Here is a 57671-nt window from a genome sequence, read left to right as displayed (position 1 = left end):
GGCTCTAAAATTAATTCATCTACAGCTACTATGAACTTTAAGGTTATTAATGAAGACATACAGAATATTTTTATTGGATTAACTAAATAAAAACCTACCTAATTTATAAAGGTAGGTTTTTTATTTTACTCTTTTTTTAATTCTAAATCATTTTTAACTCGCACTATAATAAGTGCTATTATTCCAATATAAATAACCAATCCTTCAAATGCACCGAAACCAATTGTATAGCCAAGTCTTGCGCATTGATTATAACCAAAACTCAAGAAGTTTTCTAACATTTTAATCCTCCTAATAAAGCCTTTCATTAAACATATATGAATTAAAATCATATAAAATGAGAGTATACTTTAATATTTATGGCAGTCTTTTTTTAATAGGATCTGCTTTAGCTGAATGTTAATTTCTAACTAAACTTTAGGACCTAGCTAAAAATCAATACTAGCTTAAAACATAACCTCTTAATAAAATAAATAAAAGAGGTTGCACAAGACTTAAATACAAGTATTTTGTACAACCTCTTTCATGATGATTTTTATTTTATAAATATGCTAATCAATGATATAGCGAATATGATTTGGCAAACTCCTACAAGACCTCCATAAAGCATTGCTTTCGGACCTTCTTTTACTAAGTCTCCTATTTTTACTCTCATTCCTATACCTGCTAGAGCTATGATTTCAAAATTAGAACTTATCCATTTAAATGCACTTCCAACCCCACCTGGAACCATTCCAAGAGTATTTAAAATACATATTATAAAGAACCCTATTATAAACCATGGTATACGCACCTTATGTGTTGGTTTATGATGATGAGCTACTTCTTCTTTATTTTCTTCATTAACTTCTATTTTTGCAAAGACTAGAACTACCACAACTAAGAATATTATTCTTATTATCTTAAATACAGTAGCTAGCTCTACCACTGAATCACCAATAAATTTAGCAGAACCAATAACTTGTCCTACAGATTGAAGTATTCCTCCCATTAATGCAGAAGTATGCAAAACATCATTATTATAAATAACAGATGTAAGTAATGGTAAAAGAATCATTAATATTGTTCCAGTTACATTAACTATTGTTATAGCTATTACCTTATCTGAATCCTTTGCTTTTATTACTGGAGCTACTGATCCTATAGCTGATGATCCACATACTGCATTACCAGCAGACATTAAAAGTGAATACTTTTCTCCAAAGCCTAGTTTTCTTCCTATAAAATAAGTTGTGGCTATTGTTAATGTCATTAAAATAGCTATATATATTACTCCATTAAATCCTAGAGCTATTATGTCTGTCATATTCAAAGAAGCTCCCATTAAAACAATTGAATAGTTTAAAAGATCTTTCTCTGAAAATTTAGTTCCTTCATTATATCTATCACTTTTTAGAAATGTATTTCCCGCAAAGATTCCCATAAATATAGCGAAAGTAGCTGCCCCTACAGTAGGAAATTTCTTTCCTAAAAACTCAGCAATAATACCTATTACTAGACATATAAAAAGTCCTGGTAGTATCACTCTAAACTTTTTCCCTAATTCTTTCTTCATATGTTACCTTTCTTATTCTCATATTAAGTAAATACCATAAAAGATTATATTATGGTCGCTTTACGAAATTATTATACATATCTATATATATAATTTAAAATATTAAAAAGTTATATTAGTAATAAGTTTTTAGTTATGTATAAAATAAAAGGAATGAATTTTTAAATCCATTCCTTTTATCTTATAAATTTCTAAAAATAAGAAATTACAGCATGATATATTATATTATTTTTGGAGCATCTTATAAAAAGATTATGAGTAGATGCTAGTTTATAAATTTATTAGTGATAAAGTCGGTGGGAGTTTCACTTACTATAAATGTAATTACCCATAATCTTTTTTATAAAATACTGTAAAGTGATTGAGATTTTTATTATGTTGTTTGATTAAAAGTTTATCTTATAGCTCTAAGAGCTATAAGAATTTTTATCCCTAGAAGTTTGACCCCATTCTAGAAATATTCGACTAAAATTCAATTGTGAATCAAGTCTAAATTTATGTTAACTCCATTCAATTATTTTGAATAAAGAGCTCCACCAATTAATTCTTCTTCCTCTTCTACATATTCTCCAAGCTTTGGATTTATAGCTTTGAAGAACATATTTAAGAAGTTTAATAACATAAAGAATATTACATATGTTGCTATAAATATTTCAACATCACCTAAGAATTTGAATAAGCTTGCCATTCCTGTATATCCTAAACCAGTAAAATAAGTTGTTAACTTAAATGCTGATAAAGTAGCTATTGCTAATGGGAATGTAAATGCTGCATATGATGGTTTAAAACCTTCTTTGAATAGTTTTAAAATATATCCATAAACAACTACAAGTAATATTAAACCAGTTACAACTAACCAAGCTAACATATATGGATTAGGGTTTGGTTCTATTGTTAATATACCAACTACTCCAAGTGGAGCTGGTGAACAAATTATACCTACTGTTGGTAATTTGTGATCATCTAATATTTCACTTTTAAATACTATATATAAAACCACTGGTAGAAGAACTGTATAGAATATAAATCCAAACATAAGCATGAAATGTGCTATTTGTGGGATTTGAGGAATTACTCCATCCATACCTTTACTTGCTACACTACCTGTTATCATACCTGTGTAAACTATGAAACAAGTTGGCATTATATTTTCAAATTTTCTTTCTTTAAATCTAATTATTGTGTAGAAAATAACTATTCCATAATGATATATTACTGCTGCTATCCAAAGCCAGCTACATACTACTGGAAAGTAAGGATAAAAGAATCCAGATACTAACCAAAGCACCATTCCCATTGTAGGATAAAAAGTCCCTGTTACTGGGTTCTTAAGCTCTTCGTACATAGTCTTTGGAAATTTTATAAATCTTAAAACCATTAAGGATAACATACAAACTGCTAAAAATATTGCTATTGGTTTAAAATAATTTATTCCTTTTAATTGCCAAGAATTACTTAATGTTATAAATGCCAAGCAAGTTCCGCTAATCCCTATTGGCATATTTTGAAGCTTATCTAAATATTTTTTCATCTATCTAATCACCACTTCCTACTCACTTGATGTCTTTATTATACTTCCAATTACTTATAAGTAAAAATACTTATTTTACATATATATAATAAGTATTTACTTATATATAAATTTAGCACACCCTACAACATCATCACCTCTAACCCCTCTATTTTCAATACTTTTAGCTAGACACTCCTTATTTCAATAAATACCTTTATAAAATATCCAAAAAAATCTTACTATTATCTACATCTAAAATTTCCAATTATTTTAACATAAAAGAGTTCTTTAAAGAAATCATTATGATAACTTGTAAAATAGTAAATAGTTTAATCTATTGACAATTAAATATTTAAAAAGTATTTTATATATAGACCAATCGTTATAATTTTTAGGAGAAATAATATGGGAAATAAAATAGATACTAGAGAAAAAATACTAATGACAGCATCGCAAATGTTTTTCTCAAATGGATATCATGCAACAGGCTTAAATGCAATTCTAAAAAAAAGTGAGTCTCCGAAAGGATCACTTTATTATTACTTTCCAAATGGAAAAGAGGAATTAGCATTAGAAGCGATAAAAGTAGTAAAGGAATCTATTAAAGAAGAAATAAAAGAAAAATTATATTCATGCAATAATCCAATAGAAGGAATCCAAAAAGTAATTTTAAATGTTGCTGATATAATAGGGAGAGATGAAATAGAAAAAGGCACAACTGTTAGTCTTTTAGCGCTAGAAGCATCTCAAACTAATGAAATTTTAAGAAAAGCATGCGCAGAAACATTTAGAACTTGGGAAAATTTATATGAAGATAGGTTATTAGAACTAAATATAGAAAAAGAAGATGCTATAGAAATTAGTAGAATGATTCAAATAATGATTGAAGGAGCTATTATAATGTCTTTAACAAAAAAGGATAATAGTTCGCTTATATTAGTTAAGGACAATATAACTAGTATTATAAATAAATATATAAAATAGATTTATGTTAATAAAGGATATTTTAAATAATACCCTTTATTATTTTTGAGAAAATTATATAGACTGGTCTAATTATAGAAAGAGGTTTAAAAAATGAACACGAAAGAAAAAATATTTAAGATTATGGGAGTATTACTATTCGGTGGCTTTATGGCTCTTTTTAATGAGACTATAGTAAATGTTGCACTCCCAAAGCTTATGGAAGAACTTAATGTAACAGCACAAACAATACAATGGCTAAGTACTGGATATCTTTTAGTTATAGGAATATTAGTACCTGTAACTGCATTTTTGATACAAAAATTTACTCTTAAACAGCTTTATATAGCTGCAATGATTTTATGTTTACTTGGAACTATCATAGCAGCAAGTGCACCAAGTTTTCCTTTTTTATTATGTGGTAGATTAGTACAGGCTTCAGGTACAGGAATGTTAGTACCAATAATGATGAATACAATAGTTGTAATAAATCCACCAGAAAAAAGAGGTTCAGCAGTAGGTCTTGGACTTTTTGTTATATTATTTGCACCATCAATAGCACCAAGTATATCAGGATTTATACTTGAAATGTTATCATGGCGTTATTTATTTATAATAGAAATACCTTTAATAATTATTGCAATATTAGTTGGATACAAATACTTAGAAAAAGTTACTGAAGTAACCAATCCAAAAATAGATATACTATCAATAATTTTATCAACATTAGGTTTTGGCGGAATTATAATGGGCTTTAGTTTACTTGGAAATAGCAAAGCAATTATCGCATTTATAGTAGGAATAATATCACTTATTCTTTTCTCAATTAGACAATTAAAATTAGAAGAACCAATGCTAGATTTAAAAGTTTTTAAATCTCCAATATATACTTTAGGTGTAATATTTATAATGATATCTATGATGACTTTATTTGAAACTTTAGTTGTTATGCCAATGTATTTAGAGGGAGCATATCATTTAACACCACTTCAAGTTGGATTTGCAATACTTCCAGCCGGATTAATAAATGCAGTAACTTCAATCATAACAGGTAATATATATGATAAATTAGGGGCTAAAAAAGTAGTGCCTTTTGGATTTGTTATATTAGTTGTATGTTTTTATTTATTATCAAGAGTTGAAGTTAGTACAAGTTATAGCACAATAATAATATTACTTTGTATATTAAATGTAGGAATGCCACTTGTTATGACTTCATCACAAACAAATAGTTTAAATCAATTAAAACCAAAGGAATATCCACATGGAACAGCAATAATTAATACAGTACAACAAATTTCAGCTGCAATGGGATCATCTTTATTTGTTAGTTTAATGACTACTCATAAAAATTCTTATTTAGAATCTATTTCTGGAGCTATAAGTAAAGAACAATCAGCTTTAGCATTTACAAAAGGTTTTAATTTCACATTCTTAGTTGGATCTATTATCCTTTTAATAGGATTAATTGGTTCATTAAGTCTATTTATAAATAAGAAAGATATACGAGAAAAGCAAAACTTAGAACCCTTAAGTGAATAAATTTATATTAGGGGTAGCACCAACATTTACGCCCCCAGTTAAGGAAAATGGTATAACAAATTATATAGAAAAATATAAAAATCTCCTCAAAAATTCTTAAGACCTATATTAGGGAGCTTACCAAGTATGGTGGCTCCCCTTTTAGGTTGTAAACCAAACATCTTAAGACACTTAAATCGGTCCGTCAGCTTATTTCAAAGGCTTCTAAATATCACCCCCTTGTTTTCGTAAATATTTTTATAAAATACTCAAGAAAAAAACTTACTATGATTCACAACTAAAATCTCCAATTTTTTAACATAAAAGAATTCTTTAAAGAAATTATTATGATAATTTGATTTATCTTTTCTGAACTTTATGGTGTATTTGTTTCATTACCCTATTCAACTTCTATATTAAGTTTTGATTTTATATTTAAGCGAGTTATTTTTAGTGCAGCTTTATGGGGAATTCCTATGTATATTTCATTTAGTTTTATGATTAAAATTTCAGAAAAGAATGTTAATAAAGGTGCACAGTCTTAAAACTTTCTGAAATAAATTTTCAAAGTTTACATTTTTTAAGAATTTTGATACAATATTAACAATAATTACATAATATTTACTATTTATAAATATTTTAGTTTTAAATTTAAAGGAGGAAAACACATGAAAAAAGTCTTTAAGACATTAGGATTCGTAATAGGATTACCCCTACTTTATTTTTTTATATCTACTTTAGTCTCTGGAATTTATATAGGAGTTTATTTTGTTGTAAATCAAGTAGGTCCAAATTCATTTAACGTAATGGAAATTATCACACCTATTATGTATCATTTATCTTTAGTTTCTGATTTAATAATGCTTCTTGTATTATTTTTAATATACCTAGGAGCAAAAGAGAGACTATTCAAAAGTTGTAGATTTAATAAAATTAAAGTCAATATAGTAACTTATATAGTCATTTTTTCTATTGGATTAACAATGCTTATATTATTCTTAATGGGGGTTTTTGGTAGTTTATTTCCTAACATATTTGAAAGTTATTCAATTGTAGGTAATGCTATGAATGCTACTCATAATTCAATATTGGCACTTGTAATAGTTATAGTATTAATACCTATTTTTGAAGAGATATTTTTTAGAGGAGTTATCTTTGGGTTTCTAAGAGATAATTATAAATTTCCAGTAGCTTTAATAGTACAAGCCTTAATTTTTGCTATAGCTCATGGTAACTTAGTTCAAGGTACATATGCATTCATATTAGGATTATTCCTTGGTGCAATTTTCTACTATACAAACTCTTTATATGCTTCAATAGTATCACACATAACTTATAATCTATTTGGCGTTTTAATAATACCTATGCTAATAGCTTCATTACAAGGATTTTCACCAATATTAGTAAATATAATTTTTGTAGCAATTGCAATAATCCTATTAGTTTTCGGAAGTGTAAAACTTATTAAGACATTAAAAAAACAGACTATGTCTTAGGTGAATTTTGACTTTTAACTAGATTTTAAGACCTATTTGATTTATCAAAATATTGCTCATGAAGTTTATCTTACAGTTATATCTAAAAATCAATACTAGTTTAAAATATAATCTAAAATTAAAATTCTAGATAAACTAATACTTCATAAAATTATAGAATATAAAAACAAAAGCTCCTTATGAAGTGTAGGAGTTTTTGTTTTTTAATATACTTAAGTTTTAAACGCAAGGAGATGGTTTGATGTCTAAATTAAAATTAATCCTAAAGGCAGCTTTAGGACTTCCATTCTTTTATTTTATTAACTGTGGTATTTCTTATTTTATAGTACTTACTATATTATCTCTAACTTCAGGATATACATCTGATCAATTACACTCATCACCACATTATATAGGACTTGGATCTAATTTATCATATATATTAGGGGCCATCCTAACTCTTGTAATGTATAAGATTATTTGTGAACCAAGTAATTCTCAGATTATGAAAATGTGTAAATTTAATAAGATTTCATCTAATAAAATTACCTATATAATCTTATTTTCTTTAAGCTCATCAATCTTAGTAAATTTAATAAGTGGTATAGTATATCCCCTTTTTCCTAACCTGTTTAAAAGCTATGAACATATTTCTAGAACATTAGTATACTCATCCAGTACATTTTTTGGAATTTTTACAACTGTTATTATAGCTCCTATTTTTGAAGAAATATTTTGTAGAGGTCTGGTTTTTGGATATCTAAGAAGAGACTGTAAGTTAATTACTGCTTTAATTCTTCAGGCTTTTGTTTTTGCCTTTATGCACGGAAATTTATTTCAAGGTTTTTATACCTTTCTTCTTGGTATATTACTCGGATTATTAGTTTATTATACAAATTCAATTTATTCATCTATGATTGGTCATATAATATTTAATACATTAGGCTCTGGAGTACTATCTTATTTAAGTAATTACTCAATTTTAATTAACGCAATTGCAGTAATTTCAATTCCTTTAGCTATCTTTACTGGAATAAAGCTATTCAGAACAAAGAAACAGATATTAGTGAATACTTAACATAATATAAGTAAAATTTAGACCTATTTGTTAAAAATCATATTTATACTAATAGAAATCTTAATATGACAAACTAATTTCTTTCAACCTAAAGTGATATAGTTAAATAAAGAAATTATTTTTAAATTTAACCTCAAACAAAGGAGAATAAAGATGAACTGTCATGTAAATAAGCTAAACTTATTTTTAAGAGTAATTAAATTTTTTATAACCCTATTTTTAGCTTTTATAATATACCAATCACTACTTTCAGATATATTAACTGAAAAACTTAATATATTATTTTATTTGATTTTTTGGTTTTTTATATCTTATTTCGTTCTACCTATTTTAACTAGACTACTTACAAAACTTTATTTACCTAATTATTATATTGGTAGAACCAAAACAAGTGATGGCTTATTAGGAGATTCTATTAATTTAGCTTTTTATGGATCAAAAGAAGATATTATTAAGTCATTTGAGAAAAGTGGATGGCATGTTGCTGATAATCTTGGATTTAAATCGTCAATTAAAATTGCTTTAGCAAGTGTACTTTCTAAATCGTATCCTACTGCTCCTGTTAGTTCACTATTTTTATTTTCAAATAAACAGGACCTAGCATTTGAAAGAGAAATCCATGGTAACCCAAGAAAAAGACATCATATACGTCTTTGGAAAACCCCTGAAGACTGGTATTTGCCTGGAGGATTTCAAGCAGATTGGCTAGCAGCAGCTACTTATGATAAAAACGTTGGTTTATCACTTTTCACTGGGCAAATTACTCATAAAATAGATGCTAATATAGATAAGGAAAGAGATTTTGTTATAGATTCATTAAATACGAAAAAAAATATCGAAAATATTAATGTTATTAAGCATTTTACTAACAGTTATCACGGACGTAATGGTGGAGGAGATAAAATCTTTACAGATGGTTCTCTTCCATTTGTAACAATAAAAAGGAATGTTTAATAATAAAAATACATTGTAATAAAAAATAAGATTAAGATAAATATCTTAATCTTATTTTTACTTCCTCAGATAAATTTTCTAAAGCTTTGATTAAAGTATTTTTTAAATTAGTTGCATTAGTAATTTAATACTTTATGATATTGAATAAATTTTGCACTTTATCTATATCTGTATAATTTTTATAAAGTAATGATAATTTTACAATATCTACTTTCAAGAATATACATTACTAAAAACTATTATTTTTATGATAGTTGTCCCTTTTTAACTAATTATAACCCTTTTAATTTATCTTAACTTCTTCATTAGTATTTTTATTAACAAGATATATTTCCATATTATTTTTATTTATTTCATTTGGATTATATAAAAGTTTTGCCATATAGAATTGATCATACTCTGAATTTTTATTGTATTTAGGATCTATCTTGCTATAATTTTTTATAGCTTTTTCATAAAATCCAGCCCATTTTTCTAAATTATAAATTTGATTTAAATTTCCACTTTTAATTCTAATAGCATATTTATTGGGTATTTCTTCACTTTTTTCATGGCTTATATCACCTACAAAAATAGGTATAAATGATCCAAAATCAAAATTTCCTAAACTTAAAATATTAAACTCAATATTATCTAATTTAAATGTTTTGTTTATTTCCTTATAATTTTCTTTAGTTGGATAAATTACTCCTTTTGTTTCTATCCTTTTATCTATTCTTTTTTCTTCATAAATTGATTTGCTGCTACCTTTTTCTCTTGCATTTACTAAAAAACTAGGATTTTCTACGTATAAGTCATAATTTTCTCTAGCTACAATAATCCCAACATCAATAATATGCATTTTATTATTATTAATTTCATTTAAAATATTATCAGAAGATATAAAATAAGCTTTATCAGGAAATTTAACACTTCCTGTAATATTAAAATCTCCTTCTTCTATAGGTGAACCATCTTTTGTTTCAACATTATAATCAAAAAGAACATAATGATCGAATAATTTAGGCTTGTTTATTTGAACTTTATAGTTATCAAATTCTACATTATACGGAAATTGTGTTTCTACTTCTTTAGTGTCTTCTATTTTGCTAGTATTAAATCTCTTACCTGATATTTTAAGACACAAAAGTATAATACTTAACAATAAAATTATACTTATAAAAATAATAATTGGTGATAATTTTTTCCTTTTTTTCATTTGCTACTCCTTTCAAATATATTGTATTCTAATTATAAAATATTCTTTATTACTTATAACTTCAATTCACAAAAATCTAGTCGTTTTTTAAATTTCTATCCTAATAGCCATTACTTTTAATATTAATTTTCTACCTATTTTCCTACTTAATCGCCATTTAAATATAATATCTAATATTGAAATTATCCAAAATAATTTTATATCTAAGCTCATAGAACTACCCCTTTGTAAAACCAAGAAAATTATATTATATTTTCTATATCATTAACTATTATTAAATTTACTATAAAAAATAGAGCAAGCTTCAAACTTGAAGCTTACTCTATTTTTTTATATTTTTTATATTACGAAAAGTTTCTTCTAAACTTTCTTCACAAACCAATTCACCATTAATATACAATTTACTTTCAATACTTTTTTCTTCATTAGGTAAAACATAAGTATTATCATTAACAATTACTATAACTTTACTCTCATGATAAATCTTATATGGTATACGTCCATCAAAAAGTATATCTCCTATTGCTATAGTACAAACTGTATTTAAATCAACCATATATGCTAATTTAGTTTTATTATCTAATTTTTCAAACTCTTCATCACCATTAATTGTTACTACACAATAATCAGTACCTGAGAATTTATAATCTTTAATATACTCGCTCATACTTGAATGTTCAACTATATTTTTTAAATTATAATAGTTATAAACATCAAAAATTGTGAAAAACAAAAATATTAAATAAAACCCAATTATAAGACTTATCATCTTTAATATTGATTTTCTTCCTATCTTTTTTCTTAATTTAAATTTAAATAGTATATTGGATAACATATATATAAATGTTATTCCAGTTAAAATAGATACTATCCAAAAGATTTTTATTTTTATATCCACTACTCCTCCTATAAATACTATTAATATTTTAAAAGATTGTCTTAAAAATTCAATTTTAAAATATTAACAGTATTTTCAAGACAATCATTTATATAAATTATACTATAAAATTAATGTAAATATATTAATTTTGCTTAATTCATAGGATAATGTACCCACTCAGCATTTTTCCCAAGTTGTGGATAAAGTATTGATCCATTTTCATTGTATCCATCTTCATCTTTTTGATTCTCATGTAATTTTTTTTCCTCATCTGTTTTTCCTAAAATGTGTGAATAATCTGTTCTATTAAGTGCTCCTGTAACTTGACCCAATCCATGTTTATACCACTCTTTTATGAAACTTGTTCCATTTACTTCTGTAGCTGCATTACAAGAATATATCATTGTATATGCATCTTTTAAAAATCCTTGTGGATTTATTCTCTTTATATCTTCCATTTTAAAATCAAGAAGACGTGAAATATTATCCGGGTCATTTTTTAATAAATCTAATCTTACACCTGGAAATTGTGTTTCTAATATAGATAGTCCTATATCTTCAACTAGTATTTTTTCAACCGCTCCTATATGTCTAAGAAGTATTTTACCAGGTTCACCATGAGAAAAAATTGTTATATAATCAATTTTAAATCCATTTCTATTATTAAAATAATTTATTAAATCATCAGTTGTATGAATAAAATGTATGTTTACATCTAATTTTCTAGCAGTATTGGTAAATTTATTTAATTCTTCTTTTGTATATCCTTGATCTGCTATTATCCATGTTATTTTTTTATTTTTATCATTTTTAAAAAGTCTTTTTAAATCTTTTAATCTTTTAATTCCAGGTTCAATAAAATTATATTTATATCTTCCTCTTATATAGTCTTGTAAATGTGGTACATTGTCTAATAAAACAACATATTCAGATGCTGATATAACTATAGACTCTAATTTAGAATCTTCAGAATAATTTGGACTTATTATTTTTATGAAGTCCTCATGAACATATCCAGCTATAGGTGAAGAAATTTTATACCATTTTCCATTTTTAGCTATTATACTTACCTTATCTCCTTGATGTAGCTGTCCTATTGAGTCATAATCTGTTCCTGGTCCTTTTCTTACATTTAGGAATGATTGTACATTTATTACTTCTCCATTTGATATATACGTTATATCTGAAGATGAACTTCCTCCTATACTGCCTGAGTCTGAATTTCCACCAGTACTTCCTCCAGATGAACTACCGCCAGAACCTCCTATTAGATTTGTTACTGCATTTATAGATTTTTGTAGATATCTTCCATTAACGGCATCTGAATGACTATAACATGATTGTGGTAATTCTATTAACGCAGCTCTTACTCCTATTGAATTTGCCCATGATATTAAGAATCCAGCTTGGTATACTCCATCATAACATCCATTTACAAATCCAAATTGATTTTGGAATGCTCTTGATATATGTGAATCTCCTATTGTCTTGTCTTCCCATCCGTGCATATCTATTAAATATGTTGAACCTGATGTCCTTCCTTTTATTTCGCTTACAAAATCACGTAAACATCTTGATTCTGGTACACTTAACGGCTCTTTATTTGTCCAGTGTCTTGAATCTCCATATGGTGTAAATCCTATTGGAAAATCTCTATTACAGTCTACTGCTCCTACTATAGTACATCTTCCTGGTCCATTATTTGTATATCCTTCTGATAATCCATCTGGATTTGCTACTGGAATTATATATAATGACCAATTGTTTGTTCCTGCATTTTGGAAGTGTTCTATAAGTCCATTACCTATTCTAGTTAATTCAATACCATCTGCTGCCCAGTGATCTTCCCATCCGTGTATTGCACATACATAGATTAATGAGTTAGCTCCATTACCAACTTTATAAGCTGCTAATTCTCTTCCTCTACCACTTGTTCCATATACTATTTTTTGTGCATTTGTTATTGATGGGCTAGGTATGTCCACTCTAGTCGATGCTGATCCTTCATACTTTACATAACCTGATTTTGTATTAGGTCCTTTATCTGTATTATAAACAACATGTGTCATTCCATTTTTCTTATATAATGGTGTTGCTGCTTCATATGGGTTTAATGATCCTAAGTGTTGTCCATTTTCATCTAATACTTCTTCTGGTGTACTTCCATTGTGCCACATACTTTGATTAAAGTATCTTATTAAGTTAGTTGCATTTGTTACATAACCTTGTCTTACTACATCTCCTGCTGGATATTGTACTAAAGCTAATTGTTTAGTATAACCTACATCTAAAACTGTTATTTTATCTCCTACACTTACACTTCTACCTGGTATTCTATTACCATTTTCATCTCTAAGGTATAGTTCATCTCCAACTACTTCTGCATTATTTTCATATGTGAATCCACTTGGTACAACTTCTCCTGGTGCTACTCCATTAAAACTTCCTCCTCCAGTAGAACTACCAGAACCTTCATAATTAACTAATCCTGACTTTGTAAGCTTACCTTTTCCTGTATCATAAGCAACATATGTCATTCCATCTACTTTATAAAGAACTACTGCTCTTTCTCTTGGATCTAAAGTTCCTATTTGAGTTGTTTTATCAAAGTCATATACTGCCTCAGGTGTTGAACCATTTACCCATGAATAATCATCTTTATATTTTATTATGTTTGTTGCATTTGTTACATATCCTTGTCTATATCCAGAACTTGTTGGATATTGAACTAATACTATATTTTTTTCATTACTTATAAATAAAACAGTAATTTCATCTCCATCACTTACTGTTCTCCCTGGGATTTGATTCCCATTAACATCTCTTAAATATAAGAAATCTCCTCTTACCACTGCATTTGGTGGAAATGTAGGGGTACTTCCTACTAAATCTCCTGAACTAACATTTGGAATTATATTATTTGCCATTTTTAAAACCTCACTTTTCTTTATTTTTTTATTTAAATTTAATCTTTTAATTTTTTATTCTTACAAAAATCAAGCTTGAATTTGTCTTACATAATATAAAAAGTAATTTTCTTTTATTTTGTAATCCTACAAAATAATTTTTTTTGCTAACTTATGATTTAAACTTTAAAATAACATTCTAAGTATTAAATCACTCCAGTCTTTTCCTCCCTTCAAATTAGCCTCTTAAATTAGCTTTCATAAATAAAGAAGTAATTTTCTTTCAAAATGTAACCATAAGAAATAAAAAAAGCCGATATTTTCATATCGACTTTTTCCATTATTTATCATTTAATTTATTTTTAATATCTTCTACATCTTTTTTTATGGTTGGTAATAGCTCCGTAAGTTCTTGTATTATGCTTTGATAATTACCTTCTCTTTTACTATTTTCTTTTAAAACATAGAATAACAAATAAGAAAATAGTACAGCAAATCCACCTTGAGTAACTATTAATTTAAATACCTCATTCTCCATATAAAATAATCCTCCAATCTATTTTTAACTAGGCCTTCTTTATGTGCATACCAATTCTTTAGTTTATTTTCCTTTATTTAAGGCTATGTTTTAAAAGAATTCTAATTTTAAAATATTTAAAATTAATACTAATTTAAAACTTAATTTTATCTAAAAAATGAGCATACTCAAATTTATAACCTAAACAAATTCAAGCTCATTTTTATATAACAATAAAAATAGATTTTCAAATCATCAGAACTAAATAACTTCTTTAAGCTTCTTTAAAGCTCTGTTTTTAGTTTTATTTACAGACTGTCTAGAAATTTTAAGTATTTCACTTATTTCTCTTTCACTTTTTCCTTCTAAAAATTCATATTCTATTATAAGTTTTTCTTTTTCTGTAAGAACCTTTAATAAATCTCTTATAAAAATCTCTGATTCTATATCTGGCGTATAATATTCATCTCCAAACTCTACCATGCTAGATAAATACTTGTTCATAATAAAATCTTTTTGTATATTTTTATTGGCATACATATACCTTCTACTATTTTTAATTGATTTATAAATATAGTTAACTAAACACCCTTCATTCCTAAAGCCAGGATTTTCAATTGGTATCCTTTTAACTATATTTAAAAGGTTCATTACTAAATCTTGTTTATTATCTTCAATATCATAACTATTGAAAAATCTATTTTGGTCAAAAGACATTTTAGAAGAATTTATTAATCCTTCAAATTTATTTATGATATATTCCATAGCATTTTTATTACCTTGTTGGCACAATACAATATTTTCATATAATTCACTCATACAAACTCTCCCCTAACTACATTCCTTATAAAAGCAATATAAAATTATTTTTGTTATTTGTTTATTAAAATTAATAGTATTTTTAACATGGTAGAGTTTGTATTTGATGAAAAAATTTATTGTTATTTGCACTTTGTTCTGATTTAATACGAACATATGTTCGTATTAAATGTTAAAACTTTTCCATGGAAATGTCAAGAAAAACATTTCTTAACATTAATTTCAACTCATTTCAAATAAGTATTAATCTTCAACTAGCCATTAAAATGGTCTTACAATTTAATCAGAAGATCAAAATAGCTGAATATACAAAGTTTGTCCTTTATTTTAGATAAATGTTGATTTTAAGTCAGCTCTTTACGAACCTCTTAAATTATAACTAAATAAAAATGCTATTATGTAATATAAAAAGGTCTTTTAACTTAGTTTGTAAACCTAAATTAAAAATAATAAGAGGTAATTTAAACAAAAAAATACATCAAACCTCTACACAGTAAAGCTTTGATGTATTAAAAATTCACTTTAAATTATTTTTATGATCTTTCGTTTATATTTTTCTTTGCACCTAAGTATGTTGCTAAGAAATATCCTCCGTAAATTATTATAAGAACTACTGCTGTCATAATTATGTTTGGCATTATACTAGCATTTCCAAACATCTCTACTATATGAGATGAAACTTTTAATCCAACTATCGCATGTACTATGGCTAAAGATAATGGAAGCATAAAATACACTCCTACTTGAGTGAATACAGCTTTATTTATCATCTTTTGATCCACACCTATTTCTTTTAGTAATTTATATCTCTCTATATTATCTGTAGACTCTGTAAGCTGTTGAATAGCAAGTACAACTGCTGATGTTATTATGAATATTAATCCTAGGTATATTCCTAAGTAAGCCATTGTTGCTCCCAACCCAGCTGCATTGTCACGTATTTCTTTTTTTGTTATTGAATATACTTCACTATCTACTAACTGATCTCGTATGCCTTCTAATTCTTCCTTTGTATTAGAGTTATCCTTTAGCACAATATTAAATCTACTAGATATAGGTTTTAGTCCTTCAAGCAGAGAATCATTAACAACAAAAATTAAAATATCAGCCTTCATAGTATAATTATATAGATTAATATTTTCATACCTTTTATTTGCTGGTTCTAAAGTTTTTCCTGAAATATTTATCTTCTTTCCTTTTTCTAAACTCTTATCAGCCCACTTTGCCATTTCATTTATATTTCCAACTGCTAAATATTGATTTTCCTTTAAGTCAACAGGCTCTTTCTCAAGGATTTTTAATGTATCATTATATTCCTTTTCTCCAATTACTAAAATATCTTTATCATTAGCTACTGGGAAATAGTTTTTCATAGCATCCATTCCCTGTTCTGATAAAAAGCTCCTATATTTAACCCCACTATTGTACATAACTATGTTTGAATCTTCTTCAGCTATATTAGATATATCAATATTTTTTTCCTTTAATAAGTTTTCTATATTTTCACCGCTATTGCTCCAGCAAGTAACATCAAATTTAGTTAAATCCTTTAAATCAGCATTTATAGCTCTATTTATGCCTAAGCCTCCTGAGAATGTACAAATAGCTAAGAATAACATTAAACATATAAATGATAAAGATACAAAGGTTGTATTTATTTTGCTACTTATTTGCTTCATAACAAACATATTCAAATCTCTTAAATAGAACTTTTTATTTCCTTGTATTACTTTTAAAAAGAATCCTGTTAAGGAATAAAAGAATATAAATGTCCCAATACAACCAAATACTATTGGTAACCCAAGAACATTAAAACTAGCAACAGCAATACCATCATTTATAACCTTATAATAAGCTATTCCTAACATTCCTACACTGACTAAAAATAGTATTACTGATACCCATAAGTTTTTAATAGTAGGCTTTTCATTTCTTTTTGAAGCTGTTAATAAATCTATTAACTTAATCTTTCTAACACTTATAAAATTAAATATTAATACAACAAGATATATTACTGAAAAGCATAGCACTGTTTTCTTAAATCCACTTGGAGAAAATACAAATTGAAACTTTGTAAGATCTACTTGGAACATATAGGCTGTTAAAACTGAAAGTGCTTGAGATAAGATTATTCCTAAAATTAAGCCTATCCCCAAGGATATAGCCCCTATAAGCAAAGTTTCTAAGAATATCATTCTTGATAAAGTTCTATTCTCCATTCCAAGAGTCATATAAACACCAAACTCTTTTTTTCTCCTCTTTATTAAATAGTTATTTGCATAAACTATTAGAAATCCTAATACAAATGCTATAAACACAGAGAAATATCCCATTAATTGTTCCGCCATCTCAAAGGCTGACTGCTTTTGCTCATTAAGTTCCATCATTATACTTTGTGATTCTATGGAGTTAAAAGTATAAAATATACAGACTCCAAATATTAAAGTTAAAAAATATATTACATAATTCTTATAACTCTTTTTTATATTCTTAAAGGCTAATTTAAAGTACATTATTGCTGTCACCTCCAAGAAGAGTTATAACCTCAATTATTCTATTAAAAAACTCTTTCCTTGAATCAGTTCCCTTTATTAATTCATTAAATATCTTACCATCTTTAATAAATAAAATTCTGTTTGCATAACTTGCTGTAAAAGCATCATGAGTTACCATCATAATTGTGGCATTTAATTTTTTATTTAAATTCTCTAAGCTTTCAAGAAGCATAGTTGCTGCCTTTGAATCAAGTGCTCCTGTTGGTTCATCTGCTAGTACTAAAGATGGGTTAGTAACTATTGCTCTTGCTGATGCTACCCTTTGCTTTTGTCCACCTGACATTTCATAAGGATATTTATTAAGTTCATTACTGATATTTAAAGCTTCTGCCACTTCTCTTACCCTTCTATCTATTTCCTTGTTATTTACTCTTTGAATTGTAAGAGCCAAAGCTATATTTTCATAAGCTGTTAAAGTATCTAAAAGATTAAAATCTTGAAATATAAAGCCTATTTTTTCCCTTCTAAACTTAGCTAACTTTTTAGAATTAAAAGTTGTAACATCTTCCCCTTCTAAATAAATATGTCCACTAGTTACCTTATCTATAGTTGATATACAATTTAAAAGTGTTGTCTTACCACTTCCTGAAGCTCCCATTATTCCAACAAATTCGCCCTCTGAAACAGTAAAACTAATATCATTAATTGCCTTTGTAACATTGCCTTTTTTACCATAATATTTTTCTATATTACTTACTTTTAAAATATCTTTACCCATAAATAAATCTCCTTTAATATACTTCTATCTAAACCGCGGTATCTCATCTCTATAATTCAATTCTAAGTTATATTAAGAGTTCAATCCATAGAAGTATATAACACCAAACGAACAAAACTGTCACATTATAAATCTTAGACTGTTTCCAGATTTAAATAGGTTTATATTTTAATTTAGTTAGCTTTTCAGTCCTAAAATAAAAGAGTAAGCTTTTCAAGCCTACTCAAATATCATCATTCTGTTTATTGGGAACACTATTGAAACTCTTGTGAATTTCCCCTCTTCTGAAGTTAAAGAAATGTCTAATCCAAGCTTCTCACAAAGCTTTTTGCAAAGATATAGTCCTATTCCAGTAGATTTTCCAAACTTACGTCCATTTTCTCCAGTAAATCCTTTATCAAAGACCCTTGATAAATCTTTCTCACTTATTCCAACACCATTATCCTCAATATTTAAAATTACGTATTTACTGTTTTCTCTACAATATATTTTAAGTTCTTTTTCCTCTTTATTCATGTATTTAATAGAATTTGATATTAGTTGTCCCAAAATAAATTGAATCCATTTACTATCTGAGTAAACAGTCTTATCTACATCTCCAATATTAATCTTAACTCTCTTCTTTATTAAGGCATCTGCATTATTGTTTAGAACCTTGTTTATACTCTCTCTTAAGTTCATTTCCTTTATAATATAATCCTTCTCAAGAGTATTACTTCTAGTATAGAAAAGTGCTTGATCAATGTAGTTATCAAGTTTATCAACCTCTTCTCCTATGCTTTTTGTAATAGGTGACTCATTGTTTTCTATTAACAATCTACAGGTTGCTATAGGAGTTTTTATCTCGTGAACCCATAACTCTATGTACTCTCTATATTCATTAATGTTTCTTTTAAAATCCCCTATCTCGTCATTCATAGCCTTATTACTCTTAGTTATTACATCATATACTAATTTGCTCTCTGTAAAATTTCCTTCTTCAATAACATCTGATATTAAATATTTTTTATCTAAAGATTCCATATTTTCTTTTATCTCATCATAGTATTGTTTTTTTCTTAAATAATCATAGATATGGAATGAAAGTATACCTAAAGCATTTATAATAACAATAAAAATAATAGCAAATCTTCCAACACTTAAGGCATATAATAGAGCAGCAGTAAAAAGTAATATTAAGAAATTTATTATAATAAAAATAATTCTTTCTTTAATAAAATCACTTAAACTCATACTAGCATATACCCCTGTCCCCTCTTAGTTTGTAAATACCCTTCTGCTCCAATTCCTTCGATTTTTCTTCTAAGTCTATTTACATTAACAGTTAAGGTATTGTCATCTATGAACTCATTTGTTTGCCATAAAGCCTTAATAATATCATCTCTAGATACTATTTTCCCTTTATTCTTAATCAATACATATAATATTTTACTTTCATTCTTAGTTAATTCCTTTGCTTCTCTATTAAATGAAACCTCACTTGTGGACATATTGTACTTTAATCCTCTATGCTCAAAAACTTCCCCTTCACCTTCTAAATTAAAGTAAGTTCTCTTCATAATTGATGCCATTCTCGCTAAAAGTATTTGAGTATTGTATGGCTTAGTAACGAAATCATCTGCACCTAAGTTCATACTCATAAGTTCATCCATCTCACTCTGCCTACTAGTAACAACTATAATAGGAACTTCACTTCTTTTTCTTATTTCTCTACAAATATAGTAACCATCATAATAAGGAAGATTTATATCCAACAAAATTATGCTAGGTTCATATTCTAAAGATATATCAACTATATTTTCAAAATCATTTGATGATTCTACAGTATATCCATACTTCTCTAAAAATTTAGTAAGCTCTTCTCTTATCTTTTCCTCATCCTCTATAATAAAAACTTTTTTACTATTCATAAAATACTACTCCCTTTATAAAACTAAAGCCGTACATCAAATTGTACGGCAATAAATCCTTTTGCATAATTATACCATATATAATCTTATTAAGAATACTATATATTATTTTATATTTAACTTGAAAGAACTATTTAAATCATTACTATGTAGTCTTAAACTATTCATAACAAATATAAAAGGTATAAGAATTAAAATTCTTATACCTTAAAAATTTTATATATTAAGCCATTTCAAAGACTTCAGTTGTCTTTTCAACTATTTGTCCCCTAACCTTTGAAACCAAAGGGCCTCCAGTTGAAAGGAATATATTTGACGTTAATATTTTTTCCATAGCATTTTGAACTTCTTCCTCAGTTACATCCTCTCTTATATGCTTAAGCGTTATTGTAGCTGTCTTCCCCTCTGCGTTTTTAAAGGACATAACAAGATATAATTCTTTCTCCATTTTAGCTTCCCCCTTATTTCTATTAATAATTAACTTATTTTTATAACAATCTAATAGGTCATTAACATGATATTTATTATGTTATGTCTTCTGTGCTTTTATCTTTTTATCCTAAGTACTTATTAATTTTATAAAATTCCTTAATAAGCTCAAATTACAGCTCTTTTACCCTAAGTATCTAACTATAACCTCTAGTGATTTTCTTAAAATAGTAATTCCCTTTTCTATTCTTTTGACTGTTATTAATGTAGAATTTAAAAGTCTTTTTAATTTTTTAAATACTACTAAGTCGGATAATCACCTCTCTAAATTTATTAGATTATTGGTGCTTCTTCCTCAAACCTAAAGTCATCCTCTTTTAATACAGAATTAAACTCAGATGCTAAAAGGTCTATTAATGCCTGTCCCACCTCGTAAAGTTTTGAATCCTCTGCATCAACTCTTATTTTAGAAAACTTTTGTGTTGAGAATTTAGGGTCTCCATTATTATCTACCCCCTTTTGATACTTTAATACTAAGCTTTTCTTTGTTAAGATTGCCTTTGCCATATTTATCAACTCCTTTCACTATATAAATATGAATTACTTCTTACTTCGGTTGTAAATTTCTAAAAAAAACTGCAATAAAAACATTTATATGCTTCTATTGCAGTTAATCTATATTTATTACACTAAGTAAAGTTATTTGACTATTTTTAATTAGGTTATTTTTTATATTATTATTTCTTTTTATCTAAGCTTTTAGACCTAACTTACAGTTTCATCTAAACAACAATAATTTAAAAGACTCTCCCTAATTGTCATCAGGAATTCCATATCCACCTGTTTCAGGATTATATTCTTGTCCCTGTGCATTGTGTAATGGCACCTTTTTTCCATCAACTATTATATAATCATTATTTTGATCTGAATCTTTTCCAGCATCTTCAGTCTCTTTTGTATGTCCATATCCACCAGTAACAGGATTATACTCCTCACCCTTTGAATTATATCTAGGGACTACAGTACCATCCTGAAGTGTTATGGTCTCCTTACTCTTATCTGTTGAATTATTGGTACCCCCATTATTCTTCTTGTTTGAACTATTTTTTGATGAACTTGTACTACTTTTAGAGCTGTTATTTTGAGCTCCTTCACTACTTGAAGTATTGTTATTTTTAGAAGTATTATTCTTATTTTGCTCTCCACTATTATCGCTAGCACTTTGCTCTTTACTATTAGATTGAACCTTTGACTTCTCATTAGAATCACTTGATTGTGATTTACTATCAGTATTATTTTGAGTTCCATCAGTATTAGCTGGAGCTTGCTCATCTATTGAAGTACCTTCATTGTTTATTTGATCCTTATTTACCATGTTACCATTTTTGTCATATGTAACTCCATTTATAGTAACCTCACCATTTCCAAAATGTGATATAAACCAATTTTTTATATCAGTACAAGTATCTAAAATTTTATTTAATATTCTATCTAAAGTTCCACTTTCTTTCAGTTCTTGTCCATTTTGTTTTAAAACTTCTTGTATATTATTGGACATATTATCTAATTCCCCTTTTAGGCTAGAATAATCTAATCCTAAAGAATTTATATTAGCCATAAGTCCAACTAATTCTTGCTCCTGTTCTGGAGTTAATTGAATATTATAGTTATTTGTAACGTTATTTACTATTTCTCCAACCTGTTTATCATTTTTAGGTTTATCCTTTATAACCTCTTCTTTGGCTTGGTTTACAATGGCACTGGCTCCATTTTGCCCTATATCTTGTCCATCACTATTTTTAGCGTTAGCTAAATTATTTGTTATACTTAGCTCCTGTCTAGCCACTTCTTTATTTTCAATAGGTATATTCTTTCCTGTAGCCTTTTCAAAAGCTTGTAAAACCCCTGCTAAAGCTGATGTTCCCGTTACTTGGAATGGTGATGTAGCAATAACATCGGCATCAGTAACCCCTGATGTTAGTAATGCATTGCTTAACATAGTAGGTGTAACCGCAGTTAAATTATTTGTTTTAACTTTGATTCCATATCCAGGTTCCTCTATCTTAACAAAAGCACTTGAATAAGCGTTTCCTTTAACCTCTCCTGATATTGGAGGTAATCCAAGCTGTTCTCTTATTTCTTTAACATTCATAGTTATAACCTTAACATCACTAGGATTAACTCCAAACTCTTTAAACATCTCTTGTTTTTGGCTTGAATTTAAGTTAGCTCCTAAAGTTACAACCTCATTTGTACTAGCAAAGACCGTTGTGAATGAACCAATACTGATTGCTCCTGCTAGTATCATTGTAGTTATCAATTTGTTTCTCTTCATCTGTCTTCTCCCTTTCTAAAAGTTACTTTTCTAATAACTTATTAAAGTAAAGCTCCCCTTTTCCAAAAAGCTAATAAATCTAAAGCTTTAATCTAAATTATACCAAAATAAAATCATTAATGTTTACAAATTATTTTAATCTAGTACAAACTTCATCTATTTTTTATCTCTAGAAAATTAATCTATATTTTTGAAAATTTTGTAGTATAATTATAATAAGTCTTCTTTGTTGCGAGATGTTATAACTAAATTAACTTCTTTCAGCCGAGAAGCAAAGTCAAGAATAATATAAATATACTTTAGTCCTAATTGTAAGGAATTCTCTGAACAAAAAGGTAAGAAAAAACTATGAACTTTAGAAAGGTTTGATGACAATATGAATACTAGAATTGCCGTTGTTGGCATTGTTATTGAAAGCCTTGATGATATAAAAGAAGTAAATTCTATTTTAAGCGAATATGACAAAATAATTGTCGGAAGAATGGGTCTACCATACAAAGAGAAAAATGTTAGAGTTATCTCTATTGTTGTTGATGGAACCACTGATGAAATCTCAGCTATAACAGGAAAGATCGGGAAACTTAGAGGTGTTTCTGTTAAGGCTGCCATATCTAAAAATAGCTTCTAGCCACAGTGCTATAAGCATCTTAATCACTGAATTCCCATGAGTATATTTTAGTTATTTATATTATTTTTTGGCGAACTCTAAAAGTAATTTTAAAGGAGATTTGTTATGCTAAAAGATAACGAAAAATACAATGCTTTAGATTTTATTAAGGATGATGAAATTAATAATCTTATAGCAAAAGGAAAAGAACTTGCTTCTGATAAGGAGTTAGTTAGAGAAATCATCGAAAGAAGTAAGTCTGCTGAAGGTTTAACACCTGAAGAAACTGCTGTTCTTCTTAACCTTGAAGATAAAGAGCTTATTGAAGAAATGTTCAAAGCTGCTAGAGAGGTTAAAGAAAAATTATATGGTAAGAGACTTGTTGTATTTGCACCTTTATATGTAAGTAACTACTGTGTAAACAACTGTCAATACTGTGGATATAAGCATTGTAACGATGAACTTAAGAGAAAGAGACTTAACAAGGAACAACTTATTGAGGAAGTTAAGGTTCTTGAAAGTCTAGGTCATAAAAGAATAGCTCTTGAAGCTGGTGAAGATCCAGTTAATGCTCCTCTAGACTATATTTTAGATTGTATAAAAACAATATACTCAATTAAATTTGATAATGGAGCTATAAGAAGAATTAACGTAAATATAGCTGCAACAACAGTTGAAAACTATAAGAGACTTAAAGACGCTGAAATTGGAACATATATTTTATTCCAAGAAACTTACCACAAACCAACTTATGAAAGATTACATGTAAGTGGTCCAAAACACAACTATAACTATCATACAACAGCTATGCATAGAGCTAGAGAAGCTGGTATAGATGATGTTGGTATGGGTGTTTTATATGGTCTTTATGACTACAAATATGAAACTTTAGCAATGCTTATGCATGCAATGGATTTAGAAGCAACTACAGGGGTTGGTCCTCACACATTATCAGTACCAAGATTAAGACCTGCTGAAAATGTTAGCTTAGAAAACTATCCTTACTTAGTTGGTGATGAAGACTTCAAGAAAATTGTTGCTATCTTAAGATTATCAGTACCATATGCTGGTCTTATCCTTTCAACAAGAGAAGAACCTACATTAAGAGATGAAATAATAGCTCTTGGTGTATCACAAGTAAGTACAGGTTCATGTACTGGTGTTGGTGGATATTCAGAAGCTTACCATGATCCAGAAGAAAAACCTCAATTTGAACTTGGAGATCACAGATCACCAGTTGAAATGATAGAAAGTCTTATGGAAGCTGGATATATTCCAAGTTACTGTACAGCTTGCTACAGAGAAGGTAGAACTGGTGAAAAATTCATGGGTATAGTTAAAAGCGGTGAACTTGATAAGATTTGTGAAGCTAACGCTTTAATAACTTTAAAAGAATTCATAGATGATTATGGAACTGATCAAACTAGAGAAATCGGAAATGCTCTAATAAAGAAATCATTAAATGATATTAAAAATGAGTCATTCAGAAAAGCTGTTGAAGAAAAAATCAACAAAATAAGTAACGGAACAAGAGACTTAAGATTCTAATATAGAATTTTCTCAATAAACAAATTAAAATAAAAATAGCTATGTAACTATTTTTACGTAATTTAAAACTCAAAATCTATGAGAAATAAATTAATTATTCATGCAATATCATTTTAAACTTTACAAAAATACCTTACTCCACAATCAAGTATCTTTATAAAGAAAAATGATAAAATCAATTTTTAAATACTAAACACTTATTTAAATATAAGGACTTGCACCAAGCTCACTAATAAAGCTTTAAGATGCTTTATTAGTTTTGGTACAAGTCCTTTTTATTATTTTTCATATTAAACTTCTTTTTTAATTAATAAAAACCTTCAATACTTCTTATTTAATTAATGTTAATTTTTTCTCCTGTTTTCTGTCCATAATAACTCTCCAATATTTTAATTCCTTGATTTAAATCTATATTTCCTTCTATTTCTCCATAATTACCCATTATTTTAAATACTATCTTGATATTATCGTCTAAATCTTCCTTAATCTTATAACCCCAATTATTTTCTTTATTTAACATAATAAATTTATCTTGAATCTCTTCTGAAATAAACTTACCATCTCTTTCTCTAATAACATATTTATTATTATCATTTTTATAAGTATACTCAGTTTCAGTAGAATATCCATTTCCTATAAAACTATCTCTTTTTTCAATTAATTCAAATCCATTGATAGTTTCTAAATTATTTTCACTATTAAAATTTCTATATAAAATATCTTCTTTTAAAATACTTTCATAACTCTCCAGTTTAAACTCAGTTAAAAATTTAATTATTATTTCACAAGTTTCTTTAAGAACTTCCATATCTATATAATCTAATTGATTTTCTTTTAATGCTAAATCTGGATTTGAATTTTCATCTGTTATTGTTATGCTTGGTATTTCTCCCATGTAGAAAGACAGCTCATCTGAAGAACCTCCTTCAACTAATTTAGGTTTATTCTCTAAAATTTCATTTAACATAAATGAAATTATATTATGTTTCCCATTACTTGTTTGCATTATTAGATTTCCTGCACTTTTCTCTCCAACCATATCAACATTTATACATCCAATTATATTTTCTTTTTCATCTTTACTTAATTTAGAAACAAAATCTCTAGATCCAGTTCTCCAGTATTCCTCTCCACTAAATAATACTATTCCTATATTAAATTCATTATTATAATCCTTTAAAACTCTGGCTACTTCAAGAACAACACTACATCCAGATACATTATCTATAACTCCTGTTGTATCCTCTGTGGAATCATAATGCGCTGTAAGATATATTGTCTTTTTATCATTATTAAAGCTCTTTTGCTTTGCTATTATATTTCTTCCAACCCCTAATACTTCTGAATTATATGGGTTTTTCTTAAAATAATCTAAATTATTTTTTACATTAATAGTAGATCTCATATTTTGTTCATAAACTTTAAAATCATCAAACTCAACACTATATCCATACTCTTCAAGTCTTTCTCTTATATATTCACTTGATTCCTTCTCTCCTCCTGAACCATAATTTCTAATATTAGATGATATACTTTTTAAATCATTTTCTATAAAACTAGTATTAATATTCAAATTTAACTTATTAGCAGCTTCTGCACTATCATTATCTTCAATAAATTCACTAATACTTTTTTCTTCTCCTCCTATATTATTTTTAGTGCAACTAATCAAGCTAAAACATAATAATATAAACAAAATAGAACTTAATTTCTTTATTTTAAATCACCTTCCTTTATTTACATTTTATACCAAACAATAATTAAATATTCTTTATCCTAAAAACAAAGCTATAATTATGTCAATATAATGTTAACTATGGTTTTAATGTTTATTATGCGCGGGAATTTTTTAAATGACATGAGTTATATCTAATGTAGTTTCACTAATATTACTTATTATTGGATTCACATTAAAGTTTAATAAGGAATATACTAAACAAAGCATTAAATTTGTAATAACTAGAATGGCTATAATTCTTATTGTTGGATATTTAATCAAGTTCCTAACAATAGACACGCTCATAATTGGTGATACTTTATTTAATTATGCATACTTTACTTTTTTAATACTCCAATTACCATTTTCACTACCAACCTTCGCGTGAAAGCATTTCCCTGAATATGAGGAGCTTATAAATAATACTGTTATATTATCTACAATGTTATGCATATTAACCTTTATCATATTCATATTATTAATATAGAAGCTTTAAGTAAAAATAATAATTTCTTTAAATATCTCTTAATTTCTTTAATTATTGACATAACTTTGGTTATTATTAATATCTTAAAGTGCGCAAGAGATTGTTAAAAATTTGACTATCTTATGTAAAGGTTGTAAAATATAGGTGAACATCATGTGAATATTAGGAATAATTTGAGAATTTCATTTGTTATAAGGGAGGTTTTTTTATGTCAGTAAATCAAAATTTAACAGAAGGAAAAGTTTGTTGTTGTACTTTGCACAAAATAGTTCTTACTTTAGAAAAGAATTTTTCTTCAATGGAAGCTTTAAAAAATGCAGTTATAACTCGCCTTCAAAATGAAGGATATAGATGCAAAGATACAAAAAATAATATAGGTGATTATCCTTTATTAAATATAAATGCTAATAATTTTCTACTAACTTTAAAAGATGTAGATAAAAGCTCATTAAACTTCGAAGAATGTAACGAAGTAGTTTTAATTCCACAATGTTAATTTATAGACAAACATTAATAAAGAGAGATAATAAAAGTTAGTTATAACAACCACTTTTATCGTCTCTCTTTTATTTTATTACTCTTTTTCATAAACATATAAAACATATCTTAATTCCCCAAGATCAGAGATATATTATTTTCAGTTATCTTTAATTTGATATTTGTTCCTTAACTAATTTTTTATACTATAAACATCAATTATTTCAAAATTACTTCTAATAAGACTTTATAACTTGTATAATAATAATTATTAATTAGCTTTATATTCTACTAATTTTTAATTATAAAGCTAACATAATCACAGCTTTCATAATAAATTTGAGTAAAATTATAGTTAGAGTTTATTTATATTTATTATAAAATAGGGGTAAATCCTTAATGTTTCACAATTCAGTTTAATCTATTTAAATAGAATAGTCTAAATTTATATAGGTAATATTATCCTATAGTGTATATATAAAAGTTTGATACTATTTACTAAAAGATATTATTTTCCTATTTATATATAGTATATCTAGATTACAAATTTAGGATATTTCAACATTTAGTATATACATAAATATGATACAACTATATATTGTGAATAACTACTAAGTTATCCACAGGTCAATGTGGATAACTAAAATTTTTCTATGTGAATAGGTGTGTATTTTTATAATTTTTTAATGAAGATTTATAAATGAAAAGTAATTTTTTTGAAAAGACAAAAACTCTTATAAATGGCTTTATATAGCCGTTTGTAACTGTAATTTTTTTACTATTTTCAATGCTTATTTACAGCATTTGATTTTAATTTTAATATAAAATTTCATCAAAAAAGTTATCCACAGATTTATTCACATTTGAAAATATTTTCACTAAAGATTTAGTACAAGGAGGTGCAATTCTACTATTCTTTTCTTGCAATAGTAGAAAAATTTATGAGTAATTTTAATGAAACTCCTAGAGGAAGTAGAATACATATTTCTCTTTTTGGTAAAACAAACTCTGGAAAATCAAGCATAATAAATGCTTTAACAGGTCAAAACATATCCTTAGTTTCTGATGTTAGAGGGACAACAACTGACCCTGTTTATAAAGCAATGGAACTTTTACCTTTAGGTCCTGTTGTTTTCGTTGATACAGCTGGATTTGATGATGATGGGGAGATAGGTAAGCTTAGAGTTGAAAGAACTGAAGAAGTTGTAGGAAAAACTGATGTTGCTCTTATAACACTTTCACTTTCTGAAATATTAGATGCTTTAAAATCAGACACTTCATTCAAGGACATGCTTTCTAAAGAAATTTTATGGTTAGAAAAATTAAAAAAAGCTAATAAACCAGCTATCTTAGTTATTAATAAATGCGATTTAGTTTCTAACAATCTTGTTGAATCTAAGATTGACTTAAAAAATATAGATAAAACATCTAATTCTAATAAAGACTATTTTGTTGATAACCAATTAAACTCTACATTAAAAGATATTGGTGAACTACTAGCTATTCCTTATGTTGCAATAAGTGCCAAAGAAAATCTTAATATAGCAGAGTTAAAGAAAGAACTTGTAAAAGTATCTCCTGCTTCAATTACTGAGAGTGCAATAATAGGAGATAAAATTAAACCTGGTGATAAGGTCCTTTTAGTTGCTCCTCAAGATATCCAAGCTCCTAAAGGAAGACTTATACTGCCACAGGTTCAAGTCTTAAGAGATATATTAGATCATGGCGGAATACCTACTATGGTTACATTAGATAAGTTAGATGAAGGACTTAAAATATTTAATGGTAAACCAGATTTAGTAATAACTGATTCTCAAGTATTTAAGCAAGTTAATGCTAAGTTAGATAGAGATGTCCCTCTTACTTCATTTTCAATACTTATGGCTAGATACAAAGGCGATTTAGACAAATTTTATGAAGGTGCTAAGGCCATAAAAAATCTTAAAGCAGGGGACAAAGTTTTAATAGCTGAAGCATGTACTCACCATCAATTAAAAGGTGATATAGCAAGAGAAAAATTACCTACTTGGTTAGAAGAAATTTGTCCTGGAATAATTGTAGACAATTGTTCAGGTAAAGACTTCCCTAAAAACCTTAGTGAGTATTCTCTTGTAGTTCATTGTGGTGGTTGTATGTTTAACAAAGCTGAAATAATGAATAGAATTGGAATATGTAATGATGCCTTTGTTCCTATAACAAACTTTGGTACATCAATAGCTGAAATTAATAACATATTAGATAGAGTTATGGAACCTCTTAAATAATACTTTTTATAGTTTTTTATAATATAAATAAAAAAACCAGCTTTAAGTAGTATTAAAGCTGGTTTTGATATTTAAATTGAAAGGAGATTTTGAAGTAAAACCATCTATTTAATTATTTAACTTCAAAGTCTTCTTCAAATTCAAATTTAACAGTGTTTTCTAACTCTCTATCACAAATTGAAAGATAGTATATTCTCATTGTTGTATGCATATATGGTATTAGCCATAACATTCCAATTCCTAAAGTCAATACTGCAAGTATACCCCATCCAATGAAGCTTAATTCTAAAACAAAAAGCTCCCATTTATGACCTTTCATAATTCTAAATGCTTTTCCTACACCTTCCCAAACACCTAAGTCTTGTTCTTCTGTCATAACATATGAAAGTGGGAATAAGAAAAGTGATATTATCATACAGTAGATTACTGATATAATCATAGCTATTACAATAATTCCAGTAAATGTAGTTATTACATCACTATCAATAAACATTGATGAAGAAAATGCTATTACTTGTGATACTGTCGCTGTTAATATTGTTAATATTTGTGCACCAAATATTATTAAAAAAGCTGGTAACATAAATAAAATAGTTGCTAGCATAATCTTAATAAAATTAACCCAAATTTTCTTTGTTGGCATTGCTTCTTTCATTGAAAGTTTTTCATCACTATCAACAAATTTAATAGTATAAATTATTCCTGCTGCACTTAAAGCTGGTGATAGTAATACATAATTACAGATACTTAATACTGAAAATATTGCTAAAGAATCTATCCTATTAATTAAATATGTAACTATTAGTTCTATGGCAATTATTATAAGAGTAAGTAATACAAAATTTGTCCATCTTCCTTTTAACTTATCCTTAGCTAAACTTTTCATTTCTTTTCTTGTCATCATAATTCTCACCTCTTTCTGTATACCTAAATGTTAATACTTTATTAATTTTATGTCAATTTTGTAAACTTTATTTTCAAGTCAAAAATCTTCCTATTTCACCAAATCTAGTGTATTACCAAGTATTTTCAGTATTTATCTATTAATATCTAAAATTTTCAATAAAAAAGACTGCATCGCTTGTAAAATCTACTGATACAGTCTTTGTCTATTAATTTATTTCGTTTTCTCTTCCTGTAATTGAAAGATAGTATATTCTTAAAGTAACTTGGATATATGGTAATAACCATAATAAACCTATTCCAAGAGTTAGTAATGATAATACTATCCATCCTAAAAAGCTAAGTCCAATAACAAATAACTCCCATCTGTGACCATTCATTATACTAAAACTTCTTTTAACTGCTTCCCATATTCCACAATCATCTTCAGCCATTAAATATGGTAATGGGAATAAAAGAATTCCTAATATAACAGCTAATAATAATACTACTATTATTATTATAAAAACTATGCCCCAAACTGCTATCATAGGATTTATTGCTAACTGTCCCATAAGCATAGCACTATGTAACGATGTTATAGAAAAAACTAAAACTACATTTGCTATAAACATAAATATGAATATAGGTATACTAAATAGCATTGTAACCAACATAGCCATTACAAATCTATTCCAAGTACTCACTGTTGGTATTGCTTCACCTAAAGGTATAACTTCATCACTTCTAACAAATTTAATAGTGTATATAATACCTGCTGCAGTTATAGCCGGCATTAATAAAAAGTTATTTACTAGACTTAAAACAGTTGATACTATTCCATCAGTTCTTCCTACAATTTCACTAGCTCCCAATTCAATTAAAGCTATTATTAATGTTAATAAAACTATGTTAAACCATCTACCTTTTAACTTCGACTTAGCAATGCTTTTCATTTCCTTTCTTGTCATTATTATTTTCACTCCCTTCCTCTGCTAATAAGATATTAACCTCTCGGAGCTTTTAATGTCAAACATTTCTATTTCCATCAATAAACCATATAAAAAAGATTGTATCAAAACTTTAAATAATAAAACTTATAAGTTATTAACGAAACCTAGTAATTCTCGAAATATATTTATAAATTTTATTTTAAGTTATTTTTGATACAACCCATTAAAAAATACACTATTCTTTACACAGTAGAAAATCTATAGCCTCTTTAAGTTCTTTTTTCAATGTCCATATAAAACAATATTTATTCTCTTTTTCATCATATTTCTTTGATCCATTAAGCATAATAAGCCAATGTCTAAATTTATATCTCCAGCTTCCCACTTCCTCTCGTTCTTCTGATTCTATTCCTACTGCAGCCTCTATTCTCTTTCCCATTTTTTGAATCCTAGTTCCAATATCACTAAATTCTAATTTTTCTCCTATTAAAGCAGTCTTAAGGGGTTGTCCATTATTAGCATATAAATTAAGTAGTATTTTCATATCTCTTAGTCCAATTAAATCTCCATTTTTTAATATATGAACCCACTGTTCCTTAGTTAGAGTATTATTTAAAACCTTTTCATTTAATTGCTCTCTTTTTTGCTCCACTTAAATCACCCCATAAATTAATATTGTATATAAAAATATACTAAGAACTGAATATCCTTAATTCTGTCCTTAGTATACTTATATTCAACTTAATATATCATTATTATTTTTTTAATGTTAATTTACATAAAATTCAAAGCTTTATCTAAAATCTCAATATTTTTATTTATATTCTTCATGCAGATTTCTTTTTTCTATAACTTTTTCTTTTTTGAAATTTCATTAAAGTACTTCTCATATATGGATTTAGAACTCCTTCATATACCTTTATAGAATTTGCATCTTCAAAAGAAACAATCCTATATATAGGCATTTCATTATATAAATAAATATAAAATATAGGTTTATCAGTTGACTTATCCTTAAGGATAAGTTTATTATTTTCTTGTATTAACTTATTAACTTGATCCTCCGGCTCATTAACCTCTACTAAATTTTGTTTTTTCATCTCAGAAAATAAACTTTCGTCAAACTTTTCAACATTTTGTCCATTTTCAATATTACTATTTTTCTGTAAGTTATTTACTAAAACCAGATTATCATTACTGTACTTATTCAAATCAATATTCTTATCACGCAACTTAACAAAAAGACTTGCAACGGCAATACAGATTACTACAGTTCCTCCAACATAATTTAATACTTTAGATTTATTCTCTATAATAAATTCTAATAAAGCTCCTATGATAGCTATATTTATCAATATTCCATGCTTTACATTTATAAGTGACAAATAACATATGTATGTCCCTATCAAGAGAACTAAAATATTAATTACTTTCTTCTCAACCCTATTCCTTTTTCTAATAAATGATGAGCTTCCCATTATTACAGTTACAAAAATAATAGCAAGTACATATGGTGAAAATCTCTTAACCATTAATTTAAAGGTATATTTATTTTCAATAACTTTTATTTCTTTATTTACCTGTTCATATAAGTTTCTCCTATCCTCTTCGGACAAATTATACTTATTTATGTATGATCTCATATACGGTTTTAAATATCTACTTTCATCTTGTCCAAAATATATTGTATTTAATGCTATTAATCTTTCTACTGAGATATTATTCTCCTTTGAATAGTCATCATATATATTTTCAAGACCCTTATCATTATTGTATATTTCATACTGAAAAAATTCACTATAATCATTTCTAACTATTTCTGCAATTAATTTTCTCGTTTCCCCTGTATTTATTAAATTACTTACAGTAACTATACAAGAAAAAAGAATAATCAAAACTAATCCCAGATATCTATAAAATTTAAATTCGTATTTTTTTTCAGCATCTTTTTTGACATCTTTTTTACACAAATTTTTCAAAGATGCTCACCCCTTAAAATTATAATAAATATATACCACCTACACAGATTCAATTATATATTATTTTTTCCAAAATATCACTTTATGATTATACTTATTTTATCTTAAATTTTTTTAAAATAAAAAAATTAAGGTTATATAAATTTTATATAACCTTAACTTAATCCTTTAAGAATTGATTTTAATCACCTAAAGCCCCATTCAAGAACCAAAATCAATTCTCTATTCCCTGTTAATAATAGTCTTATAAAATATATATTTGAGTGTCAAAAGATTTGTAATTTATCATGAATAGCCCACAGAATTATTGCTTATTAAATGTGTAAATCTTTTTACTCATAAAATATATTTTAATTCAATACTAATATTCTCTCGTAAGTATAAATATCCTTCTAATTTGAAAAAATATTTTTATAAACTTTTCTTTAAGTGATTATTTTTCCTTATAATTGGTTAAACTAGAATAATATTAAAAATTACTTGATAATAATTATTAAGTATTATATAATTAATTTATAATTCAGAGTAATTAACTAGGAATTAATTTAGGAGATGATATGTATGATAAAAGAAAAAACTAATAAAATCTCAATAATAGGTGCAGGATTTGTTGGTTCAACAACAGCCTTTTCATTAATGCAAGATGGATTAGCATCTGAAATAGTAATAGTTGATATAAATAAGGATAAGGCTCATGCTGAAGCTATGGATTTAGCACAAGGTGCAGCATTTGTTAAATCTGTTGATATAAGATCTGGTGATTATGCTGATACAAAAAATTCTGACATAGTTATAATCACTGCTGGAGTTGGTCCAAAACCTGGTGAAACAAGATTAGATATTATAAATAAAAATTTAAAAATATTCCAAAGCATAGTTCCTGAGGTTGTTAAATACAGCCCAGATTCAATACTTTTAGTAGTGTCAAATCCAGTTGATATTTTAACTTACATTACTTATAAACTTTCTGGATTCCCTAAGGAACGTGTTATTGGATCAGGAACTGTTTTAGATACTTCAAGATTAAAATATATGCTTTCAGAACATTTTGATATAGATGCCAGAAATGTTCACACATATATAATAGGAGAACATGGTGATTCAGAAATAACAGCTTGGAGTTTAACTAACATAGCTGGAGCAAATGTTGATCAATATTGCGAAACTGTTTGCGGTAACTGTGATGGTTCATTCAAAAAACAACTTCCTGATAAAGTTAAAAACGCTGCTTATGAAATAATAAATAGTAAAGGCTATACAAACTATGCTGTAGCTCTTGCCGTTACAAGAATAGTTGAAGCAATACTTCGTGATGAAAATTCAATTTTAACTGTTTCATCTCTATTTGAAGGGCAATACGGAATTGATAATGTTTATTTAGCAATGCCTACTATAGTTGATAGAAGTGGTGCTAGAAAAATTCTAGATGTTCCTCTAGCACCTCAAGAAAAAGAAGATCTAATAAAATCAGCCAATATTTTAAAAGGTCATATTACTAATTCTGAATTAGATTAGTAATTAAATTCAGATGTGGCTGTGCCACATCTGAATAAAAAATAAAACCCTAAATTTATAAAAACTCTCATATTTGAAACTAATTAATATTCAAATAACAGTTTGAATATTAATTAGCATCAAAAGCTAACACAAATTATATTCCTTAATTACATAACCCTTTTATATTTAAAGACACAATACAAGAATAATATTAGGTAAAATCTTGTATTGTGTCTTTTTTCTTTAGAGTTCTTAAAAATCTTAGCTTATTCATTATTTATCTAATATTACCTATGTTATCCTCATCTTTTATGCTATCTCTATTTATTGATATAATTTATATAATTATATCTACCTAATAACTACTAATAATTCTAATACCCTAAATTAAAATTGGAATTTTAGAATTACTATGCTGCTAGATAAATTAGTTAGAAAGGAAATTTAATATAAAATAAGCATCATTTTTATAGATTGGAGTCTTTGTTATGAACTACATAGCTTTAATAAAAATCTTTATACTTAACTATGGATCAATTAGTCTATTTTTCATTAGCCTACTTGAATATTTATCAATACCTATTCCAAGCGAAGTTATTCTTCCTTTTGTTGGAGCTATAGCAAAAAGTAATAACCAAAATATTTACTTTTTGACACTGATAGCTGTTTTAGGTGGTTCTGTTGGTTCACTAGTAATGTTTTTACTTGGAAAATATTTAATTAAAAATTTTATAGATAACTTAACAGCAAAATACCCTAAATTAAATAAATCTGTAGAAAAGTCACAAAAACTACTTTTCAAGTATAGATATATTGGAGTGTTCATATCTAGAGTAGTCCCAATGGCTAGGGCCGTTACTTCTATTGTAGCTGGAACAATAGGTATGAAGCTCGATAGATTTTTATTTTTTTCATCATTAGGTATGATTATTTGGGATTTTACATTGATTAAACTAGGTACAATATATACTAAAAATTATGTTGTAATAGATTATATAGTGAAAAAATATTCATGGATAATAGGTGGAGTATTAGTATCACTTATTATTTTCTACTTTTTATTTAAGTACATAAAATCAAAAAGAAAAATAAAAAATAGATAAAAAATAACTTTAAATAGGATTCATGATTATAATTCCTATTTAAAGTTATTTTTTATTTATATAAATTCTCTAAAAAGTAAAATAAAAAGACTATATGCACATACGGGAGTTGTTTTATTGCATACAGTCTTTTTACATCAAAAGTAATGTGAAAAATTTTTATTTAATTCTATGAAATATTATTATTCTCTTGATTCTATATCATTTTTTAATTCTTTAGCAAATTCTTTAGCATTTTCAGCTTTTTCTTTTATTTCTCTATCTAATTCTTTGTTTATAGCTTTTCCTAATTTACCAGCCTCTTTTTCATCAGCTTTGTAAGCTGGGCTATTTTCGTCAAGAACTTTAACGTCTTCTTCAATTTTATTAATCATATCATTTTTTAATTCTTCTACTTTATTAGTCATTTTAAAAACCTCCTTAATAATAAACACAAGTCGTGAACATTTTGTTAACATTGTTTACAAAATAATTATATCACTCTTATCTTAATAAATAAATACTTCTCTATAATAATTATTATTTTATCAATTTAAAAGCTTATTACTTCAAAATTCTTACTATTTTTATTACAAAATTAAATAAAATAAAATAATTAATATCTAAAATACTAATTTTTATAATAAACTCTTTAAATCTTCTTATTTTTATATCTAATAAAAGCAACTACAGCCGCAAGGAAACATATAATTGTTGCTGAGAAAAATGCACAATCTAATCCATATAAGAATGCAGATTCATGCCCTGGCACATAATTTGAAACCCTATATCCTAGCTTGTAGCTCATTCTTCCATACAATATTGTTGTTGCAAAGGTAAAACCATAAGACATTGCTAAATTTGTAACTAAGGAGTTTACGCTTCCTGCAATTCCAAGTCTATCTTTCGGAACTTTTTGCATAACAAGAGCATTGTTAGTTGACTTAAATATACCATTACCAACTCCCATTACAGCACAACAAAATCCTAAATAAACTAGCGAACTTCCTATATTAATTCTTCCCATGAAGAAAAGTCCTAATGTTAATAAAGCTATACCAATTAATGATATTAATCTTCCATTAAATCTATCAGCAAGAGAACCACTAAGCGGTGCTACTATTGATAAGCATAATGGATAAATTATTAGAAATAACCCTGCCTGTAAAGAACTCATTTGTAAGGCCTGCTCTAAATATAATGGAATTATGATGTTCATACTACTTATAGCTAAAAATGAAAGAGCTGAACAAACTATGCTTAATGAGAATAATTTATTATTAAATAGTTTTAAATCCAAAACAGGCGACTCCACTGTCTTCTGTAAATATATAAATACTATAAAAGATACTATTGCTATTATAAATCCAAGCATTACATACTTATCTGTATATCCTAAAACCTCACCTTTAGTTATTGATAGCATACTAGATACTATAGTGATTGCAAATACTATTGTTCCTCTAATATCTATCTTTTCCTTTGAGTTTTTTCTCATCTTAGGTAAATACTTCATTGAAAGTAAGAAAGCAAATATTCCAATAGGCACATTAATCCAAAATATAAGGTCCCATCTAATAGAAACTAAAATACCACCAAGTGCTGGTCCAACCATTACTCCTAAAGCTACAGCACTAGCTGATATTCCCATAGCCTTTCCTCTCTCTTTTTCATCGAAAATAGCTGTTATTATTCCCATTCCAGTTGCCATAGCACATGCGCCTCCAACCCCTTGAATGATTCTAGATACGATTAATAGCGGTAAAGTTTTTGAAAGTCCACTAAAAAATGAACCAATAGTAAAAATTAATACTCCAACTTTAAAAACATTACATTTTCCTTTAATATCACCTAATCTTCCACATAATAATACTAAAGCAGATATAACCATAAGATAACTAGTAACAATCCACTGTGTATCTAAAATAGGTTTATTTAAATCAGACGAAATCTTAGGTAAAGCAACATTTACTATACTACCGTCTATGCAGGCCATAAATGTCATTATAACTACACACACTAAAATAACCCACTTATTCTGATTGGCTTCAGATATATTTTTCTTTTTATTTTCTATATCCTCCATATCTTAAAACTCCTCTCCTAGATTTTACATATATTATACACCTTTGTTAATTTTCTGTTAACAAACTAATTTATATATAAAGATTTTAATTTTTATATATACTATTTTATCTATTAATTCTTTTAACAAAATTAAATGATTATACTTATTTTCACGTAAATTCCATGTTTCAACAAATAATTGTTAAGTTTATATCGTTAGAATCATTTATAATATTTAAGTTATTTAGCCATAGAAATATTTTTCTATATAAAAAAGAATGTATTAAAAACAGGTGTGAGATGCTTTTTATGACAAGCATTACTGTTCTTTAATACATTCCTCTAATCTATAAAACTATTTGAACTATTTAACTATATATTAAAGTTTTTATTTCATTAAACTATTTTATATCATTTGATATTTCAGTGAAAATTACTCCTAATCCATATGCTCCTGCATCTGGATAACCAATACTTCTTTCACCTACTGTACCAGCTCTTCCCATACGAGCTACTATTTCTTCTGTTTTCTTAGCTCCTAAGACTGCTGATTCTGCACCATTTTTAAATGCTTCTTTGAATTTTAAACCTTCTTTTGCACTATTTGTCCAAGAATCTGCACAAGGTACTAAAGCATCAATTAATGTTTTATCCCCAACTACAGCCCCTCTTCCAAATGAACGTTCTCCAGTCTTTTGAATTCCTAATACAGCAGCCTGCATCATATCAGCAAAATCTTCTACTGTTAATTCCTCTTTATTTATAACATTTTTGCTTGCTGCTCTAAAAGCTGATCCCCATATTGGACCTGATGCTCCACCACAGTGTTCCATTATGACTAATGAACAAGCATTTAAGAACTCAGATATATTTAAATTTTCTATTTTTAATATATCCTTCCACTCTCTTTTAAGCATTCTAAATCCTTTAGCAACACTCATTCCAAAGTCTCCATCTCCTGCATGAGAGTCTAATTCACAGAAAGGCACTTCATTATCAATTATTACTTCACTCATTTTATCTAATATATAAATCATATTATTAAGTGAAATTTTTTCATTCTTTATTTCTTTAAATGATTCACAGGTTTCAACTTTATATGAAACTGGAACTTCTTTTTCTTCTATTACTACTTCTTCATATTCTTTAATATCCATATGATTAGAAACTCTAAACGCTGGAGTGTCACACTCATCTTTTACTAACTCTTTTAACTCATCGTCAAGTTTCATTATTGATACTGAAGCTCCTGCCATATCTATACTTGTCATATAGTTACCAACGAAGTTTTTGCATACTTTAATTCCTCTTTTATGTAACTCTCTGAATACTGAGTTATTTAATAAATATAACTCTTGAAGTGGTGTAGCTCCGAATCCATTTATAAGAACAACTATTTCTTCATTCTTATAATCTAATTCATTTATAAGTTGATTAACCATTCTCTCTGCTAACTCATCTGCTGTAGCAATCTTTTCTCTACGAATTCCTGGCTCTCCATGTATTCCAACTCCATATTCCATTTCATCTTCACCTAATTCAAAGGTTGGAGTTCCCTTAGCTGGAACAGTACAAGATGTGAATGCAAATCCTATACTTTTAACACTACTAGCAGCTTTCTCAGCTATTCTTTTAACTTCTTCTAAACTATTTCCTCTTTCAGAAGCTGCACCTGCTATTTTATGTACTAAAACAGTCCCTGCAACTCCTCTACGGCCTACAGTATAAAGACTATCCTCAACAGCTATATCATCATCAACCTTTATGTAATCAACCTTTATTCCATCTTCTGTAGCAAGGTGAGCTGCATTCTTGAAATTCATCATATCCCCACTATAATTTTTTATTATAAGAAGTGTACCTTTATTACTCTTAGATGCCTTTATAGCTTGGTAAACTTGAATTTGTGAAGGTGAAGCAAATACATCACCACATACTGCTACATCTAACATACCTTTTCCTATAAAACCTGCATGTGCTGGTTCGTGACCACTTCCCCCACCACTTATAAGTGTTACTTTATCCTCATTAATATTTTTCTTTTTAACAACCTTATATTTATTTAAAAATTCTAATTCTGGGTGTGCCATAACCATTCCGTTACACATTTCTCTTACTAGTGTTTCTGCTGAATTCATTATTTTCTTCATGTTAAACTCTCCCTTGCTATTAAAATTACTTTCTATTCTTGTAGTCTTTACCTATCTTATCTGCTAATTTTATTGCTGAAACTACTTCTGAAATTTCTATTCCAAATGGCATTGAGTAAATTGATTCTTCTGGTATACAAGCTTTTTCTGCAACCTCAAATAACTCTTCATCTGAAACCTCTGTTACTCCTATATCTTCAAGACATACAGGAAGACCTATTTCTAAACAGAAATCTAATACTTCATATAATTCTTCTTTTGGTGCATTCTCAAGAACTAATTGAGCTATTGTTCCAAAAGCAACTTTTTCTCCATGGAAGTATCTATGTGTTCCTTCTAATATTGTTAAACCATCATGTATTGCATGAGCTGCAGCTAATCCACCACTCTCAAATCCTAATCCTGATAATAATATGTTTGTTTCTACTATATTTTCTAATGATTTAGTAACACAGTTACAATCACAAGCATCCTTAGCTTTTTTTCCATCTTCTAATAATGTTTCATAGCAAAGTTTAGCAAGTGCTAATGAAGCATTTGTGCCTATTGCTGGTCTACATTTTTCTTCTCTTACCCCACATGGTAATCCCGCATTGACTTTAGTAAATGAACTTGATGTTGCTCTTGCTTCAAAGTAAGTTGATAAAGCATCTCCCATACCTGCTACTAAGAAACGAGTTGGTGCTTTTGCTATTACCTCTGTATCCACTAAAACAACGCTTGGGCTTGCTTTGAAGTATGCATAATCATCAAATGATCCATCTTCTGTATATAAAACTGCTGAGTGGCTAGTTGGAGCATCTGTAGCTGCTATTGTTGGTACTACTATAAGTTTTTCACCTTCAGCTACACACTTAGCTGTATCTAAGGCTTTTCCTCCACCAAGTCCTACTGTGCAATCACACTTTTTCTCTTTTGCAAGTTCTTGAAGTCGTTTAACTTCTTGGCGTGAACATTCACCTTTAAATCCGCCCTCTACAAATTCAATGTTAAATTTCTTTGCTGTTGCATCTAATTTATCTTTAACTCTTTTTATATCTTCTGGATGAGCTATTAAAAGTGCTGACTTTCCGTAAGTCTCTACAAAGTAACCTAAATTAAGTAACTCATTTTCTCCTTGAACATATTTTGTTGGACATATAAATGCCTTTCTCATAAAATCATCTCCTCAATAAAATCATTTACTAAATGTTATGATGCTATTATAAACCCCGTTGCAAACAATTACATCGAAGTTTATTAATATAATATTGGATTATTTTAACCTTTTCATACAACTTTCTATAAAAAATAGGATTTTCAACACATTTATAGCAAACGTATTCAAAAAGTCCAATTATCTTTAATATAAGTTCTTCTATAAAAATTTGTATTCAAAAAATATACATATTTAAGTTTTAAATTGCTATTCTTGAAAAATATTAGTATAAAATTGTAATAAATCTAAATATTATCAAAATAAACTCTTTATTTTATAAATTTTATTTTTATATAATTTGATTATTTTTTTTCAAAGGAATATATTAAAGACAAGGTTGTTGATGTTAGAAATTTTGTTCAGAGTATTGTTAAAAATTCGCTTAGTAAATTTAGACAAAATAATCTATTTACTAAGAAGTAGTACACTTCTGTAAGTGGTTATAGAACAAAGAAATAACATCAGCAACTTTACTACTATAACGTTGTATAAATATATATTTATATCTCTTTAAAAATCAATAAAAAGTTTGGAAGTGATTAAAGTGAAAATTATATTTCATATTGATGAAGCTGATAAATGGCCTATTGTTTTAGAGAATCTAAAGAATGTATTGACTAACGCTAAAGAAACTAATAGAAAATATGAACTAGAAGTATTAGCAAATTCTATGGCTGTTTTTCAGTTAAAAGAAGTAATAGCTAGAAATACTAATTTAATAGACAAGATTATTGAGCCTGCTGAACAAGGCGTTGTTTTCGCAGTGTGCAACAACTCATTAAATAAATTTAACATAGCTAAAGATGAATTATTTTCTTTCTGTAAGGTAGTTCCTGCCGGAATTATTGAACTTGCTGAAAAGCAATCAGAAGGATACTTATACATCAAACCATAAAATTTAACATAACCCGCTATCCTTTAAAATTATCTAATAAAAACTCTATGATTTACCAACATAGAGTTTTTTGTTTTTTTAATTCACCTTATTTTATTTCTATGAAACACTTCATACTTTATACTTTTTTCCGTTAGATTTACTGAATATATTTTAAAGCGAATCATATAATAGTAACATTATAAAAACTATTATATAAAATATAGTATATTTTTATATTTACTACCTTGCAATGTATAATAGCGTATGATATATTATAGTCAAGATTTACAAATTTTTGTTAAAAACACACCTATAAACCCGTCTATACAAGGTTTCAATATATTAATAAGAAAGCAGGTGAATGGATGAATTCACAATTTAAAAAGGGAGTTTTAGAGCTTTGTGTTCTCTCTCTACTCTCAAAAAAAGACTACTATGGATATGAACTTATAAGTAAAATCTCAGAGAGAATATATATTTCAGATGGAACAATATACCCTATCCTAAGAAAGCTTAGCAAAGAAGGCTTTTTTACAACTTACTTAAGAGAATCTCAGGAAGGTCCACCAAGAAAGTATTACAAAATCACTGACTTAGGACTTCACCGTAAAGAACTTTTAAAACGTGAATGGTTTGATTTATTAGATGGTATAAATTATTTATTGGAGGAGGGTGATGAGAATGACTAAACAAGAATATCTTAAAGAGCTTAGAAAAAATTTAAGAGGTTTTTCCCAAGAAGAGATTGATGATATTTTATATGATTATGAAGAGCACTTCTCTATTGGATTATCCTCGGGTAAAACTGAAGAAGAAATAGCTGAAGAGCTTGGAGATCCAAAAGATATAGCAGAGCAATATAAAAAGGCTAAGGGTAACCCAACAATTGAAGAAACAGCACGATATTATAAAGAAAAAGCTAAAGAAAAGACTAGAGCTTTTGGAAAAAGCATGTCTGAAAATGCAAACAAAACAGATAAACTTATAAAAATAGTTTTATTCATTTTACTAGCTATAATACTATCACCTATTATTTTAGGGGCTGCTGGAACTATTATAGGAATCTTGACTGGTGGTATAGGACTTATTTTTGGTTCTATAATTGGTATGGTATCAAGCATTGCTTTAGCAGCAACAAGCACAGGTGGTCTTACATCTCTTTTCTTTGGAGTTATTTGGATCTTAGTATCTTTAATATTCCTAGGAATACTTATGACTATATTAGGTTATTACGGTATTAAGGCTTGTGTTATATTAGTAAAAAAGGCTATTGAATATCTAACAAGTGAACCTAAACCAAAGGATAAAAAAAGTTTTTGGAATTCAAAAGCAGTTATTGGTATGATAATTTCTTTAGTGTTATTCATAATAACTCTTTCAGTTGGATTATTCCAAACAATATCATCTGGACTTTCTATAGGCAAGGATTTAGCCCCTCAAGTTTCTAGTTATTTAAACGAATTTGGTGACGATAGATTCTTTAATTTTTTGGGTACTAGCCATAATTTAAATGACACACAAATTCAAGATATGGAGGGTGTATCAAAAATAACTATAAACTCAAGTGTTTCAGACGTAAATATTGTTAAATCTGAAACTCCAGAGTTAAAGGCTGAACTTACTGGAAAATATAATTCAAATGATAACTCAAATATAATAAATCTTGATACAAGCAAGATTGATGGAAACATCTTAATAGAAACTAAAAATACACCTCATAATATATCTTCAAGATATTTAACTTTAACTGTCTATGTTCCTGAAAGTTATAAAGGTGATATCTCTATTTCAAGTGTTTCTGGAGATGTTAAATCAGAAAGAATTTTAGAACTTAATTCTCTTAGAATTGAAACTGTAAGTGGAGATATCAAAGTTAATTCCGTATCAGCTCCAACTGTAGTAGCTAATACAACTTCTGGTGAAATAGAATTCAATAAACTAAATACTAATACATCTTCATTAAAAACTACTTCTGGAGATATTAAAGTTGGATCATATGTAGGAACCCTAACTGTGGATTCAACTTCTGGTGACATAGATATGAATTTAGCCGAAATTAAAGGAGCTTCAACAATAAACTCTATTTCTGGAGATATTGAAATAGCTATTGAAGTTTCAAATAATCTAACATTAGAAGGAAAAACTTCTTCTGGAAATGTTTCTAGTGATATAAATTCTTCAAACATAGAAAAAGGAGATAAACTTTTAAAAGCAACCTTCAATGAAGGAGAAAATAAGCTTAATATAACTACAGCAAGTGGAGATATTAAATTAGATAACTTCTAACAAATTTAAAGCACCCCGTGGGTAATCCGGGATGCTTTATTAATTTTTTATTTGCCTAATTTATATTTTTAATTCATTAATTTAATTCATTAATTTAATTCATTAAAGTGCTAAGTAAAACTCAACTTCCTCAATAATAAATAACCATCTTTTAATTTAAAGTTATTAGATTTTTAATTTAAATGTAGGATTTAGCTTTTAAAACAATAACAAAAGTTTACTATGCTAAGAAAAACTATAAGATTAATCTTATTAGAAAAGTCCGCCGCAGCCTAATTGATAAACAATTTATATAAAACTACTCTTTTAACTAAATAATCTTATATTGGGCGAAGCCCAAAAATTTATCAAAAAAATCACCAAATTCCAGTCTATTCCAAACATTCCTGATATAAAGATATTTATTGAGTATTAGATGGCTATTTTACTAATTTACCACAACCAGAGTAATCAACTTTAACTAATTTTTCAGTTTCAAAAGATTCTTTACAATCGTATCCAACAATAGTATATAATACATCATCTTCAACAGTTACAAATGGATTTCTATTTTTTAATACACAATCACCAAACTCTCTAACTTCTGCTAAATATGCATCTTCAAATCCTTCTAAGAATTCACCAAAACATTCTTTGTTAACTCCTCTATTATCAAATACTTTTATTAAAAGAAAATAGAGGTACGATAATGTACCTCTATTTTTTATGTGCTTATAAACTATCTAAAAGCATAATTTTCCATAACTTTTCTTGCTACCATTAAGCTATAGTCGGCTAAGTTTAATTGATCAATATTAGATGCTAAGATCTAATATTTTTCATTTAATACTGACTTTTAGATTTAGGAGGTGCTAATTAAAGCACCTCAATATTTAAAAATCTTATTTCTAAAATTTATTACCTTCTCCCCAAAATCGAAGAAGATAGATTTTTATAAATCGCTAAATTTTAGACTTAAGATTTGTAGCACAAATCTATTATTAAATTGTGTAGTTTCTAAATTTTTATTCATTAAATAATCTTCTATTTAAAAATTTAAAAACTCTTATATTACTTATCATATTCATAATGGTCAATATTGTTCAAAGTAACTACATCAAATTTTTCTCCATCCCAGTTAACCTCATTATAACTAGCTTGATTGAATATAGGATAATTAACTATTTTGCTTTCTTCAAGTTCATTTTTAAAATATCCTATTAAATATCTTACACACATTCCATGAGTTACTATTAAAATATTCTTATCACTATTATTTTTGATTATATCATCTACAGCTTTGAACAATCTTTCTGTAAATTCTTTTATATTTTCACCCTCAAAACTCTTATAAGAAAAAGGTTTATTAAATAGGTTGTCTAATTCTTCAACATATTCTTCATAACTTTTTATTTCTTCAGTAGTCATTCCTTCCCACTTACCAAAACTAATTTCTTTTAACCCTTCAACTTCTTCAACTTCAATATCCTTGTTTCCTTTTATTAAGTAAGCTGTTCTCTTCGCTCTTTTTATAGGACTTGTAAATATTTTATCTATTTTAACATCCTTTAATCTCTTTCCTAATAACTCTGCTCTTCTAACACCATCTTCTGTAAGTTCAGAATCCTTCCATCCTTGAAACCTATGCTCAAGATTCCATAAAGTCTCTCCATGTCTAGTAAAATATATCTTCATTGCCTAAAAACTTAGCTCTTTAAAACTCTATAAAAATTATCCACAAAAATTGTGATATATAACTTTTTTTAATCACAGTATATATGTTTTTCTCCATTTACTTCTGTGTATAAGTTTTAATAAGCTTCTCCTTTCACTATATTAACTCTAAAATTACTTTTGAATTAAGTAGCTTTGAAAAATAGTATTATCTATATTCAGCATTTAATTCTTTAAGCACTTCTAGTTCTTCTCTGCACTCCACACCTTAAGCCAAAATTCTCATATTTATTTTATGTGAAGTATCTGTTATAAGATTTACTATACTCCTTTTTTCCTTGTATTTAAATATATCAGTTATAAATGATTTATCAATTTTTATAGTAGAAACTGGCGTCTTTAAGAAAAAGACGTATAATATATTTAGTCTAATCTTATAATTTAATTTGCTAAATAAATAGAATCTCTTTTTTAATAATAAAAAAGAGTACTCATAAATAAGTACTCTTTTTAATAAGGAAGTAATTAAATCTTTTAATTTATAAAGCGTGTAATTTTTATATCTTATTTAAAGTATCTGTTTAATAATCCAGCGAAAGCTTTTCCATGTCTAGCTTCATCTTTACACATTTCGTGAACTGTGTCATGGATTGCATCTAAGTTTAATTGTTTAGCTAAAGTAGCTAAGTCTTTTTTACCTTGGCAAGCTCCGTGCTCTGCATTTACTCTTGCTTGTAAGTTAGCTTTTGTATCAGCTTCTACAACTTCTCCTAACATTTCTGCGAATTTAGCTGCGTGCTCTGCTTCTTCGAAAGCTATTCTCTTATAAGCTTCTGCAACTTCTGGGAATCCTTCTCTGTCAGCTTGTCTTGACATTGCTAGGTACATTCCTACTTCTGTACACTCTCCCATAAAGTTAGCTTGTAATCCTTCGATTATTCTTTCATCTACCCCTTTAGCAACTCCGATTCTGTGTTCATCAGCGAAAGCTAAATCTTCTCCTTGCTCTATGAACTTGTCAGCTCCTACTCCACATACTGGGCATTTTTCTGGAGCTTTTTCTCCCTCATAAACATATCCACATACTGTACAAACAAATTTTTTCATAATATTATTCCTCCTACAAAACAAACATTTATTTAATTTCAATTTATAATCATAATTTAAAAGTCTTTATTATCAAGTCATTTCTTGTTGATGTTTTATCTTCACCAACCTTATGTCATTATTATATAATAATTATTATTAATTAGCAATATATATTTTAATTTTTTTCTAAAAATTTTTAAGACTTAAAATTATAAAGTTTAATACATAAAATATTCTTACTAAATCATATCAATTATATACCTTTATTAGAGATATTATATTCTTCATAGCTTAAAAGTATATATTCCAATGTTTATTATATTGTTTCATAAATATATTGTTACTATATTTATATTTATGAAATCATAAAGACTCATAAAATAAATGATTTTAAATGTTTAAACTATGTAGATACATTTTTTATTAAAGCTATCTATATATTTTTAAAACATTCACAACATATAAAATATATTAATTCTATAAATATTTTACCTCTGTTCGTATAAAAGGTACTTTTATTATAAATAAAAAAGATTCTATATAATTTTAATTATATAGAACCCTTTTATAGATAATCACAATATGTGGTTATGACCTAATATTCAGACTAAATTTTCCATTTTTAATATAGTTTTATCACAAAATCACCTTTTTTTCTAGTCTTTAACCCTCTAATTTTTTTTAGTTCATAAATTTATAATATTTTTTATCTAAAACTTATATTTTCCTAGTATAATATTTTATAAAAAATAAAGTTAGAAGCTAAAAAAGCTTCTAACTTATTATATAAAAAATATTATTTACACTCTAATAATGCTAATGCTACTGCTCCAACAACACCTGCATCAGTTCCTAAACCAGCAGGAACTATTTTACAATGTTCAGCCATAGCTTTGAAGCATCTTTCATTAACAACGTCTTGAACTTTTTCAAAAACTATTTCTCCAGCTTTTGAAACTCCTCCACCTATAACAACCATATCTGGGTCAAAAGTCGCTATTGCATTTGCAACACCAATTCCTAAGTAATTTAAAGCTTCATCTATGATTGATTTTGCAACTCTATCGCCTTTAGCAGCTTCAACGAATACTTCATATGAAGTTACATTGTCATAGTCTTTTAAGCTTGTCTCTGCGTTTGTAGCAACAGCTTCTCTTCCTCTTTTACCAATAGCTGTTCCTGATGATACAGCCTCTAAACATCCCATGTTACCACAGTTACATCTTACTGTTCCTGGTGCAACAGTTGAATGTCCAATTTCTAAAGCGTTTGAAGTACTTCCTCTGTATATTTTACCGTTAAGGATTGCTCCTCCACCTACACCAGTACTTACAGTGATATAAATCATGTTTTCAGTACCTTTACCAGCACCTAACATGAACTCACCAATAGCAGCTACGTTAGCATCGTTATCTAAGTAAACAGGAATACCAAACTTAGCTTTTAATGGTGCAACTAAATTGAAGTTTTTGAAAGGTAAGTTTGGAGTTGTTATTATTATACCAGTTCTAGCATCTAATGGTCCTGGTGATCCAATACCTATAGCTTCTACTTCATCAATAGTTACTTTTCCTTCGCATATTACAGTTTCAACACAACCTATTATTCTATCTAAAACTGCTTGCTCTCCTTCATGAGCATTAGTTGGAGTTGTATGTTGAGCTATAACATTTCCTTCTAGATCAGCAAGAGCACAGCTTATTTTTGTTCCTCCTAGATCTATTCCAACAACGTAATTCTTCATTTAAAAAATCCTCCCCCATGTTTCTTATGGATTAATTCAACTATAAGTGCTTCTTACAAGTTGCCCTTTAGAATTCACTTTGTTAAATTATTATATGACAACTTAAATTATAGCTTATTAATAATTATTTATTTAACACAAAGTAAATTATAACACAAATGTACGTACCTTTACACAGTTAAAGTTATACCCTTTTTAAATTATATACTTTTACAATTATTTATATAAAAAATACTATTAAAAGTTGTCTATTCTAGCCTATTTTCTTAGCATTTATATAGTAAATACCCTGATTATCGTATCCTTGATTTTTTATATTGAAATTGTTATCTTCAAGCATAGAACAAATAATACCTATATTATCATCATCTAATGATTCCATATAAATCATAAACCTATCACATACACCAACAATATTTATATAATCAAAGATATTACTATAGTCACTTAAACCGATTTTACCCTTTATATCCATTCTATAATTACACATGAATTGCACCTCATTTAAGATATTATCTCTAAATATATAATTAGATATGTAAATATAAAAACCCTTTTATTTTTCTTAAAAACTTAAAAAATTTATAATTGTTTTTAATATTTCGTATTAATTTACTTCAAATTAAGTCAATTTTTAGAAATAAATAATTTAAGTTAAGCAAATTTATATTTCTAAATAATAAATTTTATTTTTTAATTATGCCATAAGTAAAATATCTCTAAGAGATTTATATTCTACTATCTAAAGTTTTATTCATCTTTTATAAATACTATTTTCTTTAATTTTTGAGCTTTGCCCAAAATTTCTAAAATAATACCTTGAACATTATTAATTTAACCACATTATTTTCCTAGTATACATAAAAAGTACCATCTTTTTAAATTTTAAGATGGTACTTTTAAAAATTTCTATATTTTCATTATTTAAGCTTCCTTAGCTTCTTTAATTTTTCTAGCAGTTTCTATTATTTTATCTGTTTCTGTACTTGGAACTTCTTCATATTTATCAAAAGTCATACTAAAACTTCCTCTCGCTTGAGTCATTGAACGTAAATCAGTAGCATATTTGAACATTTCTGATAAAGGAATTTGAGCTATAACCCTTTGATTCTTTCCATCTGGTTCCATTCCAATTACTCTACCTCTCTTTTTATTTATATCACCAATTATATCTCCCATGTATTCATCTGGAATAACTATTTCTGCTCTCATAATAGGTTCTAATATTACAGGTTTTGCACCCTCCATACCTTTCTTATATGCTAAAGATGCAGCAACCTTAAATGCCATTTCTGAAGAATCTACAGGGTGATATGAACCATCATATAAAGTAGCCTTAATGCCAATTACAGGGTACCCAGCTAAAACCCCTCTTTTTAAACAATCTCTTAATCCTTTTTCAACTGCTGGTATATAGTTTCTAGGTACAACACCACCAACAACCTTGTCTACAAACTCTAAATCACTTTCCCCATCTCTTCTTGGCTCAAATTTAATCTTTACATCACCATATTGTCCATGACCACCAGATTGCTTTTTGTGCTTTCCTTGTACATCAGAATTGCCTTTAATAGTCTCTCTATAAGGAATCTTAGGTTCTTGGAGTATTACATCAATACCAAACTTACTCTTTAATTTACTCGCTAAAACCTCAATATGAGTTTCACCAATACCAGATATTAAAGTTTCTGCATTTTCTTTATCCCTAGAAACCTTGAATGTTGGATCTTCATCTAAAAGTTTAGCAAGACCTTGAGATATTTTCTCCTCATCACCTTTGCTCCTTGGCAATACTGCCATAGTCATAACTGGCTCTGGAAAATTAAATTCTTCATATGAAACCTTAAAATTGTTTTCACAAAGGGTATCTCCTGTAACAGTATATTGAAGCTTTGTAACAGCGCCTATATCTCCTGCTATAATTTTCTTTGTTTGCATCTGATTTTTACCCCTTAAGAAGCATAAAGCACCAATTTTTTCTGGTTTATCATTTTTAGAATTTATAATAATTTTATCATTAGTAAGCTCCCCAGTTTGAACCTTAAACATAGATAGTTTACCTACAAATGGATCTGCAATTGTTTTAAATACAAAAGCAGAGAATGGCATTTCACTACTTGCCTTAATAGCTATTTCCTCATTATTACTATCTATAGCAAGTTTAGCCTTGCTTTTATTTGGTGATGGGAAGTATCCTTTAATTGAAGCTAAAAGACTTTGCATACCAACAATTGATGATGAACTTCCACACATAACTGGAGCTATATCTCCACTTTCAAAGCCAATAGAGAATCCTTTATATATTTCATCAACTGTAAGCTCTCCATCAGAAAAATATTTATCAAGTAATTCCTCATCAGTCTCTGCTACAGCTTCCATTAAATAAGTTCTATATTCTTCAACTTTATCCTTAACACTTTCAGGAATTTCTATCTTATTTATTTTTCCTGTATTAGCTTCACACTGAAAAGCTTCTTGAGTTATTAGGTTAACAATACCTTTAAACTCTTTCTCTGATCCTATTGGATATTGAGTAGGTATTGCTCCACTTCCGAATGTATTTCTTATGTTTTCTAAAACTTTATCAAAATTTGAATTTTCTCTATCTAATTTATTTATAAAAAATGCTCTTAAAGCTTCTTGAGTTATTAGGTTAACACTTCCGAAATTTTCTTTTTTTCTAAACATTCCCATGCTTTTTCTGTTCCGACTTGTACTCCAGTAACTCCACACACAGTTATAATTGCTGAATCAGCCGCCTTGATTCCTTCTATTTGCTCTCCAACAAAATCAAAATAACCTGGAGTATCTAATAAGTTAATCTTAATTCCATTCCACTCAAGGGGAACGACAGATAATGATAATGATATTTTCCTTTTTTTCTCTTCTTGGTCATAATCACTTACTGTATTACAATCTTCGCAAGTCCCTAATCTATCAGTAGTGTTTGTATAGTAAAGTAAAGCTTCTGTTAATGCAGTTTTACCTGAATCACTATGTCCTATAATCCCTACATTTCTTAAATTCTCAATCTTATACTCTTTCATAAAACTCTGCTACATTATTGATATTGTTTACATAACAATATATAAGTAGCACCCACCACCTTTCTAGAAAAAATTAGTATTAGTAATCTGTTAAAAGTATGCATCCTTAATTTATATTAAAGTATTTTATACTTTTTATATTTATTAAATTCCTTATGCATTAACTTAAATAAATAAGGTTTAATATTAAATAGAAATTTTACTTCTATCTAACCCTAATCAAATTATCTAAAATAATAGAAACTATTTTAATCCTCTCTCTACATTTAAGATAATAAACATCACTTTATACTCATTTGCTTTCTATAAGTGTCTTTATATTTAGTCTAACATCTAATTTTTAAATAAAAATTTTAATAAGCAGCTTATATAACTAAATATATTCTACTCACTCAAGAATTATTATCTTTATTATTTAGTACTTTTAAATCATAAGATTAAGTATTCTAACTTCCTAAAATTCTCCCTATGCTTCAATAAAGCGAAACTTTTATCATTTAAATCTTTATTTAATTAAGATCAGTAACTAGCTTATTTTTAAATTTATTATCTATAAAATAAAATATTATAATTATTTTATATTTTTATAATTCAATATTAAATAAATAATTCCTAAAATTCTCCCTATGCTTCAATAAAGCGAAACTTTTATCATTTAAATCTTTATTTAATTAAGATCAGTAACTAGCTTATTTTTAAATTTATTATCTATAAAATAAAATATTATAATTATTTTATATTTTTATAATTCAATATTAAATAAATAATTCCTTTAAAAAAAGAAAAAGAGTTATTAAAAAAGACATTTATATCTTCTTTAATAACTCTTTTTATATAAAAAAAATGGCTCCTCGGAGAGGACTCGAACCTCCAACCTATCGGTTAACAGCCGAGTGCTCCACCATTGAGCTACCGAGGAACATTTTGAACCTGGCGACCACCTACTCTCCCACACAGTCTCCCGTGCAGTACCATCGGCTTCTAAAGGCTTAACCGTCGTGTTCGGAATGGGAACGGGTGTTACCCTAAAGAACATCATCACCAGATGTTTGAAAGTTTTGTTCTTTCAAAATTGCACATATTTAATTTACTATATTTGGTCAAGCCCTCGATCTATTAGTATCGGTCAGCTGAACATGTTACCATGCTTACACCCCCGACCTATCAACCTTGTGTTCTTCAAGGGATCTTACTAGCTTACGCTATGGGAAATCTCATCTTGAGGTTGGCTTCACGCTTAGATGCTTTCAGCGTTTATCCATTCCCGACTTAGCTACCCAGCTGTGCTCCTGGCGGAACAACTGGTACACCAGAGGTCAGTCCATCCCGGTCCTCTCGTACTAAGGACAGCTCCTCTCAAATTTCCTACGCCCGCGACGGATAGGGACCGAACTGTCTCACGACGTTCTGAACCCAGCTCGCGTGCCGCTTTAATGGGCGAACAGCCCAACCCTTGGGACCTACTTCAGCCCCAGGATGCGACGAGCCGACATCGAGGTGCCAAACCTCCCCGTCGATGTGGACTCTTGGGGGAGATCAGCCTGTTATCCCCGAGGTAGCTTTTATCCGTTGAGCGATGGCCCTCCCACGAGGTACCACCGGATCACTAAGCCCGACTTTCGTCCCTGCTCCACTTGTGGGTGTCGCAGTCAGGCTCCCTTCTGCCTTTGCACTCTACGAACGATTTCCGACCGTTCTGAGGGAACCTTTCCCTTTGCACTCTACGCGCCTCCGTTACTTTTTAGGAGGCGACCGCCCCAGTCAAACTGCCCACCTAACAATGTCCTGTGACCAGATTCATGGCCGCCAGTTAGAATTTCAGTACTGTCAGGGTGGTATCCCAAGGATGGCTCCACTAAGGCTGACGCCCTAGTTTCCTAGCCTCCCACCTATCCTGTACAGACAATACCAAAACTCAATGCTAAGCTACAGTAAAGCTCTACGGGGTCTTTCCGTCCAATCGCGGGTAGCGAGCATCTTCACTCGCACTACAACTTCGCCGGATTTACAGTTGAGACAGTGCCCAAGTCATTACGCCATTCGTGCGGGTCAGAACTTACCTGACAAGGAATTTCGCTACCTTAGGACCGTTATAGTTACGGCCGCCGTTTACTGGGGCTTAAGTTCACACCTTCGCTTGCGCTAAGTGTTCCCCTTAACCTTCCAGCACCGGGCAGGCGTCAGCCCCTATACATCAGCTTACGCTTTAGCAGAGACCTGTGTTTACGCTTTAGCAGAGACCTTTGCTAAACAGTTGCTTGGGCCTATTCTCTGCGGCCTACTCTCGTAGGCACCCCTTCTCGCGAACTTACGGGGTCAATTTGCCGAGTTCCTTAACTGTAATTCTTCCGCCGGCCTTAGGATTCTCTCCTCACCTACCTGTGTCGGTTTGCGGTACGGGCACTACTTCTCTCTCTAGACGCTTTTCTTGGCAGCGTGGAATCATGTACTTCGGTTCCGTAGAACCTTCCCCATCACGCCTCAGCATTATGAAAGCGGATTTGCCTACTTTCACTGCCTAAACGCTTAGACTAGCATCCAATAGCTAGCACACACTATCCTCCTGCGTCACGCCATCGATAATAACGATGGTAGTGGTACTGGAATATCAACCAGTTGTCCATCACCTACGCCTTTCGGCCTCGGCTTAGGTCCCGACTAACCCTCAGCGGACGAACCTTCCTGAGGAAACCTTAGGTTTTCGGCCTGTGGGATTCTCACCCACATCTCGCTACTGATGCCAACATTCTCACTCGTAACCAGTCCACCGCTCCTTACGGTACGACTTCAGCCCGGTTACGACGCTCTCCTACCGCTTGAACTAAGTTCAAGCCCGTAGCTTCGGTGGTAAGTTTAGCCCCGTTACATTTTCGGCGCAAGATCTCTCGACTAGTGAGCTATTACGCACTCTTTTAATGAATGGCTGCTTCTAAGCCAACATCCTAGTTGTCTTAGAAATCTCACATCCTTTCCCACTTAACTTACACTTTGGGACCTTAGCTGACGATCTGGGCTGTTTCCCTTTTGACCACGGATCTTATCATTCGTAGTCTGACTGCCGAGCTCAAAGTATGTGGCATTCGGAGTTTGATAAGGTTCGGTAAGCGCTATGCCCCCTAGCCCATTCAGTGCTCTACCTCCACTACTCATACTCGACGCTAGCCCTAAAGCTATTTCGGAGAGAACCAGCTATGGGTTCGATTGGAATTTCTCCGCTATCCACAGCTCATCCCATGCTTTTTTCAAAGTATGTGGCATTCGGAGTTTGATAAGGTTCGGTAAGCGCTACCCCCTAGCCCATTCAGTGCTCTACCTCCACTACTCATACTCGACGCTAGCCCTAAAGCTATTTCGGAGAGAACCAGCTATCTCCGGGTTCGATTGGAATTTCTCCGCTATCCACAGCTCATCCCATGCTTTTTCAACAGCAACGTGGTTCGGTCCTCCACGAGGTTTTACCCTCGCTTCAACCTGGCCATGGATAGGTCACCCGGTTTCGGGTCTACGGCATGCAACTAGTCGCCCTATTCAGACTCGGTTTCCCTTCGGCTCCGTACCTTAAGTACTTAACCTTGCTACATACCGTAACTCGTTGGCTCGTTCTACAAAAAGCACCTCATCACCCTCATAAGGGGCTCTGAGCGGTTGTAGGCACACGGTTTCAGGTTCTATTTCACTCCCCTCCCGGGGTTCTTTTCACCTTTCCCTCACGGTACTGCTTCACTCTGGATCATAACTCGATTATACTAGTTTCATCAGGTATTACCTCCTACGGTGGAGCTTTCCAGCTCTCTTCAGCTCTAGTATTTAGCCTTGTCCTCCCTGCTTCCCACAAGGTTTCACGTGTCTCGTGGTACTCTGGATCATAACTCGATTATACTAGCTTTCACTTACAGGACTATTACCTCCTACGGTGGAGCTTTCCAGCTCTCTTCAGTTAGCCATTACTTCTCTTTATGTTATGTCCGCAACCCCGGAAACAAGTTTCCGGTTTGGGCTCTTTCCCTTTCGCTCGCCGCTACTAAGAAAATCGATTTTTCTTTCTCTTCCTCCAGGTACTTAGATGTTTCAGTTCCCTGGGTTACCTTCATTAAGCTATGTATTCACTTAATGATACATGGGGTTTCCCATGTGAGTTTCCTCATTCGGAGATCTTCGGATCTCAGGCTATGTGCGCCTACCCGAAGCTTATCGCAGCTTATCACGTCCTTCATCGGCTCCTGATGCCAAGGCATTCACCATGCGCCCTTTGTAGCTTGACCTATATTAGTTATAGTTCTCATTTTACAAAGAATAGAAATTGGTTTTGCCAATTTGGCTTGTTGTTTCTATAAATTAAATTATGTGCAATTTTCAAAGAACAATTTTGAGAGATAGTCTCTCAAAATTAAACAGAGATATTATCCAGAATTCATTATCATCTTAGTTGTCCTAAGATGTATTCCTTAGAAAGGAGGTGATCCAGCCGCAGGTTCTCCTACGGCTACCTTGTTACGACTTCACCCCAATCGCTGACCCTACCTTCGGCCGCTGCCTCCTTGCGGTTAGCTCACGGACTTCGGGTATTGCCAACTCTCATGGTGTGACGGGCGGTGTGTACAAGACCCGGGAACGTATTCACCGCGACATTCTGATTCGCGATTACTAGTAACTCCAGCTTCATGTAGGCGAGTTTCAGCCTACAATCCGAACTGAGACTGGTTTTAAAGTTTGGCTCCACCTCACGGTATTGCATCTCTCT

Annotated in this window: 44 protein-coding genes, 1 tRNA gene, 2 rRNA genes, 1 pseudogene and 1 other annotated feature (1 of these 49 running past the window's edge); of the genes and pseudogenes, 15 read left to right on the top strand and 33 right to left on the bottom strand. The window is 28.7% G+C overall.

All coding sequences use genetic code 11. The annotated features are described in order from the left end of the window. On the top strand, positions 1–90 hold the end of the coding sequence (locus tag AC2JAQ_RS00240) for an SdrD B-like domain-containing protein (protein ID WP_488457343.1). The gene continues 744 nt to the left of window position 1, outside the view; only the last 90 of its 834 coding nucleotides appear in the window; the start codon falls outside the window, past its left edge; the stop codon is at positions 88–90. A 35-nt stretch (positions 91–125) separates the two neighbouring features. Here the strand turns inward: AC2JAQ_RS00240 and AC2JAQ_RS00235 are convergent, their stop codons facing one another. The 3 genes from AC2JAQ_RS00235 to AC2JAQ_RS00225 form a co-directional block, all read right to left on the bottom strand. Next, positions 126–281, bottom strand: a complete 156-nt coding sequence (locus AC2JAQ_RS00235; protein ID WP_488457342.1) for a hypothetical protein — start codon at positions 279–281, stop codon at positions 126–128. A gap of 254 nt (positions 282–535) precedes the next feature. After that, positions 536–1555 (bottom strand): YeiH family protein, encoded by a 1020-nt coding sequence (locus tag AC2JAQ_RS00230; protein ID WP_488457341.1) that lies wholly within the window; start codon positions 1553–1555, stop codon positions 536–538. A 514-nt stretch (positions 1556–2069) separates the two neighbouring features. Continuing rightward, a complete protein-coding gene (locus AC2JAQ_RS00225; RefSeq protein WP_488457340.1) occupies positions 2070–3086 on the bottom strand; it encodes a TDT family transporter in 1017 nt (338 codons plus the stop codon). Between the two features lie 387 nt (positions 3087–3473). Here AC2JAQ_RS00225 and AC2JAQ_RS00220 point away from each other — a divergent pair, with 387 nt between their 5' ends. The 5 genes from AC2JAQ_RS00220 (at position 3474) to AC2JAQ_RS00200 (ending at position 9059) form a co-directional block, all read left to right on the top strand. Then, on the top strand, positions 3474–4052 hold the full coding sequence (locus tag AC2JAQ_RS00220; RefSeq protein WP_488457339.1) for a TetR/AcrR family transcriptional regulator: 579 nt from the start codon (positions 3474–3476) through the stop codon (positions 4050–4052). Between the two features lie 93 nt (positions 4053–4145). Continuing rightward, positions 4146–5573: an MDR family MFS transporter gene (locus tag AC2JAQ_RS00215; protein ID WP_488457338.1), complete on the top strand. Its 1428-nt coding sequence runs from the start codon at positions 4146–4148 to the stop codon at positions 5571–5573. Positions 5574–6220: 647 nt separating this feature from the next. Then, positions 6221–7048 (top strand): CPBP family intramembrane glutamic endopeptidase, encoded by an 828-nt coding sequence (locus AC2JAQ_RS00210; RefSeq protein ID WP_488457337.1) that lies wholly within the window; start codon positions 6221–6223, stop codon positions 7046–7048. A 241-nt stretch (positions 7049–7289) separates the two neighbouring features. Beyond that, on the top strand, positions 7290–8105 hold the full coding sequence (locus AC2JAQ_RS00205) for a CPBP family intramembrane glutamic endopeptidase (protein WP_488457336.1): 816 nt from the start codon (positions 7290–7292) through the stop codon (positions 8103–8105). A gap of 153 nt (positions 8106–8258) precedes the next feature. Next, positions 8259–9059: an LssY C-terminal domain-containing protein gene (locus tag AC2JAQ_RS00200; protein ID WP_488457335.1), complete on the top strand. Its 801-nt coding sequence runs from the start codon at positions 8259–8261 to the stop codon at positions 9057–9059. Positions 9060–9342: 283 nt separating this feature from the next. Here the strand turns inward: AC2JAQ_RS00200 and AC2JAQ_RS00195 are convergent, their stop codons facing one another. The 13 genes from AC2JAQ_RS00195 to AC2JAQ_RS00135 all read right to left on the bottom strand — a co-directional run bounded on the left by AC2JAQ_RS00195 (position 9343) and on the right by AC2JAQ_RS00135 (position 23326). Continuing rightward, complete coding sequence (locus AC2JAQ_RS00195) at positions 9343–10257, bottom strand: hypothetical protein (protein ID WP_488457334.1); 915 nt, start codon at positions 10255–10257, stop codon at positions 9343–9345. A gap of 87 nt (positions 10258–10344) precedes the next feature. Beyond that, positions 10345–10470: a hypothetical protein gene (locus AC2JAQ_RS00190; RefSeq protein WP_488457333.1), complete on the bottom strand. Its 126-nt coding sequence runs from the start codon at positions 10468–10470 to the stop codon at positions 10345–10347. A 109-nt stretch (positions 10471–10579) separates the two neighbouring features. Further along, on the bottom strand, positions 10580–11155 hold the full coding sequence (locus tag AC2JAQ_RS00185) for a hypothetical protein (RefSeq protein WP_488457332.1): 576 nt from the start codon (positions 11153–11155) through the stop codon (positions 10580–10582). 134 nt (positions 11156–11289) lie between these two features. After that, positions 11290–14064 carry an SH3 domain-containing protein gene (locus AC2JAQ_RS00180; RefSeq protein ID WP_488457331.1) on the bottom strand — a complete coding sequence of 925 codons (2775 nt, stop codon included), beginning with the start codon at positions 14062–14064 and terminating at the stop codon, positions 11290–11292. A gap of 319 nt (positions 14065–14383) precedes the next feature. Beyond that, the gene (locus AC2JAQ_RS00175; protein ID WP_322505182.1) at positions 14384–14581 is read right to left on the bottom strand and encodes a BhlA/UviB family holin-like peptide; all 198 of its coding nucleotides are present in this window, start codon (positions 14579–14581) and stop codon (positions 14384–14386) included. Between the two features lie 240 nt (positions 14582–14821). After that, positions 14822–15379, bottom strand: coding sequence for a sigma-70 family RNA polymerase sigma factor (locus AC2JAQ_RS00170; protein ID WP_488457330.1), 558 nt, complete (start codon positions 15377–15379; stop codon positions 14822–14824). Positions 15380–15912: 533 nt separating this feature from the next. Beyond that, positions 15913–17892: an FtsX-like permease family protein gene (locus AC2JAQ_RS00165; protein ID WP_488457329.1), complete on the bottom strand. Its 1980-nt coding sequence runs from the start codon at positions 17890–17892 to the stop codon at positions 15913–15915. After that, complete coding sequence (locus AC2JAQ_RS00160) at positions 17882–18652, bottom strand: ABC transporter ATP-binding protein (RefSeq protein WP_488457328.1); 771 nt, start codon at positions 18650–18652, stop codon at positions 17882–17884. Before AC2JAQ_RS00160 ends, AC2JAQ_RS00165 begins: the two co-directional genes overlap by 11 nt. Positions 18653–18871: 219 nt before the next feature. Beyond that, entirely contained in the window at positions 18872–19885 is a 1014-nt protein-coding gene (locus tag AC2JAQ_RS00155) for an ATP-binding protein (RefSeq protein WP_488457327.1), read from the bottom strand. After that, positions 19882–20562, bottom strand: a complete 681-nt coding sequence (locus AC2JAQ_RS00150) for a response regulator transcription factor (protein ID WP_488457326.1) — start codon at positions 20560–20562, stop codon at positions 19882–19884. Before AC2JAQ_RS00150 ends, AC2JAQ_RS00155 begins: the two co-directional genes overlap by 4 nt. Before the next feature lie 223 nt (positions 20563–20785). Then, complete coding sequence (locus tag AC2JAQ_RS00145; RefSeq protein WP_488457325.1) at positions 20786–21010, bottom strand: DUF2922 domain-containing protein; 225 nt, start codon at positions 21008–21010, stop codon at positions 20786–20788. 314 nt (positions 21011–21324) lie between these two features. Further along, positions 21325–21558 (bottom strand): DUF1659 domain-containing protein, encoded by a 234-nt coding sequence (locus AC2JAQ_RS00140; RefSeq protein ID WP_488457324.1) that lies wholly within the window; start codon positions 21556–21558, stop codon positions 21325–21327. Positions 21559–21802: 244 nt separating this feature from the next. Further along, entirely contained in the window at positions 21803–23326 is a 1524-nt protein-coding gene (locus AC2JAQ_RS00135; protein ID WP_488457323.1) for a DUF1002 domain-containing protein, read from the bottom strand. Positions 23327–23702: 376 nt separating this feature from the next. Between AC2JAQ_RS00135 and AC2JAQ_RS00130 the strand changes: the two genes are divergently transcribed. Together AC2JAQ_RS00130 and hydG are read left to right on the top strand one after the other, a co-directional pair. Continuing rightward, on the top strand, positions 23703–23954 hold the full coding sequence (locus AC2JAQ_RS00130; RefSeq protein WP_488457322.1) for a TM1266 family iron-only hydrogenase system putative regulator: 252 nt from the start codon (positions 23703–23705) through the stop codon (positions 23952–23954). Between the two features lie 105 nt (positions 23955–24059). Further along, positions 24060–25481 (top strand): [FeFe] hydrogenase H-cluster radical SAM maturase HydG, encoded by a 1422-nt coding sequence (gene hydG, locus AC2JAQ_RS00125; RefSeq protein WP_488457321.1) that lies wholly within the window; start codon positions 24060–24062, stop codon positions 25479–25481. A 334-nt stretch (positions 25482–25815) separates the two neighbouring features. Here the strand turns inward: hydG and AC2JAQ_RS00120 are convergent, their stop codons facing one another. Further along, positions 25816–27153: a M28 family peptidase gene (locus AC2JAQ_RS00120; protein ID WP_488457320.1), complete on the bottom strand. Its 1338-nt coding sequence runs from the start codon at positions 27151–27153 to the stop codon at positions 25816–25818. 740 nt (positions 27154–27893) lie between these two features. Here AC2JAQ_RS00120 and AC2JAQ_RS00115 point away from each other — a divergent pair. Together AC2JAQ_RS00115 and hydF are read left to right on the top strand one after the other, a co-directional pair. Beyond that, positions 27894–28181: a hypothetical protein gene (locus AC2JAQ_RS00115; protein WP_488457319.1), complete on the top strand. Its 288-nt coding sequence runs from the start codon at positions 27894–27896 to the stop codon at positions 28179–28181. A 922-nt stretch (positions 28182–29103) separates the two neighbouring features. Then, positions 29104–30426, top strand: coding sequence for a [FeFe] hydrogenase H-cluster maturation GTPase HydF (gene hydF / locus AC2JAQ_RS00110; RefSeq protein WP_488457318.1), 1323 nt, complete (start codon positions 29104–29106; stop codon positions 30424–30426). A gap of 112 nt (positions 30427–30538) precedes the next feature. Here the strand turns inward: hydF and AC2JAQ_RS00105 are convergent, their stop codons facing one another. The 4 genes from AC2JAQ_RS00105 to AC2JAQ_RS00090 form a co-directional block, all read right to left on the bottom strand. Then, positions 30539–31330 carry a DUF975 family protein gene (locus tag AC2JAQ_RS00105; protein ID WP_488457317.1) on the bottom strand — a complete coding sequence of 264 codons (792 nt, stop codon included), beginning with the start codon at positions 31328–31330 and terminating at the stop codon, positions 30539–30541. A gap of 208 nt (positions 31331–31538) precedes the next feature. After that, a complete protein-coding gene (locus AC2JAQ_RS00100) occupies positions 31539–32279 on the bottom strand; it encodes a DUF975 family protein (RefSeq protein WP_488457316.1) in 741 nt (246 codons plus the stop codon). A 217-nt stretch (positions 32280–32496) separates the two neighbouring features. After that, positions 32497–32913 carry a hypothetical protein gene (locus tag AC2JAQ_RS00095; protein WP_488457315.1) on the bottom strand — a complete coding sequence of 139 codons (417 nt, stop codon included), beginning with the start codon at positions 32911–32913 and terminating at the stop codon, positions 32497–32499. 175 nt (positions 32914–33088) lie between these two features. Then, positions 33089–34240, bottom strand: coding sequence for a hypothetical protein (locus AC2JAQ_RS00090; RefSeq protein WP_488457314.1), 1152 nt, complete (start codon positions 34238–34240; stop codon positions 33089–33091). Positions 34241–34801: 561 nt separating this feature from the next. On the opposite strand from AC2JAQ_RS00090, the gene AC2JAQ_RS00085 reads away from it, so the two are divergent. Continuing rightward, positions 34802–35755: an L-lactate dehydrogenase gene (locus AC2JAQ_RS00085; protein ID WP_488457313.1), complete on the top strand. Its 954-nt coding sequence runs from the start codon at positions 34802–34804 to the stop codon at positions 35753–35755. A 470-nt stretch (positions 35756–36225) separates the two neighbouring features. Further along, entirely contained in the window at positions 36226–36840 is a 615-nt protein-coding gene (locus AC2JAQ_RS00080) for a DedA family protein (RefSeq protein WP_488457312.1), read from the top strand. A 182-nt stretch (positions 36841–37022) separates the two neighbouring features. Here AC2JAQ_RS00080 and AC2JAQ_RS00075 read toward each other — a convergent pair whose 3' ends face one another. From AC2JAQ_RS00075 to AC2JAQ_RS00060, 4 genes are all read right to left on the bottom strand, one after another. Further along, positions 37023–37247, bottom strand: a complete 225-nt coding sequence (locus AC2JAQ_RS00075) for a hypothetical protein (protein ID WP_488457311.1) — start codon at positions 37245–37247, stop codon at positions 37023–37025. 224 nt (positions 37248–37471) lie between these two features. After that, positions 37472–38905 carry an MFS transporter gene (locus AC2JAQ_RS00070; protein WP_488457310.1) on the bottom strand — a complete coding sequence of 478 codons (1434 nt, stop codon included), beginning with the start codon at positions 38903–38905 and terminating at the stop codon, positions 37472–37474. Between the two features lie 382 nt (positions 38906–39287). After that, positions 39288–41036: a dihydroxyacetone kinase subunit DhaK gene (dhaK, locus tag AC2JAQ_RS00065; protein ID WP_488457309.1), complete on the bottom strand. Its 1749-nt coding sequence runs from the start codon at positions 41034–41036 to the stop codon at positions 39288–39290. A gap of 25 nt (positions 41037–41061) precedes the next feature. Further along, a complete protein-coding gene (locus AC2JAQ_RS00060; protein WP_488457308.1) occupies positions 41062–42192 on the bottom strand; it encodes a glycerol dehydrogenase in 1131 nt (376 codons plus the stop codon). A gap of 586 nt (positions 42193–42778) precedes the next feature. Between AC2JAQ_RS00060 and AC2JAQ_RS00055 the strand changes: the two genes are divergently transcribed. The 3 genes from AC2JAQ_RS00055 to AC2JAQ_RS00045 all read left to right on the top strand — a co-directional run bounded on the left by AC2JAQ_RS00055 (position 42779) and on the right by AC2JAQ_RS00045 (position 45397). Next, complete coding sequence (locus AC2JAQ_RS00055) at positions 42779–43129, top strand: DsrE family protein (protein ID WP_488457307.1); 351 nt, start codon at positions 42779–42781, stop codon at positions 43127–43129. A 347-nt stretch (positions 43130–43476) separates the two neighbouring features. Further along, positions 43477–43800, top strand: a complete 324-nt coding sequence (locus AC2JAQ_RS00050) for a PadR family transcriptional regulator (protein WP_423240437.1) — start codon at positions 43477–43479, stop codon at positions 43798–43800. Beyond that, complete coding sequence (locus tag AC2JAQ_RS00045) at positions 43793–45397, top strand: DUF4097 family beta strand repeat-containing protein (RefSeq protein WP_488457306.1); 1605 nt, start codon at positions 43793–43795, stop codon at positions 45395–45397. The genes AC2JAQ_RS00050 and AC2JAQ_RS00045 overlap by 8 nt, the downstream gene beginning before the upstream one ends. 1050 nt (positions 45398–46447) lie before the next feature. Here the strand turns inward: AC2JAQ_RS00045 and AC2JAQ_RS00040 are convergent. The 8 genes and pseudogenes from AC2JAQ_RS00040 to AC2JAQ_RS00005 all read right to left on the bottom strand — a co-directional run bounded on the left by AC2JAQ_RS00040 (position 46448) and on the right by AC2JAQ_RS00005 (position 57192). Continuing rightward, positions 46448–47071, bottom strand: a complete 624-nt coding sequence (locus tag AC2JAQ_RS00040) for a histidine phosphatase family protein (RefSeq protein ID WP_488457305.1) — start codon at positions 47069–47071, stop codon at positions 46448–46450. A gap of 543 nt (positions 47072–47614) precedes the next feature. Continuing rightward, positions 47615–48157 carry an NADH peroxidase gene (locus tag AC2JAQ_RS00035; protein WP_488457304.1) on the bottom strand — a complete coding sequence of 181 codons (543 nt, stop codon included), beginning with the start codon at positions 48155–48157 and terminating at the stop codon, positions 47615–47617. A gap of 778 nt (positions 48158–48935) precedes the next feature. Beyond that, the gene (locus tag AC2JAQ_RS00030; protein WP_488457303.1) at positions 48936–49883 is read right to left on the bottom strand and encodes an ROK family protein; all 948 of its coding nucleotides are present in this window, start codon (positions 49881–49883) and stop codon (positions 48936–48938) included. Between the two features lie 253 nt (positions 49884–50136). Then, positions 50137–50373, bottom strand: coding sequence for a hypothetical protein (locus AC2JAQ_RS00025; protein WP_322505133.1), 237 nt, complete (start codon positions 50371–50373; stop codon positions 50137–50139). Positions 50374–50807: 434 nt separating this feature from the next. Beyond that, positions 50808–52930, bottom strand: a pseudogene (gene fusA / locus AC2JAQ_RS00020) (elongation factor G). 844 nt (positions 52931–53774) lie between these two features. After that, positions 53775–53849, bottom strand: a tRNA-Asn gene (locus AC2JAQ_RS00015). A 9-nt stretch (positions 53850–53858) separates the two neighbouring features. Continuing rightward, a 5S ribosomal RNA gene (rrf, locus tag AC2JAQ_RS00010) occupies positions 53859–53976 on the bottom strand. 50 nt (positions 53977–54026) lie between these two features. Then, positions 54027–57192, bottom strand: a 23S ribosomal RNA gene (locus AC2JAQ_RS00005). Positions 57193–57379: 187 nt separating this feature from the next. Further along, positions 57380–57671: a sequence feature (16S ribosomal RNA rRNA prediction is too short), on the bottom strand.

It is taken from the genome of Clostridium sp. LIBA-8553 (genome assembly GCF_057782465.1).
This window is presented reverse-complemented; position numbering and strand designations above follow the sequence as displayed.

Coding starts and splice junctions, on each gene's coding strand:
- AC2JAQ_RS00235 (WP_488457342.1), bottom strand. CDS start 281: ATGTTAGAAAACTTCTTGAGTTTTGGTTATAATCAATGCGCAAGACTT.
- AC2JAQ_RS00230 (WP_488457341.1), bottom strand. CDS start 1,555: ATGAAGAAAGAATTAGGGAAAAAGTTTAGAGTGATACTACCAGGACTT.
- AC2JAQ_RS00225 (WP_488457340.1), bottom strand. CDS start 3,086: ATGAAAAAATATTTAGATAAGCTTCAAAATATGCCAATAGGGATTAGC.
- AC2JAQ_RS00220 (WP_488457339.1), top strand. CDS start 3,474: ATGGGAAATAAAATAGATACTAGAGAAAAAATACTAATGACAGCATCG.
- AC2JAQ_RS00215 (WP_488457338.1), top strand. CDS start 4,146: ATGAACACGAAAGAAAAAATATTTAAGATTATGGGAGTATTACTATTC.
- AC2JAQ_RS00210 (WP_488457337.1), top strand. CDS start 6,221: ATGAAAAAAGTCTTTAAGACATTAGGATTCGTAATAGGATTACCCCTA.
- AC2JAQ_RS00205 (WP_488457336.1), top strand. CDS start 7,290: ATGTCTAAATTAAAATTAATCCTAAAGGCAGCTTTAGGACTTCCATTC.
- AC2JAQ_RS00200 (WP_488457335.1), top strand. CDS start 8,259: ATGAACTGTCATGTAAATAAGCTAAACTTATTTTTAAGAGTAATTAAA.
- AC2JAQ_RS00195 (WP_488457334.1), bottom strand. CDS start 10,257: ATGAAAAAAAGGAAAAAATTATCACCAATTATTATTTTTATAAGTATA.
- AC2JAQ_RS00190 (WP_488457333.1), bottom strand. CDS start 10,470: ATGAGCTTAGATATAAAATTATTTTGGATAATTTCAATATTAGATATT.
- AC2JAQ_RS00180 (WP_488457331.1), bottom strand. CDS start 14,064: ATGGCAAATAATATAATTCCAAATGTTAGTTCAGGAGATTTAGTAGGA.
- AC2JAQ_RS00175 (WP_322505182.1), bottom strand. CDS start 14,581: ATGGAGAATGAGGTATTTAAATTAATAGTTACTCAAGGTGGATTTGCT.
- AC2JAQ_RS00170 (WP_488457330.1), bottom strand. CDS start 15,379: ATGAGTGAATTATATGAAAATATTGTATTGTGCCAACAAGGTAATAAA.
- AC2JAQ_RS00165 (WP_488457329.1), bottom strand. CDS start 17,892: ATGTACTTTAAATTAGCCTTTAAGAATATAAAAAAGAGTTATAAGAAT.
- AC2JAQ_RS00160 (WP_488457328.1), bottom strand. CDS start 18,652: ATGGGTAAAGATATTTTAAAAGTAAGTAATATAGAAAAATATTATGGT.
- AC2JAQ_RS00155 (WP_488457327.1), bottom strand. CDS start 19,885: ATGAGTTTAAGTGATTTTATTAAAGAAAGAATTATTTTTATTATAATA.
- AC2JAQ_RS00150 (WP_488457326.1), bottom strand. CDS start 20,562: ATGAATAGTAAAAAAGTTTTTATTATAGAGGATGAGGAAAAGATAAGA.
- AC2JAQ_RS00145 (WP_488457325.1), bottom strand. CDS start 21,010: ATGGAGAAAGAATTATATCTTGTTATGTCCTTTAAAAACGCAGAGGGG.
- AC2JAQ_RS00140 (WP_488457324.1), bottom strand. CDS start 21,558: ATGGCAAAGGCAATCTTAACAAAGAAAAGCTTAGTATTAAAGTATCAA.
- AC2JAQ_RS00135 (WP_488457323.1), bottom strand. CDS start 23,326: ATGAAGAGAAACAAATTGATAACTACAATGATACTAGCAGGAGCAATC.
- AC2JAQ_RS00130 (WP_488457322.1), top strand. CDS start 23,703: ATGAATACTAGAATTGCCGTTGTTGGCATTGTTATTGAAAGCCTTGAT.
- hydG (WP_488457321.1), top strand. CDS start 24,060: ATGCTAAAAGATAACGAAAAATACAATGCTTTAGATTTTATTAAGGAT.
- AC2JAQ_RS00115 (WP_488457319.1), top strand. CDS start 27,894: ATGTCAGTAAATCAAAATTTAACAGAAGGAAAAGTTTGTTGTTGTACT.
- hydF (WP_488457318.1), top strand. CDS start 29,104: ATGAGTAATTTTAATGAAACTCCTAGAGGAAGTAGAATACATATTTCT.
- AC2JAQ_RS00105 (WP_488457317.1), bottom strand. CDS start 31,330: ATGATGACAAGAAAAGAAATGAAAAGTTTAGCTAAGGATAAGTTAAAA.
- AC2JAQ_RS00100 (WP_488457316.1), bottom strand. CDS start 32,279: ATGACAAGAAAGGAAATGAAAAGCATTGCTAAGTCGAAGTTAAAAGGT.
- AC2JAQ_RS00085 (WP_488457313.1), top strand. CDS start 34,802: ATGATAAAAGAAAAAACTAATAAAATCTCAATAATAGGTGCAGGATTT.
- AC2JAQ_RS00080 (WP_488457312.1), top strand. CDS start 36,226: ATGAACTACATAGCTTTAATAAAAATCTTTATACTTAACTATGGATCA.
- AC2JAQ_RS00075 (WP_488457311.1), bottom strand. CDS start 37,247: ATGACTAATAAAGTAGAAGAATTAAAAAATGATATGATTAATAAAATT.
- AC2JAQ_RS00070 (WP_488457310.1), bottom strand. CDS start 38,905: ATGGAGGATATAGAAAATAAAAAGAAAAATATATCTGAAGCCAATCAG.
- dhaK (WP_488457309.1), bottom strand. CDS start 41,036: ATGAAGAAAATAATGAATTCAGCAGAAACACTAGTAAGAGAAATGTGT.
- AC2JAQ_RS00060 (WP_488457308.1), bottom strand. CDS start 42,192: ATGAGAAAGGCATTTATATGTCCAACAAAATATGTTCAAGGAGAAAAT.
- AC2JAQ_RS00050 (WP_423240437.1), top strand. CDS start 43,477: ATGAATTCACAATTTAAAAAGGGAGTTTTAGAGCTTTGTGTTCTCTCT.
- AC2JAQ_RS00045 (WP_488457306.1), top strand. CDS start 43,793: ATGACTAAACAAGAATATCTTAAAGAGCTTAGAAAAAATTTAAGAGGT.
- AC2JAQ_RS00040 (WP_488457305.1), bottom strand. CDS start 47,071: ATGAAGATATATTTTACTAGACATGGAGAGACTTTATGGAATCTTGAG.
- AC2JAQ_RS00035 (WP_488457304.1), bottom strand. CDS start 48,157: ATGAAAAAATTTGTTTGTACAGTATGTGGATATGTTTATGAGGGAGAA.
- AC2JAQ_RS00030 (WP_488457303.1), bottom strand. CDS start 49,883: ATGAAGAATTACGTTGTTGGAATAGATCTAGGAGGAACAAAAATAAGC.
- AC2JAQ_RS00025 (WP_322505133.1), bottom strand. CDS start 50,373: ATGTGTAATTATAGAATGGATATAAAGGGTAAAATCGGTTTAAGTGAC.